Source organism: Rhodanobacter sp. C03 (assembly GCF_002001175.1).
GTDB lineage: Bacteria > Pseudomonadota > Gammaproteobacteria > Xanthomonadales > Rhodanobacteraceae > Rhodanobacter.
The window spans coordinates 1-55,524 of the sequence record NZ_MUNT01000013.1 but is presented as its reverse complement, the minus strand read 5'-3'; the positions used below and the strand labels follow the sequence as shown (position 1 = coordinate 55,524).

Sequence of the window (55,524 nt, the reverse complement as noted above, 5' to 3'; positions counted from 1 at the left end):
GATGCGCGTGTGGCTGGATCCGCAGAAGCTGGCTTCGCGCGGACTCACCACCGGCGACGTGATCAACGCGATCCAAGAGCAGAACGTGCAGGTCGCGGCCGGTGCCTTGAACGCACCGCCGGGACCGAGCAACTCGGCGTTCCAGCTCAACATCAACACGCGTGGCCGACTGGTCAGCGAAGAGGATTTCCGCAACATCATCGTGCGCACCAATGCCGATGGCGGTGTCACCCATCTGAGTGACGTCGCCCGCGTCGACCTGGGTTCGAACAACTACGCGCTGCGCAGCCTGCTCGACAACAAGCCGGCGGTGGCGCTGCCGATCTTCGCGCGGCCCGGTTCCAATGCGATCCAGATCTCCAACGAAGTGCGCGCCACCATGGCGCAGTTGAAGAAGGATTTCCCGCAGGGCGTCGACTACAGCATCGTGTACGACCCCACGGTCTTCGTCCGTGGCTCGATCGAAGCGGTGGCGCATACGCTGATCGAAGCGATCCTGCTGGTGGTGCTGGTGGTGATCCTGTTCCTGCAGACCTGGCGCGCCTCGATCATTCCGCTGGTGGCGGTGCCGGTGTCGCTGATCGGCACATTCGCGGTGATGTACCTGGCCGGCTTCTCGCTCAACGCGCTGTCGCTGTTCGGACTAGTGCTGGCGATCGGCATCGTGGTCGATGACGCGATCGTGGTGGTGGAAAACGTCGAGCGGCATATCGAACTCGGGCAGTCACCGAAGGAGGCCACGCGCAAGGCAATGCACGAGGTCACCGGCCCGATCGTGGCCACCGCGCTGGTGTTGTGCGCGGTGTTTATCCCGACCGCCTTCGTCAGCGGCCTGACCGGTCAGTTCTATCGCCAGTTCGCGTTGACCATCGCGATCTCCACGGTGATCTCGGCGTTCAACTCGCTGACCCTGAGTCCGGCGCTGGCTGCCGTGCTGCTGAAGAGCCACGACGCGCCGAAGGATCGTCTGACGCGCTGGATCGATCGCGCGTTCGGCTGGCTGTTCCGCCCGTTCAACCGCATGTTCCATCGTGGCTCCGACCGTTATGTCGGCGGCGTGAAGCGCATCCTCGGCAAGGGCTCGATCGCGCTGGTGCTATATGCCGGCCTGATCGGCCTGACCTGGCTCGGCTTCTCGCATGTGCCGACCGGCTTCGTGCCGGCGCAGGACAAGCAGTACCTGGTGGCGTTCGCGCAACTGCCCGACGCGGCTTCGCTTGACCGCTCCGAGGATGTGATCCGGCGCATGGACGAGATCGCACTGAAGCAGCCGGGCGTGGAGCACGCCGTGTCCTTCCCCGGCCTGTCGATCAATGGCTTCACCAACAGCACCAACTCGGGCATCGTGTTCGTCACGCTGAAACCGTTCGAGGAACGCCGCAGCGCGGAGCTGTCGGCCGGTGCGATTGCCGGTGCACTGAACCAGAAATTCGCGGCGATCCAGGACGCCTATATCGCGGTGTTCCCGCCACCGCCGGTGATGGGGCTGGGCACGATCGGCGGTTTCCGCCTGCAGATCGAGGATCGCAGCGACCGTGGTTTCGACGAGCTGTACAAGCAGACCCAGGGCCTGATCGCGGCCAGCCAGAAAGTGCCGGCACTGGCCGGGCTGTTCTCCAGCTTCCAGGTCAGCGTGCCGCAGGTGGACGCCGACGTGGATCGCGAGAAGGCCAAGGCCGAAGGCGTGAACCTGGCCGACGTGTACCAAACCATGCAGGCCTATATGGGCTCGCTCTACGTCAATGACTTCAACCGTTTCGGCCGCACTTATCAGGTCAATGTATCGGCAGACCCCGCGTTCCGCCATTCGGCGCAGGACATCCTGCAACTGAAGACGCGCAACGCACAGGGCCAGATGGTGCCGCTGGGTTCGTTCGTCACCGTGCAGCAGGGTGCCGGTCCAGATCGCGTGCAGCATTACAACGGTTATCCCACCGCCGAGATCAATGGCGGCCCCGCGCCCGGTTTCAGTTCCGGCCAGGCACAGGCGGCGATGGAAAAACTGGCGAAGGAGAACCTGCCGGACGGCATCAGCTTCGAATGGACCGAACTGACCTACCAGCAGATCCTCGCCGGCAACACCGCGATCTTGGTGTTCCCGCTGTGCGTGCTGCTGGTGTTCCTGGTGCTGTCGTCGCTGTACGAAAGCTGGTCGCTGCCGTTGGCGGTGATCCTGATCGTGCCGATGGTGCTGCTGTCCGCGATTGCCGGCGTGTGGCTCTCCGGTGGCGACAACAACATCTTCACCCAGATCGGCTTGATCGTGCTGGTCGGACTGGCGTGCAAGAACGCGATCCTGATTGTCGAGTTTGCCCGCGAACGTCAGCACGAAGGCATGAGCCGTCATGAAGCGGTGCTGGAAGCGGCAAAGCTGCGCCTGCGCCCGATCCTGATGACCTCGTTCGCCTTCATCATGGGTGTAGTGCCACTGGTCACCTCGCACGGTGCCGGCGCCGAGATGCGGCATGCGATGGGCGTGGCGGTGTTCTCCGGCATGCTCGGCGTAACCATCTTCGGGCTGATCTACACGCCGCTGTTCTATGTGCTCATTCGTGCCCTGGTCGAGCGTCGCGAGGCATGGGCGCGCGAGCGCGCCGCCGCACACGCCCAGCCGGCGCTGGAGAACCATTGAGATGAAACCGTTGCTCAGGATCGCTGCCGTCGGTATCGCCGTGGCCTCGAACATGCTCGGCGTGACCCTGTCCGGACTGATCTACACGCCGTTGGTCTACGTCGTCATTCACGCCCTGGCGGAGCGCCGCGAGTCACGCGCACACGCTATCGGGTCGGAGAACCATTGATGAAATTTTTCATGCACAACACCGTGCGGGCATCCTCCGCTCGTCATTCCGGCGAAGGCCGGACAAAAGCGAGCCATGCGAGCGTTGAACAGCCGAAGGCTGGCCCCGGAGGGGCGAGCGTAGCGAGTCATCGCTTCTCCGCGCACCCCGATGAGCGAGCAAGTGCGATCCCGGCCTTCGCCGGGATGACGGCAGTTTTTCGCGCGTCGCTACTCGCCGCGGCCCTGGCTCTCGCCGGCTGTGCCAGCGTGGGCCCGAACTATCACGAAGTGAAACCCGCTGCGCCGCAGCTGCAGGGCCTCGATGCCACGCAGGAAAGCAATGCACAGTTCCAGGCCGCGTGGTGGAAGCAGTTCAACGACCCCACGCTGGATGCATTGATCCAGCGTGCCGCCGCGAACAACCTGGACCTGCGCATGGCGGTGGCGCGACTGCATGAATCGCGTGCGCTGCTGAGCAGTGCCAAGTCCGATCAGTTGCCCACCGTGGACACCGATCTGAACTACACACGCAGTCGCGGCCAGCAGCCTGGGTTCACCAGTCAACGCACCACCGTCACCACCTATCAGGCCGGTTTCGATGCGTCGTGGGAACTGGATCTGTTCGGCGGTGTGCGTCGGTCGGTCGAAGCCTCGCATGCCGATCTCGGCGCCAGCGAGGCGGCCCTGCACGATGCCCAGGTCAGCCTGCTGGCTGAAGTCGCGCGCAACTATTTCGAGTTGCGCGGCAGCCAATTGCGGCTGGACATCGCCCAGCGCGACATCGACAACCAGCAGCAGACCGTGCACCTCACCGAAGTGCGCAATCAACTCGGCTCCGGTTCCGAGCAGGACGTGGCCAGCGCCAAGGCGCGGCTGAGCGCGGTGCAGGCGCAGCTACCTGTGCTGCAAACGCAGGTCAGCGCCAACGAATTTCGGCTTGCCGTGTTGCTGGGCGAGCGACCGGGTGAACTCGACATCGACGTCTCCACGAAGAGCTTCACGCCGATCGCGATCAACCTGCCGATCGGCGACGCCGGCGACGTGCTGGCGCGCCGACCTGATGTACACATCGCCGAACGCGAATACGCCGCCGCCACCGCGCGCATCGGCGTGGCCAAAGCGGATTTCTTTCCGCACATCACGCTGGGTGGCTTCCTCGGTTTCCTGGCCGGACGCAGCAACGATTTCGGTAGTCCGTCGACACGCGCATGGTCGCTGGCGCCGAGCATCAGCTGGCCGGGTCTGAACGTGCAGCGCGTGCGTGCCAACCTGCATGCCAGCGAAGCACGCGCCGATGCGGCACAGGCGAACTACCAGCAGACCGTGTTGCTGGCGATCGAGGATATCGACAACGCAGTCACCGGCTTCAACCAGCAGCGCGTGCGCGTCGATCGCCTGATCGAACAGAGCACGCAGAGCAGGCGTGCCGCGGAGCTGGCGCAGGTGCGTTACCAGGAAGGCGCCACCAGCTTCCTCGAACTGCTCGACGCCGAACGTACCCAGCTGTCCGCCGAGGACGATCTGGCCCAGGCCGAAGCATCGATCAACACCCGCGCCGTGGCGTTGTACAAGGCACTCGGTGGCGGCTGGCAGGCTTGCGGTGACGAACATTGCAGCGCTGTCGCCAAGGCTGACCCCAGCGTCGCGCCATGAACAGTCGGATGGCCAAACGCACGCCGGTGGCGACACCGGTCTATCGCGTGGCGCTGGTCAGCGGCGCCAATCGCGGCATCGGTTTCGAGGTGGCACGCCAGCTCAGCGAGCGCGGCATGACCGTGTTGCTGGGCGCACGCGACCTCGACAAGGGGCTGCACGCGGCGCGCAAACTGGCCGGTGCAGCGGGTGAGGTGATCGCCGTGCAGCTCGACGTCACCCATCAGGACGAAGTCGATGCCCTCGCGCGCTGGATCGAGGTCACCTACGGCCGGCTCGACGTGCTGGTCAACAATGCCGGCGGTCACTACGACCACGATGCCGAAGCAAGCACGCCCGACCTCGCCTCGGCACGCGATGCGCTGGACACGAACCTGTTCGGCGCCTGGCGCCTGTCCAGCGCGACGCTGCCGCTGATGCGCAAGCACGGCTACGGCCGCATCGTGAATATCTCCAGCGGCTGCGCCACCGCATCCGATGGCAGCAATTGCGTGGCCTACCGCACCTCCAAAGCCGCACTCAATGCGTATACGCGCACGCTGGCGTCAGAACTTGAAGGGAGCGGCATCGCAGTCAACGCGGTGTGTCCGGGCTGGGTTGCCACCGAACTCGGCGGCCCCGGTGGACGGCCGGTGGAGCGCGGCGCCGCCGGCATCGTATGGGCGGCCAGCCTGCCCGTGCCGGCGCCGACCGGACGCTTCTTCCGCGACGGCGAAATCATTCCCTGGTGAACGGTTTGAAATGAATCGGCCGCAATGAATCAGCGCTGCACGATCACCGCGAACCAGTGCCAGCTGCGCACACGTTCGGCAATGAGCTTGGTGCAGGTCAGCATCGGCACCGCCAGCAGCGCACCAGGAATGCCCCATAGCCAACCCCATACCAGCAGCCATAGCAGGATCGCGATCGGACTGAGGCGCATGCTGTGGCCCTGGATCATCGGCGTGATCAGGTTGCCTTCCAGCGCGGTGATGCCGGCGAAGGTCAGCACCGGCAGGAATACATGCAGGCTCATCTCGTTCGCGTAGAGCATGCACACCACCGCCAGCACCGAGGTGGTGACGATCGCACCGACGTAGGGAATGAAGTTGGCGAACATCGCCACCGCGCCCCACAGCAATGGATCCGGCACCTTGTACAGCCACAGCATGCCCGCGGTAACTGCACCGAGCCCCGCATTGATCAGCAGCGCGGTCAGCAGGTAGCGCGAGACCTCGGTCTGGATGCCGCGCACGATCACCACCGCATGCCGCTTGTAGCCAAAGCTCGGGGTGATCTCCACCAGCCGGCGCAGCATGGTGTCGCCATAGACCAGGAAGAAGAACACCAGCAGCACCACGCTGAGTACCGCGGCCAGCACCTTGGGCGTGGTGGAGACCACGTCCCAGGCACTGATCGTCATCGGTGGGGATGGCGTGGCCGCGGTGTGGATGGTGCTGGTGTTGCCGCTGACCAGGGTCTGGGTGGCGCGGTTTGCCGCCTCCAGCGGCTGGGTGAGGTGCTTCAGTTTCGGTACGAAACTCTTGAGCGCCTGCGGTGCACCATGGAACCAGCCGATGGCCGGTTGCGCCAGCATGCTCACGCCGCTGCCGATGCCGACGATCAGGCCGATCATCAGCACGCTCGCGGTCAGCCAGCGCGGCAGATGGATGCGTGTCCCGGCAGCGACCAGCGGATTCAGCGCCAGCCCGAGGAAGGCGGCCAGCACCAGCGGAATCAGCAGCGCCTTGGTCAGCGTGATGGTGTACATCAACGCGAAGAACAGCAGCATGTTCAACAACCCACGGATCGCGCGCAGATGGCGACGCATGCCGCGCGCCGTCTGCAACCCGCGCATCATCTTTAACGGTGGAGAGCCCGGCGTCAGCTGTTTCGGCAACACCGCATCTTCGTTGGCAGGCTCATCCAGCGGAGACGGCAGTTGTTCGGGCTCGCTCATGACGGTTCGCCGCCATCCACATTCGCTTCATTGTTATCGTTATCCGCGCGGCGCTCGGACGCAGCGAATCCCGCCATGCCCAGTTCGGCCAGCAGGCGCGTGCCATGCGTAACCATCTCGGCCAGCCCGCCGCCGAGCAGCGAGCCCAGCCCCGGCACGCGCAACGGATGCACGTTGAGACTGCCCAGCGCGAAGCCGGCACCGGCCGCCACACCCACCGTGGTCAACGGATATTGATGGCCACGGGTCAGCAACGCCGCAGCCGGCGTGCTCAAGTCCTCTCGCGCCGCACTCATGCGCAGCTGCGCCACGCGCACCTTGGCCAGTTGATCGAAGACGTTCATGGCCGATCCTCCTTCCCGTCATCCTGCGCGGCCGCGCTCTTGATCCCGCTCTCGGCCTTCTGCAGGGTGTCACGCATCATCGCACTCCATTCGTTGCGCGTGGCGGGCAGGCTCATCCAGTGCATGCAGCGACGGAACAGCATGATCGAACCCAGCAGGAACAGCACCTGCAACACCGCCAGCACCAGTAACGCCCAGATCCATGAGCCGAACCACGCTGCCAGCACGACGCCGAGCAGGCCCAGCACGGTCAGCCCGAAACCGACACCGGCCACCGTGGCGGCCAGACCGGCCAGCAGCATCCACGACACCGCGCTGCGCGCCAGCCCCAGTTCCGCCGCCAGCAGATGCAGCTGCGCACCGAACAGGCGCTTGACCGCGCGACCGAGCTGGCCGATCTCGGTCAACAACCCAGACGACGACGGCGCCGGATCCGGCGCCGCCGCTTCGCGGGGTGATTCACCCTCGTTATGCATTCCCTGCCCCCGCGTCGTATGGATCAACGCCGCAGGATACGGCCAAGCAGCCAGCCCGCGCCAAGTGCGATGGCGACCGACTGCACCGGCTTCTCGCGCACGTATTCGCGTGCCTGCTCCAGCCATGCATCGGCGCGATCCATCGTCTCGTCATAGACCTCGCGGCCACGCTCGCTGATTTCGGCCGCCTTGTCGGTGGCGCGGTTGGCGGCATTCGCGGCCTTGTCGGTGGCGTGATGCAGGCCTTCCTCGACATGATCGGCAGCGCGATCCACCGCGTCCTTGGTACTGGTCACGACATTTGAAGTGGCCTGCTTGACGCGCTCGGCACTCTCGTCAATGCGATTGCCGGTGAGCGACTCGGGGGTTTGTACCTGCTTGTTCATTGCATGCTCCGGAAAGACTTCAGTGTGGCGCAAACGTGTTGCAACGGACGGCCATTCAACTGGCGCGACGGAAGAACGCGATGACCGCCAGAATCAGAAAAATGATGAACAGGATCTTCGCAATGCCGGCCGCGGCACCCGCGATACCGCCAAAACCCAATACCGCGGCGATGATAGCTATGACCAGAAAAACCAGGGCGTAATGAAGCATGGTGGTGTCCTCTTGAATGAAAGCCAGCGGCGGCCAGCGAGGCCACGTGCTGCCATTCACCCATAGCCCGTGCCATGCGGGTGTGAAGGGAAACGGCGCCGCCGTGCACGCGGCGCCGACGTTTGGCTCAGCCCGCTACCGCCGGATTGAGGCTGTAGGTGCCGATCAGTTCGGCCTCGGCCAGCACATGGCCAGCCATCGCCGCTCGCAGTTGCGCCGCCGTGAAACCTTCCGCCAGCGGCAACGTGGCTACGTCGAGTGCACTGATCTTGAAGTGATAGTGATGCAGCAAGGCATCGTTCCACGGCGGGCACGGACCGTCGTAACCGAGATATTCGCCGCCCATGTCCGCGTCGCCGGAGAACCAGCCGGTGTAGTCATTCACGCCCTGCACACTGCCCGGCGGCCCGATCGGATCGCGCTTGCCGCCCAGGGTGATCCCGTCACTGCATGAACCCGCACCCAGCTCGGCGTACTCGGCCGGGATATTCGCCATCAGCCAGTGCACGAACTCCACCCGCGGCAAGTCCGCCGGCACTGTGCGACCTTCTTTGTTCACGTCATCCCCACGGCTAGGCACGTCGGTATCGATGCAGGTGAGTACGAATGAGCGAGTGACCGATGGCGCATTCTTCCAAGCCAAGTGCGGGCTCAGGTTGTCCGACAGCGCGAACGGATTCGCGCGCTTGCCGAACGCGTACTCGGCGGGGATCGGCTGGTTATTCTCAAAATTGTCGCTGCGTAGTTGCATGAATATCTCCGTCTAACTTCAAATCTCGTCATTCCTGCGAAGGCAGGAATCGCACTTCAACAGCGTCACAGACCACTCAGCTACAGAATAGTTGGATACAGATCACACCACTCAGGATTCTCACTCTCAATCAACCGCATCTTCCAAGCCCGCTTCCAACCCTTGAGCGTCTTCTCGCACAGGATCGCGGACTCCATCGTCGGGTGAAGCTCGTACCAGACCAGCGTATGCACGCCGTATCGGTTGGTATAGCCCTCCACTACATCGTTCTTGTGCTGCCAGATGCGTTTGACGAGATCGCTGGTGACGCCAATATAGAGGACGCCATTCTTCCTGCTCGCCAACATGTAGACACAGGGTTGTCGCCGATCCATGGCGTTTTCTCCAATGTTGAAGTGCGATTCCGGCCTTCGCCGAAATGACGAATATGTGAGAGATTGGTAACCAGGATATTGCGGACTTTCGCCTTTTAGCTCGTCATTCCGGCGAAGGCCGGAATCGCACTTCACGGCAATGCAGGAATGACATGGTCGGACTCAAGGCTTGTACGTCACCCGATACACCGCTCCCGCCAGATCATCACTCACCAGCACACTGCCATCCGGCAGCGGCTGCACGTCGGCCGGGCGGCCCCACGCGCTTTCGTTCTGCTCGAAGCCGGTGATCAGCGGCTCGTACGACAGCACCTTGCTGCCGTTCAACCGCACCGTCATCACCCGGTAACCGGATTTCTTGCTGCGGTTCCACGAGCCGTGTTCGGCCACGATGATCGCGCCCTTGTAGCTGGCCGGGAACTGTTTGCCCTCGTAGAAGCGCATGCCGAGCGAGGCCACGTGTGCGCCGAGTTTCAGCACCGGCGGCACGTAATCCTTGCAGCTCTTGCCCTTGCCGAATTCGGGATCGAGCGTGTCGCCCTGATGGCAATACGGATAACCGAAGTGTTCGCCGCTGCGGGTGATCTCGTTCAACTCGTCGCTGGGCATGTCGTCGCCCATTTCGTCGCGGCCGTTGTCGGTGAACCACAAATGCTTCGTCCCTGGCTGCCAGTCGAAACCGACCGTGTTGCGAATGCCGCGGGCCACGTCCTCGATACCGGAGCCGTCCGCGTTCATGCGGGTCAGCTTGCCGTGATCCGGACCCGGATCGCAGATGTTGCATGGCGCGCCGATCGGCACGTAGAGCTTACCGTCCGGACCAAATGCGATGAACTTCCAGCCGTGGTGCGTCTCGGTGGGAAACTTGTCGGTGACCACCATGGGCTTGGGCGGATCGTCCAGATGGTTCTCGATATCGCGCAACACATAAATCCGGCTGACCGCGGACACATACAAGTCACCGTTCTTGAATGCCACACCGACCGGCAGCTGCAAGCCACTGGCGATCACGCGCACCTTGTCGGCCACACCGTCGCCTTTCGTGTCGGTCAGCGCGTACACCTTGCCGGCGCTGTTGGAACCCACGAACACGGTGCCTTTCGCGCCCAGCGTGATCTCGCGCGCATTCGGCACCTGGTCCGAATACACCGCGATATGGAAACCCTGCGGCAGGGTCAGCTTGTCCAGTTGCGGCACGGCAAGCACCGGTAGCGACAACAGGGTCAGCAACAACGACAGCAGCAGACGCATGACGGCACTCCTCGAAGTGGAACGCCCAGCGTATACCCGGGCGCGTGAAGCCAGAAGCAATACCGCTCTGCTAACGTGGTGTCCTTCACAAGGGGACGATATGAGCGAGTTGGACGACCTCACCACGCTGGTGCGCGCCGCCACGCCACTGCTGGTGATCGAGACGGTGGACGAGCAACGCGTGATCGAATGCTTCCGCCATGTGATCGCGCAGGCGCTGCATCCGCTGTGGCGCTGGACGCTGACCGACGGCTTGAGCCGGCTCGACTTCGCCCAGCTCGAGGGCGAGATCGCGCCGGATGCTACCGCCACGCTGGACGCGATCCGCATGCAGGGCGAGCGCGGCATCTACCTGATGTTCGATTTCCATGGCTTGCTGCGCTACGCGATGAGCCTGCGCCAGATGCGCGAGATCGTGCAGCGGCAGCGTTCCGCCGCGCACACCATCGTGCTGGTCGGCGCCAAGGTCGAGCTGCCGGAAGAGCTCGAAGCGCTGGCCCTGCGCGTACCGCTGTCGCTGCCCGACATCAAGGAGCTGGCCGGCATCATGCGCGGCGAAGCGGTGGCCTGGCAGCGCGAGCAGGGTCGCAAGATCGAAGTGGACAACGACGCGGCGCGCACCATCGTGCGCAACCTGCTCGGCCTGTCCGCACCGGATGCGCGACGCATCGTGCGCAAGCTGATCTACAACGATGGCGCGCTCGGCCCGCAGGACCTGCCCGAACTGATGCAGTCGAAGTTCGACCTGCTCAACCGCTCCGGCCTGCTGCACTACGAATACGCCACCGCCAGCTTCGCCGATATCGCCGGGGTCAGCCGCGTGCGCGAATGGGTGCAGCGCCGGCGCGCCGTATTCCTCGATCCATCCGCCGCGCCGACGCTCGATCCGCCCAAGGGTGTGTTGTTGCTCGGCGTGCAGGGTTGCGGCAAGAGCCTCGCCGCGAAGGCGATCGCCGGCGGCTTCGGCGTGCCGCTGGTGCGGCTGGACTTCGGCATGCTGTACAACAAGTACCAGGGCGAGACCGAGAAGAACCTGCGCGACGCGCTGAGCAGCACCGAGCTGCTGGCGCCGTGCGTGCTGTGGATCGACGAGATCGAGAAGGGCCTCGCCGGCGGCGGCGATGACGGTGGCGTGTCGCGCCGCGTACTCGGCTACCTGCTGACCTGGATGGCCGAACGCAAGGCCAAGGTATTCGTGGTCGCCACCGCGAACGCGGTCAACGAGCTGCCCGCTGAGCTGCTGCGCAAGGGCCGCTTCGACGAGATCTTCTTCGTCGACCTGCCGCAGGCATCCGTGCGCAGCGAGATCTTCGCAATGCACCTCACCCGCCGCAAACTCGACCCCGCCAGCTTCGACCTGTCTGCGCTCGCCGGCGCCAGCGACGGTTTCTCCGGCGCCGAAATCGAACAGACCATCGTAAGTTCACTCTACGACGCCGCTGGCAACGGCACGCCACCGGATCAGGCGACCCTGCTCAATGCGTTGAAGCAGACGCGGCCTTTGTCGGTGCTGATGCGTGAGCAGGTCGAGACGTTGCGGACGTGGGCAGAAGGACGGTGCGTGGCAGCGGATTGAGTGACCTCAAGCCGTGCTGCACAACATCGACGCGGCTCTGACCGGGCGCCCTGTTTCGGCGTAGTCTTGAACGCCCATCGTCAGGAGGGTCGAACCATGTTTCGTCGTACCTGCAAGCTGCTCATCCCGCTGATCGTGACGTTGCTGCTCCCCGCCGTCGGCAGCGCCGCTACTGCCGCCACACCCGACAGCACCACCGCGGCACTGCAGCAGGCGATGAACGGCCACTGGCGATCGGCCGCCAACCAGGCGCGCGATCAATATCGCCACCCGGTCGAGACCCTGCAATTCTTCGGTATCAAACCGAACATGACGGTGATCGAACTGTCGCCCGGCGGCGGCTGGTACACCGAAATCCTCGCGCCGTTCCTCTACGCGCATGGTCACCTGATCGAAGCAGCACCGGCGACGGCCGCGAAATTCACCGCCAAGCTCAAGGCCGATCCGGCGGTGTACGGACATATCGCGAAAGTCATCCCGTTCGCACCACCGGATCAGGTGAATCTAGGCGCCAACAACTCGGCCGACATGGTGCTCAGCTTTCGCAACACACATGACTGGCTGAACCATAGCCCGGCCACCCTCGACGCCGTCTTCAAAGCCGCGTTCAACGTGCTCAAGCCCGGTGGCGTGTTCGGCGTCACCGAACACCGCGCCAAACCGTTTGCCGATGGCGTGGAAAGCGCCGGCGCCTTGCACCGCTTGCCCGAGGATTACCTGATCACACTCACGCTCAAGACCGGCTTCCGCGTGGCTGGCGTGTCGGAGATCAATGCCAACTCGAACGATCCGGAAGACATCAACGTGCACCGCCTGCCGCCGGATCTGGCCGGGCCCGACAGCGAGCACGCGAAGATGAAGACGATCGGCGAGTCGGACCGGATGACGTTGCGGTTTGTGAAACCGTGAGGGCGTGGCCCTGATAACGGCTTCAATCAGTGCGTATCGAGGCAGGACAAGGATGTCACCCGCCATGTTGATTCTTGCTCCATTCGTGGCACAGTCATCGGCCGAATAACTCCACCTGATTCAATTATTCATGGAAGCGGAAGACCTGCCGAAGCTGGTGAGCGTGCGCATGCCGTATGGCAAGTATCAGGGCCGGCTGATTGCCGACCTGCCCGGTGCGTATCTCGCGTGGTTCGCGCGCAAGGGCTTTCCGAACGGCGAGCTGGGCCGGTTGCTGGGATTGATGCTGGAGCTGGATCACAACGGGCTGTCGTCGCTGCTCGATCCGCTGCGCAAACGTTAGCAGCGCTGTGCGTGGTTACACTGGCGCCCGATGAATACCTACTTACATGAATTCAGCAGCGTCACCAGCGCGCTAGCCGCCGATGGCTGGTGCGTGGTGCCGGATCTGCTGTCGGCCGCGCAGACGCAGGCGTTGGCAGCCGAATGCCGCGCCATGCACGAGGCGCAACGGCTGATACCGGCGCGGGTTGGCGCCGCACGAACGGCAACGCCGTTGCGCGGCGACAGCACGCACTGGTTCCAGGCCGGGGCGATGAGCGTGCCGCAGCAGGTATTCACCGATCGCCTCGACGCGCTGCGCCTCGCACTCAATCGCGAGCTGATGCTTGGTCTGGTCGAATGCGAATCGCACTATGCGGTCTATCCGCCGGGCGCCGGTTATACAAGGCATATCGACCGCCTGCGCGACAGCGATGCGCGGGTGGTGTCGGCGGTGTTCTACCTCAACGAAGACTGGCAGGACACCGATGGCGGTGCGCTGCGACTGTATCTGGACGGCGGCTCGCACCGCGACATCTATCCGCACGCCGGCAGCCTGCTGCTGTTTCTATCGGCGCAGTTCGAGCACGAGGTGCTGCCGGCCACGCGCGACCGCATGAGCATCGCCTGCTGGATGCGGCAGCGGACGTTCGGTGTGATTGGTTGAGCCGCGCGTAGGAGCGCACCCCCGGATCGGGTCCGGGGCAGGCTCTGCGCGCTATGCTTTTTTGTAGGAGCGACTTCAGTCGCGATGCTTTTGCTGGTCTTGCAAAAAGCTATCGCGACTGAAGTCGCTCCTACATGGCGTTCGCGCACGACCCTTGTGGACTGGATGCGCTCCTACAGCGCCGCTCCGAGCAGCTCGATTTCAGCGAGAGCCTGCTTCGTGCCATTCGGCTCAAGACGCAGCCGGTAATACGTGTACTTGCCCGGTGCACGCACCGCAAAGGCACGCGTCTGCTGCCGCCATGCAAAGCGCTCGTGCTGACGAGTATCCAGCGTGTGCCAGTGCTGACCATCGCTGGATGCCTGCAGCAGCCAGTCCGAGGGTGCGGCGGCGCTGGCGCCGGAGGTGAGCGTAAGCAGCGCAACCTCGCGTGGCCGCGCGAAGTGCCAGCTGATCGTGACCGGCACCGCGGGCAGCGCGGCCTCGGTGTTGCTGTCGTTGTCGGACAGCGCCGCCAACTGCGGGATGGCTGGCGTGCTGCTGACTTCGCCCTGCCCGCCATCGGTCAGATCACGCAGCAGCTGCGGCTTGCCGTGGGCAGTGAGTGATGGCGGCATGGCAGCCTCGTCGCTACCCCACGCCGAGGGCTGCGGCCCCATCGTGAAATCCAGCGTGGCGCCCTGCGCCAGCAGTGCGTGCGGCAGGGTCAGCTGGTTCCACGGCTGGCCATTGACACGCAGGCTCTGGATATAACGATTGCTGTCGCTGACCGCAGGCGCATCGATCACGATGTGCTTGCCGTTCTCCAAGCGGATGTCCATGTGCGGGAAATACGGCGCGCCGATCACGTAGTCGGGCGTGCCCATGCGCAGCGGATAGAAGCCGGCGGCGCTGAACACGTACCAGCCCGACATCTCGCCATTGTCCTCGTCGCCGGGATAGCCCTGGCCGATCTCGCTGCCGACGTAGAGGCGCGACAGTACGTCGCGCACCTTGTCCTGCGCCTTCCACGGCTGCCCGGCGAGGTCGTACATGTAGATGATGTGGTGCGCGGGCTGGTTGCTGTGGCCGTACTGGCCCATGCGCACGTCGTGTGCCTCCAGCATCTCGTGGATCGGCTCGCCATAACTGCCGACGTGGAAGTCGCCAGGCGTGGCGAAGAACGCATCGAGCTTGGCGGCCAGTCCCGCGCGCCCGCCGTACAACGCGGCGAGACCGGCACCGTCCTGCGGCGCGTGGAAGGCCATGTTCCACGCGTCGGTCTCGGTGTAGTCGTCGCCCCAGCGGATCGGATCGAAATCTTTGGCGTCGTAGCGCCAGTGGCCGGCGGCATCGCGGCCGACGAAGAAGCCGACCGCGGGATCGAACAGGTTGACGTAGTCGAGCGCGCGGTTGTGGAAGTACGCCACATCATCGGCGTAATGCTTGGCATACGGATCGTCTGCCGCGGGTTGCTGCGCCAGCACGGTGGCCAGGTTGCCGATCGCGAAGTCGTTGATATAGCCATCCATCGACCACGACAGCCCTTCGTCCACGCCAGTGTCGGTGTAGCCGTTGAAGACCGAACGCTGCAGGCCCTTGCGACCGGTGCCGGCAAGCGGGCTGACCACCGTGGCGTCCTTCAGCGCGGACTGATAGAACGAACGCACGTCGAAGTTGTGCACACCCTTCAGCCACGCATCGCTGAACGCCACGTCGGCGCTGGTGCCGACCATCAGGTCAGCGTAGCCGGGCGAGGACCAACGCGCGATCCAGCCACCGTCGCGGTACTGCTGCACGAAGCCGTCGATCATCTCGCCAGCCTGCGTGGGCGTGAGCAAGACATAGGCCGGCCACGCGGTGCGGTAGGTGTCCCAGAAACCGTTGTTGACGAATACCTTGCCGTCGACGATGCGCGCACCAGACTGCGTGGGTGTGTCGGCACCGGTTGGTGCAGAGAACGGGCTTGCATAGCGATAGTGCGGTTGCGCCGCCGTGCCGGTGTTCTCGTAGGCCTCGTTCGGATACAGGAACAGGCGATACAGATTGGAATACAGTGTGGTCAGCTCGTCGCGGCTGGCACCCCGCACGCTGACGATGCCGAGTAGCGCATCCCATTGCTGCTGCGCGCGCTCGCGCACACTGTCCAGCGTATCGGTGGGTGCGATCTCCAGTACCAGATTGTGTTGCGCCTGTTGCACGCTGATGAGCGACGTCGCGATGCGCAGGTTCACCGTCTTCGTCCGTACGGTGTCGAAACCGAACCACGCCGCGACGTGGTCACGCCCCGCACCAGTCAGTCGCCCGCTGCATTGCACCGGCTGGTCGACGTTGCCGTAGAAGAACAGGCGTGTGGCACCAGCGGAGAGCCGGCTCTTCACATCGGACCAGCCGCTGAAACTGCGGCCGTCGGCATCCAGCGTGATGCCGCCGTGGTCGTTGATGTTGTCGAACAGCAGCTGCGAGCGGTTACCGGTGAAGGTGAAGCGGAACATCGCGGCATGGTCGGTCGGCGCAATCTCGGTGACGATGCCGTTGTCGAATGTCACGCGGTAGCTGTGCGCCTGCGCGCTTTCATTCGCGTGACTGAAGCTGAGCGAGCGTGCCACGCGGCCGAGCAGCGGCGTGCCATCGGGCTGCGCCTCGGGCATCAGTTGCAGGGTCTGCCGGTCGCCCATCCACGGACTCGGCTCGTGTGACAACGCGAACGCCTGCAGCCGCGGACGATTGTCCGCGCCGTTGTGATCCTGGTACTGGTACAGCCAGTTGCCGCTGGCGTCGGTCACCGGCGTCCAGAAGTTGAAGCCATGCGGCACGGCCAGCGCCGGGTAGGTGTTGCCGCGCGAGAAGTTGGCGTTGGCATTGCTGCCGCGGCGCGTGTCGACGAAGTCGCTGGGCCGACGGCGCGTATCCGGCGGTTCTGCCCCGATGCGCAGGTCATCGAGGTAACCCTCGAACGTGGCGACCGGACCGTCATGATCGAGCACGATCTGGCGGATGCGCCGTCCCGCGGCGACATGACCGAGATCGCTCGCTACAAGATTCCACTGATCCGGATACAGAACGCGGCCATCGCCCTGCGCCCGCGCAGAGGCGCCGATGCGATGCTGGTCAAGCGCACCGGTGGTGCTGAGCCGGCTGCCGTCGTCGAACAGCAGATCCACCGCGACGTAATTGGCGGGGTTGCGCAGATTACCCTCGATACGCTGGGGGAAGATCACATAGGAAAGCTGGGTGTCGGCCTGCACCAGCAGGTCGACATCGAACAGGCGCTGCTGCTGGGAACCTGCCGCGCTGCCACGGTAATGCAGCGAATGCAGTCCACTGAAGCCCACATCCGGTTTGGCTGTGAGCGCGACGGACCGAGGCGGCCCGCCCGCGACCTGCGCCATGAATGCGGCGTGTGCCGGCGGTGCCATCGGCAGCGGCTCGCCCGCCTCGAACGAGGTCTGGAAGCTGCTGTCGTGCGCCTGCGCCGCCATCGCAACCGGGCCGAGGCACACCGCCGCGATCATCCCGACGGAACAACCCGCGCGCTGCCATGCCGAAACCTTCATGTCGTCTCCTCACCGATACGTTGATGCCCGCGCGATCCTTGCGCCAACGACCGAGGAGACCGTTGCCGACCCGTCGGCATGACACGGAAGGCTCGTGATTTGAAGCAATCCCCATTGCCCCTGTCAAACCGTGTTGCGGTATCGAGGCGATGCGGTCGCCGCCGATCAGGCGACGACCGCCACTGAGGTTACCAGCCCAGCACGGTGCTGCCGTTGTCGGGCGAGCCATCCGGATGGGTGAACCAGTACACGCGGTTGCGCTGATCGGGGCAGCCCTGGCCGCTGGTGTAGCTGGAAACCACGCCGCTGAGCGTGCCCACGCTACTGCGGTAGCAGCCGCCGAGCGAATCGTTGAACGCAAACGACTGCGCGCTTTGCTGTCCATTGTGGGCGGTGAGATTGCCGCTGGCGTCGAAATCGAGCGTGTCGGCACTGTCCACCGTGTTGGCTACGTTCGCCGAGTACAGCTGGATGCCGAACAGCTTGTGCGACTCGTTTTTCGCATAGCCCTGATGCACGCTGGTGGCCGCAGTGAAGCTGCCATCCGCAGCCGCCTGCTGGTTGTAGTCCAGATGCAGCGGATAACTCACCTGTTCATCGTATTCGCCGGTGATGTATCGGCCGATGCTGCTGCGGCTCGCACCGGTGACGGAGGTGAGCTGGTCGCTGACCTGGCGGTAGGTGGTGTCGTTGATGGTGAAGCCCTGGGTATCGGCAAAGCTCACCGTCTGGTCCACCGTGGTCTGCACGCGCCCGTGCGAGGTGTCCGCGTAGCCCGCGATCATGAAGTGCCGGCTCAGGTTGGTGTTGATGTTGCCGCTGACATTGCCCGAGGCGTCCTGCTGCAGCGTGTCGCTGATGGTCGGCGTGGGCGGCTGGCTGGCCAGGGTGTTGCTCACGACCTGGCCGCTGACCTGCTTCGCATGCGCATCGAGATACACCAGCAGGCTGGCAGTTGCCGAGAAATAGTTGTTGGCACCTGCCACGCTCAGCGCGACCTGATGCGGCGCACCGTTGCTGAGCACGCCGGCGAACGGTGTGAGATCGACCCGGTACGGCATGAAGTTCAAGGTCTGCACGCCGGGAGTGGGCCGCCACAGATAGGGATCGATGCCGCCGGTGTAGATCCACGGATAGACCGGCGCCACACCGGCCGGCTGTCCGTCGATGCTGACCTCGGCCTCGCGGAAGTTGCCGCCGCCACATTCATCCACTTCAGCCGCGTACTGATCCGGCACGCAGGTGTACCAGAACTCGTCGGCGTTCTGGCTTTGCACGAACACGTCCAGATAGGCGCGCTCGACATTGCCTGGCAGGCTCAGTGTTTTCACCAGCTGGCTGGTGGAGTTGCCCAGCACGGCGGTATTTCCTACCGCATCGCTGCCCAGCGGATACACCGCATCCGGCACCTTGGCCGGCGGCGCCAGGATCGAGGCCGGATAGAACAGCAGGCGTGCGCTGCCGTGGATCACGCCGGTATAGGTGCTGTCGACGACGTTGCCGATGATCGCCTGACCGTTGCCGGCCGCGGACAACAGCGTGCTGTAGTCGGTGAGATCGCGCTCCACGTGCCAGCTCGGCGACACCGTCGACGAGGGTTCCTCGGTGGTACCGAAATACAGATTCACGCCACCCAGCCATAACGTGGCGGTGCGGTCGAACTGGCGCCCGGCGGTTACCGAGAAATCCGCCTCCAGCACCACCTTGGCCCAATGCTGGCCGCAACCGGTCGGCGGCGTGTAGGTGTAGGGGCGCGTGTTGAAATCGGTGAACGTGTCGTCCTGGAACAACTGCACCACGCAGGGCGTACCCGGCGGTCGCGGCACGAGCGGATCGGCCACGGTGACGTTGTTTGAACCGACCGGACTGCTGGTGGGCGGCGCAGCGGATGCGCTGCAGGCAAACGTGAGAGACAACCCGGCCAGTGCCAGGCAACGACTGACGAATCGCTTCGGCAACATGCGCAAATCCCCGCGTGATGGTGCCCCCTGTCCGCCTACGCTAGCACGCGGAACGCATGCGGGAATGCCAACGCCGTGGAAATGTCGGATATCGGCGGCAGCCGACCGGGCCGACGGCTCAGCCGGCTGCGCTGTCGGCCAGTGCGTTGAAGCGCGCAGCGATGTAATCGTCGGTGAAACTGGTCATGCCGTAGCCGCGGATGAAGCCGCAGTGGCCGCCGAAATCGGCGATGTCCAGCTCGACGGTCGGCGGCAAATGGAGTTTCTCGAAGGCATCGACCGGGATTACCGGATCATCGCGCGCGGTGAGGATGGTGGCCGGGATCTGCATCGCCAGCAGCGCATCCCCGGCCACCGAATAGCCGTCCAGATACTGCTGCAACGACGGGAAGTCGGTATGGCGCAGCACCATCGCCTCGGTCAGGCCGCGCAGGTTCTGCTTCAGTTCGGCCATCTCGAAATATTCGTGCTGCGGAAACGCCTTCTGCTTGGCCTGCAGCGAGTGGCGCCACTTGCGCATGAAGTAGGCCTGGTAGAACCACGGCGCGGTTTCTTCCAGCGAGAACAGACCCTCGCCCGGATCGATGATCGGGCACACCGCCAGCACATAGCTCAACGGGATACCGACGCGCGAGGTCTGCAACGCGGCACGCAAGGCGAAGTTGCCGCCCAGTGAGAAGCCGGTCAACGCCATCGGGCGTGCCGGCCAACGCTGTGCGATATCGCCCAGCGCATGCACTACCTCGTCGATGCGGCAGGAATGGAACAGCGCCTCGTTGAGTCCGTAGCTGTCGCCGTGATCGCGGAAGTTCAGCCGGAAGATGTCCCAACCGTCGGCGAGCAGGCGGCTGCCGGTCTGCAGCACATAGGTGGAATCGACGCTGCCTTCCCAGCCATGGAACAGCACGGCAAGCCCGCGCGACTGCGGCCGGATCTTCTGCGCGGTATAGGCCCCGGTAAGGCGCACGCCACCGCCGCCGTCGACCACCACCGGCTCGGCATCCTGCAGCACCATCTGCGCGGCACGTGGCAGCAGCATGCGGCGCACGCCGCTGGAGGACAGCATGGTCTGGATGTGACCGCTGCGCAGCGGCCAGGGCGGACAGAAATCCTTTCCGCGCGGCAGGCTCATGCGCGGCGGCCATCCGGCATCGTGGTGTCTTCCAGCGCCGCGGCGATGAGTTCGCGCGACTGTTCGGCCATGCGCCGCCGCGCGTCCGGGCTAGCCGGCACCGGCGTGAGGAAATGCACTTCGGCATCCATCGGCGCCTCGCCAAGCAGGCGCACGATGTTGTGCACGAAACTCTCGTTCTCGCGGAAGCCGGCATCGATGATGCGCCGCCCACCACGGGCAAAGCGCAGTGCCACCGGCTGTACCGGTACTTCGGCATCCAGCGCGGCCTGGAAGATGCGCGCATGGAACACCTTCAGCACGCCGTTGTAGCCGGTGCCGCCTTCCGGGAACACCGCCACCGAACGGCCATCGCGCAGCCGCTCGACCATCACCTGCATCACAGTGGACAGCGAGTGGTTGCTGCCGCGGCGGTGGAAGATGGTGCCACCGTTCGCCGCCAGCCAGCCGACCAGCCACCAGCCGGCGATCTCGGCCTTGGCCACGAAGCAGGCGGCGCGCTGGCTGTGCAGCATTTCGATGTCGATCCACGAGGTGTGGTTGGCGACGAACAGCACCGGATCGGCCAGCGGCTGGCCAATCCGCACCGAGCGCAGACCGAAGATGCGCAACAGCTTGACCGACCACCAGCGGATCATCCGGTGCGCAAACGGCTCCTTGCCGTCCTGCATCACCACATGCTGGTTCCAGCTGAGGATCAGCGAACACAGCAGGATGCCCAGCACGATATGCAACAGCAGTACCGGCACGCGCCACAGATAACGCAGCGGGCGCAGCAGATCGCGTTCGGGGACGGTGGTGGTGTCGATGCTCATCAGTCGATTAGTTTAGCGGGCGCAAGCGCTCAACGCTCCAGTTGGCTCAGTGGCAGTGACGGCGAACGTTTCACCGTGCGCAGCACGAAGCTGGAGTTGACATCGGCAACACCGGCGGCGTTCAACAGATGGTCGAGCAGGAAGCGCGAGAAATCCTTGAGGTCGGCCACATAGATGTGCAACAGGTAATCCATGTCGCCGGTCAGCGCGTGGCAGGCGATCACTTCGTCCCAGCCGTTGACGTGCTCGACGAAGCGCTCGATCGCTTCCGCTTCGTGCTTGGCCAGCTGCACGCGCACGAACGCCTGCAGGCCCAGGCCGACCGCTTGCGGATCGATCTGCGCGGCATAACCGGTGATGATGCCGTCGGCTTCCAGCCGCTGCAGGCGACGCAGGCAAGCCGACGCCGACAGACTGACCCGCTCGGCCAGCTCGGCATTGGTGATACGGCCCTCGCCTTGCAGTACGGCGAGCAGACGCAGATCGGTACGATCAAGGCTTGCCATGTGCAATAAAACTCCCATCCAATCGCAATCTACGCAAGCATAGTGCATTAAGACTGGCATAGACGGCAACAAAACAAGCTTCGTGTGCAAGATCCACCGTATGCTGTTGCTTCAATCGTCCCTGTCACGCCGGAACCCGCCATGGAAAACACCACGCCCCGCAAGATCGAACACCAGCAAACCGATCGCGGCTATGTACCGGTGTATGCCACCGGCGTGGTCGAGCAACCGTGGGACAGCTACAGCCAGACCGATCATGAGGTCTGGGATACCTTGTTCAAGCGCCAGCGCGAAATGCTGCCCGGCCGCGCATGCAAGGAGTTCATGGCCGGCGTCGAGCGCTTCGGCCTCGGCGACGGCGGCATCCCGAAATTCGCCGAGCTCAACAAGGTGCTCGGCGCCACCACCGGCTGGGAAGTGGTCGCGGTGGAAGGCCTGCTCCCCGACGAGGTGTTCTTCGATCATCTGGCCAACCGCCGCTTCCCGGTCAGCTGGTGGATCCGCAAGCCGGATCAACTGGATTACCTCAGCGAACCGGACCTGTTCCACGACCTGTTCGGCCACGTGCCGCTGCTGCTCAACCCGGTGTTCGCCGACTACATGCAGGCGTATGGCCGCGGCGGCATGAAGGCGTTCGCGATCGGCCCCGAAGCGCTGATGAATCTCACCCGCCTGTACTGGTACACGGTGGAGTTCGGCCTGATCAACACCGACGAGGGCATGCGCATCTACGGCGCCGGCATCGTCAGCTCCAAGGGCGAGTCGATCTACTCGCTGGATTCGCCGTCACCGAACCGCATCGGTTTCGGCCTGGAGCGCGTGATGAGCACGCGCTACCGCATCGACACCTACCAGCAGACCTACTTCGTGATCGACGGCTTCGAGCAGTTGTTCGAGGCGACGCATCCGGACTTCACGCCGATCTACGCCAAGTTGCACGAGTTGCCTGCGCATGCGGCCGGCGATGTGCTGGATGACGACCGCGTGTTTACCCGTGGGGATCGCGAAGGCTGGGCAACCAATGCAGATAACTGAGGCTTGACTTCAGCTTGAAGCATGAGGGCCGGCCAGCATGCCGGCCCTTTTCATTTTCACTGGCTCGTCGTGAAGAAATCCGCTGGATGATCTTCACTACACTCGCTATCTAGTAATCGTAGATGTGCTCTATGGATAGTGGCTGCCCATCAATGCTGCGCAGCAGTGCGCTCAGTGAATCCACCTGCACGGCAAGAACCACGCGCTTTTTGCCTGGTACTGTACGAATGGACTGTGTGAACAGGATGTCCTGCGCAGGCACAGGCGGATCCCAGGCGGTGGGGGCAATCAGGCTCAGCAGTATCGGACCACGATTTCCCGCGATCTCCTGGAACCGTGCACCGAGTTTCGCAAGCACGGCGGCTTCATTGGTGAACTCCTGATAGCGCGGAAGCGTTACCAGCGCCGTGCCGCCGGCATCCTGCCTGAGCACCTTCATCTGCGGAAGTTCGGTGCTGGCGCCATCGGGCACGCGATCAAGGATAACGGCCGTGACGGGAACCGGCTCGTCGTAGCTCGCCTTGGTGGCCACGCCAATCAACCAGCCGTACGCGGCCTTGACTCCGTATTCCGTCGTCAGCGCGTACTTGCGTTCCCATTTTCTTATCGCATCGGGTCCCCAAAGGCTGGTGTCCTTCCACAGGCCGATCAGCTTGCTGCGAAAATCGAATTTGTACCAAGGCTCGACGCGAATGAAATCGACGTAATCCTGCGCCACACGCGCGGCATAACGATCCTCCTCGGTCTGGCCGTGGGTGCGCGTGAGTTCGGCCACCCGGCCGATCAGCGTTTCATAACCCGCGCGCAGGCCGTATTCGACGGTCGTACTCACGCCAATGACCATGATCATGACGTGGTATCCCCAGTTCATGGGGTATCGATTCCGGGTGGCCTCGTAGACAGCCCCATAGCCTTGCCAGAACTGGCCGATGTGGCCAAGGAAGGGGAAGTCGCTCGGATTGTGCTCGCGAACGAACACCGCATATTCGGCCGGGCTGAAGACAAGAAACCATTCCGGATAGGTGAGAAAGGTTTGCTCCGGTCCGCGGCGATGCTCCTGCGGCGTCACGATGGCTTCGTCGGCAGCGAATGAGTTCCCCGCGAATGTCGCGACGAGCATCGATGCAAGGATCACAAACCAGCCGCAGCGCACCCAGGCGCGTTTGCGCATCATGCGGCACGCTCGCGCGAGGCTTTGACAAAGGACATCAATACGTTGTCGGAAGGGTCATTCGCCTGCAGCAGACGATTGCCGGAATCGATGAGCCCAGCCGCCTGCAGACGTTCGCTCCAGCTAGCTACCGGGGCGAAGAACCTCAATTCATTGCGATTGGTTTCCCACGGCAGACCAAGGCCGGCGTTGAACACGGTATGCGCAAGCGACACGAAATCGTGCATCAGGGGCGTCGTGACATCGTGGTCGCGGAGAATAAGCACACCGCCAGGACGCAGGATGCGCTCGATCGAAAGGATGAAATCATGCAGGCGTTCGGGCTGTGCATGGTGCAGACCGATATAGCACGTGACCACATCCACGCTGGCACTCGCCACATCGGTCTCGGCGATCGGCGCGTAGTCGTTCATCGGCACGAATCGACCAAGTTTGCCGATCTGGCCGCGCTCGACGACATCCACCGGAGACCCGCCTGGCGCGACATCATTCACCAGCACGATGTCGCCTTCCACGCGCACGTGTTTTCGCAGTTCACTGATGTAGCGACCCGTGGTGCCTATCTCGACGTAACCATGAACCGACCGACGATCACCCAGCAATTGCAGGGTCTGGCGCGCCATCTCGCGCTTCTGCTTGAGCAAGGCGGGGACGGCATAAGTCAGCTCGGAGAGCATCGGCTTGATGCCGGGGAGGTCGCGCTGGAGTTGGCGGTAGATGGCTTCGTCGTCTTTGTGTTCGGCGCAGGCAGCCTTGATCAGGGCATGGAATCGGTCTTCCGGATATAGGCGATAGATGTTCTGCAGGAAACGGTAGAAGCCATCATGCATGCGCCTGTCGTCGAACACACGATGGAATTCACAGCCAGCCGCGTGGCCAACAGGCTGGTTCCCGACGGCCAGCGTAGGTGCGTAATAGGTATCCCAGATCACATTGCGCCAGCGAAAATCCGGATCCAGCCGACGCTTGAGCGCGAACAGCTCTTGCGCGCGCGGGTATGCCTTGTGGAATTGCTCCGGAGTGGCATGTACCTGATAAGGCAGATAGTAGGCACCGCTGCATTCGATGGCCGCATCGATCAACTCGCGGGTCCACACCGCCACGCGATTCCTGGCGTTCACGCGCGTTCGCTGCTTGTAATAGAGAACAAAGGCAAACGTCTCGCCGCGCGCCCAGGCCAGTAGTGAGCCCGGGTCGGCCGCGGCGTGACGCACCGAAATATTGAGCACGTTGACGCGATGCCGTTGCAGGATTTCGGCCATCCTGGTCACGAAATCCTGATAGCGCTCTACCGGTACGAAATACTCCTGGAGCACGAAGGTACGGAAGACGCGCGAACGCGGTTCCAGTTCGGCGACATCGGCACCGGCTTCATAGTTGCGCCAATGCACGCGCTTGCTCGAATACAGCAGCGGATCGATCAGGTATTCCTTGCGCCACTTGCCCAGCGGCGTCTCGGAAATCGCCCAGATGAAGTATTTCTGCAGGGGATACGTACGCCGCGTCGGAACGAGACGGTACGGCACCGTGACCGGATCATCCGTTTCCTCCCAGGTGATCGAGCGTGCCCGCGTGAACTGCGGTGGATAAAGATCGGCGTTGTGAAAGATCGCCCGGGGGGCATTGCGCACCTTCTCGGTGAAGTGGGCCAGATACGTATTGGCTGGCAACTTTGCAGTCACGCGTTTGACGCGCGTATTCCTGGCCAGGTCGAGTTCCGCCTCGACAATGACGCCAAGGCCACCATAGCCACCGATGGCGCCGTAGAAGAGCTCGCTGTTGACGCTTGGCGAAGCTTCCACGCTTTCGCCTGAGGCCAGCACGATCAGAATCGAGCGGACCGCCAGGATCAGCGGGCCCTGGCCCATGTACCGACCGTGCACGTTGACGCTCAGCGAACCGCCAACGGTGAAGTTGGCGTAGCTCTGCATGATCTTGATCGACAGATCATGCGGATCGAGAAATCGTTGCAGGTCGCACCAGCGGATGCCGGCCTGCACACGAATCGTGCGGTGCAGTGGCGAGAAGCTCACCACGCCATTCATCCGGCGCATGTCGATATGCAAGGCGCCGGGGCTGGCGGTCTGGCCACCCATGCTGAAACGTCCACCGCCAATACAAATGGCGCCGCTTGTTCGCTTGATGGCGACGCGTATGTCTTCCGTGCTCGTGGGAGTTACCACCGCCCACACAGGGACCGGATTGAGGCCGGTAACGTCATTGACGATCTGCTGGGCGTCACCCGTAGTCAGCGGAGTGGCGCTCATTTGACGACCTGATAGTCAGGATAGAACTCCGACGGATCGCGGCCGTAGCGATTGGGCCCCGCACTTCCGCGCAGGAATCCAAGCTCGGTCACCAGCAGAATCGGGCCGGCGATGGGAATGAGAATCACGAGAATCCACGCGCCACGCTTGTTGCGATCATGCAGACGTTTGGTGATGAGGGCGACGAGTACTACAAAGAATGGTGGGTACAGCAACAGTGTGCTGGCGTGCCCGAACGCGCGTTCAAAGCCCATAAACAGCAAGATGAAAACTATCCATGCTGCTATGGCGTATGCCCAGAAGGTCGAACGCAACAGACGTCCCCGGAAAGACAGAAACACATCTTTCATCCGCATGCACACATTCCTTATGGAAGCTTTTGGCTGATTGAGACAAGTTAACCATCAAGCGCGCGACACCTAGCCGCCTGCAGTGTTTCGGCACGCCTTGAAGCACATTCATACCGGGAAACGGTTCGGTGGTCCAGATGCCCCCAAGGCAGATTTTGGCGCCCTAGCGCGGCACGGCACCCACCCACGGCTTGATGATGCTGATCCACAGCAGGTAGCCCTTGCGGTTCATGTGCAAACCGTCCACGCCGAACAGCTCGGGCTGTGGCCGACCGTCCTTGCCGAGAAGAAGGGTGAAGGCATCGAGGTAGGTCACACCCTTCTGTGTGGCGGCATACGCGCGAACCAGTGCATTCGCCTGGCGAATCTTGGGCAGCAATACCGCACGCGCCACGCTGGGCTTGATCGCGATGAAGGCGATCGGCACGCCAGGATCGACGGCGCGCGCCTTGCGCACGAAGGCGGCGAAATCGTCACGTACCTGTTCCGGACTGCTGCCTTCCTGCAGGTCGTTGTCGCCAGCGTACATGACGATGGCGCGTGCGTGGTATGGCGCCACGATGCGATCGGCGAAGAAGGTGGAGTCGCTGATCACGGAGCCGCCGAAGCCGCGATTGATCACGTTCACTTCCGGAAAATCCGCTGCCAGCGATTTCCAGTGCTCGATCGACGAGCTGCCGATGAACAGGATCGAACCCGCTGCCGGTGCATGTGCCCGATCGGCCGCCTCGAACGCGGCGATCGCCGGATTCCACTGCGCATGACCGTTCTCGCGCGCCTGTGCCAGCAGCGGCAGCAATGCAAACAGCAGGATGATCAGTCGTTTCATCATTCCACCCTGGTCTATGGAGCAGGCCCCGAGATTAGCGTGGACGCGAGAGTTCGGACACCTTGAGCACCATCGCGATGTGCTGTCCGTTCCAGCGATAGATCATGTGCTCGGACTGCACGCATGGTGCCACCACGTCCGGATGAAACGCGGCGAGGCATTCACCGCCAGGATGCCGAACACTGTCGTAGACGAGGCCGTTGGAACCGGCGCCGCGCAGTTCGCGGGCCAGTACGACGCTGGCAGCGTAACTGTCCGGATCGTGCGCTGCCGGCCAGCCGCCGCGGATATCGTGCAGCTTGCTGTCGACGCTGGTGCGATAACAGCGCATCTGGATATCGCAGGCCGGCTCGGCGGTAGCGGCAAGGAACTTCTCACGGTGGTACACGGTTTCCTCCACCGCGGTGGCGACGCTGTGCGCGGCGTAGAACACGCCCCATGTGCCGTCGGAGAAACGGCTGCCTTCGGGATTGAGATGGGTGAACGCGGCCATCACCGGAGTCGAGCCCGGTCCGCTGATGCGATGCTCCTTCGGCACCAGCTTCAATGCACCTGCTTCTTCGCGCAGGCGTGGATTGGTCAGCGCCTCGATCGCGAATACCGCATCGAGATCGGCCGGCTCGGCGATGCGGTCGTACACGCCCACCGGCGGAAACCGGCTCGGCACGATGCGATACGCCTGGTTCCAGCGGATGCGTTTGATCGGTGGCGGGTTGGTCGGCATGTGACGTCCAGGAAACTCGGCTCTGGTGGGAGCGACTTCAGTCGCGATGCTGTTGACTCTCGGGCTTCGCTGGACTGGAAAGCATCGCGGCTGAAGCCGCTCCTACAACAGCATCGCAAGCACGCGTCTCGTCAACCGCGACGTGCGCAGGCACGACTCGGTTCAACCGCGCTGTGCATCCAGATACTGGCGCACCACGAACAAGTCGGCGACATTACCGGACAGCATGCGCTCCAGCGCGGAATGACCCCCGAACAGCGACGCCTGGTTCGGTTTGTGCAGCCACGCGTCGGCCTGCGTCGGATCGGGGAACAGGATCTGCAGCGATTTCCAGATGCCGAGCAGATAACTGATCCGTTCGATCGTGTCGCGAGCGAGCATGGCATCGCGCTGGCGCTTCCATTTGTAGAACGTGGATTCGGGCGGATCGCCGAGCAGCTTGCGCTGGTCGGCTATGCGCAGCTTCCAGTGTTCGGCCAGCTGGAAGAACGCACGCAGCGCGGGACCGCCCAGCGCATCGGCAGGTGTGGTTTCAGGCAGTGGACGGGCCAGCATACTCAACTCTCCTTGGAAAGTTAAATGTAAAAATACTCCATTTATGCAGTAGTGCGCAACCTTGGCCAGGATCGTGCCAGCGTGCTAAAACAGGCCACCTGCCTACAGGCCACCTGCCTGATGGAGAGACTGTCATGCTCCTGCCGATCGTCTTCACGCTCGCCCTGCTGTCGGTACTGCCCACGCCAAGTCATGCGGCGGTAAAGCAGGCCACGCCCGACAGCCTGGTGATCCAGGACAGCCGCGTGCTGCATGTCACGCCCGCACAGGCCTATGCAGCACTCGTCGACGTGGCGCGTTGGTGGAACAGCGAACACACCTGGTCGGGCAGCGCCACCAACCTCAGCCTCAAGCCTGAGGCTGGTGGCTGTTTCTGTGAACGCTGGAAGGACAACAGCGTGCAGCACATGCAGGTGCTGTGGGCGAGCAAGGATCACCTGTTGCGCCTGCAGGGCGGCCTGGGACCGCTGCAGAACATGGCCGTGCAGGGCGTGATGACATTCACCCTCAAGCCGGGTGATGCTGGCAGCACGCTGCAGTTCGAGTATCGCGTGAACGGCACCAGCGGGAGCGGCCTGGACAAGCTTGCCGCTGGCGTGGACGGGGTCCTGATGCAGCAACTCGATCGACTGCAGCGTTATGCGGAAACCGGCAACGCGAACTCAGCCAGACCCTGATCGCTACGGAGCCTTCTCCCCCTTCGCACAGTCGCAACCGTAGTCCGGCTCCGGACCACCCTCGGCGATGAAGCGGTCGATGCGTTGCTCCAGCACCGGCAGCGGCACCGAACCGGTGGACAGCACGGTGTCGTGGAAGTGGCGCAGGTCGAACTTCGCGCCCAGCGCCTTTTCCGCCTTCGCGCGCAGGTCGAGGATTTTCAGGTAACCGAGTTCGTACGACAGCGCCTGGCCCGGCCAGCTGATGTAGCGGTCCACCTCGTTGGCGATCTCGCGTGAGGACAGTGCGGTGTTGACGGTCAGGTAGTCGATCGACTGCTGGCGCGTCCAGCCTAGATGGTGGATGCCGGTATCGACCACCAGCCGGCAGGCACGCCACATCTGGTAGGTGAGGAAGCCGAAGTGCTGGTACGGCGTCTGGTAGATGCCCATCTCGTTGCCGAGGTATTCCGAGTACAGACCCCAACCCTCGCCGTAGGCCGAGATGTAGCCGTTGCGGCGGAACGCGGGCTGGTCGTGGCTCTCATCCGCCAGCTCCAGTTGCAGCGAGTGCCCGGGATAGGACTCGTGCAAGGTCAGCGCGGGCATGTTGTACAGGGCGCGCGATGGCAAGTCGTAGGTGTTGACCAGATAGACGTCCGGACCGCCGCGGCCGGAGGTGTAGTACGGCGCGATGCCAGCCGGCACCGGTTCGATGGTGAAGCGCTCGCGCGGCAAGTGCCCGAAGAACCTGGACATCTTGCCATCCACTTCCTTGGCCACCCATGCGCTCTTGTCGAGCAGCTCCTGCGGCGTCTTCGCGTAGAACTGCGGGTCGCTGCGCAGGAACTGCAGGAACTCGGCGAAGCTGCCCTTGAAGCCAGAGTCCTGCATCACTTGCAGCATCTGCGCGTGGATCTTCGCCACCTGATCCAGGCCGATCTGGTGGATCGCATCGGGGCTGAGGTCGAGCGTGGTGTATTCGTGGATCTGCTGGCGATAGAACGCCTTGCCGTCCGGTAATGCCTCAGCCGCCAGCGTGGTGCGCGCATGCGGTACGTAGTCGTTGCGGAAGAAGCTCAGCAGCTTCTCGTAAGCGGGGATCACGTTGTCACGGATGCGTTGCAGCGCCTGGCCCTGCAGCGCCTGCGCCTGATCGGCCGGGATCGACGCCGGAAGCTGCTTGAACGGCGCGTAGAAACTGCTCTGGGTGGGATCCTGCAGATCGGCGACGGCGGCGATCGACACATCGCGGCCCTTCAGCACTTCGCGTGGCACACTGAAACCACGCTGCAGCCCGGAGCGCATGTTGGCGATCTGCTGGTCGAAATAAGCGGGGATCTGATTGAGCCGATCCAGATACTTGCGATAGTCGTCGGCCGTGCGCAGCTTGTCGCTGCCAAGGTCGTAGTCGATGTCGGACCAGAATGCCGAGTCGCTGTTGAATGGCATCTGCCAGTTCATGAACTTCTGGTCGGCGACGAAGTTGCCGATCTGCTCGCGATAGACCGCGTAGTTGACCTGGTTGGCCGGCGACAGCTGCGCCACGTCGATGCCGTCGAGCTGCTTGAGCACGTGCTGCCAGTAATCCAGCCGCTGCTGCTGGCTTGCCGCGTCGACGTCGTCGAGGCGGCCATTGTTCGGTTGCGATTCGCCCGACGCGCTGACCCCGGCGTGGCCGGTGCGCCAAGCCCACTCGCTGCTGTAGATCTGCTTGAAACGCGCATTGTTGTCCTGCGCGGCCCATGCCGGTGAGGTCAGAAGCGCGGCGCCCAACAGCAGCCATGGCATGCCCGGGATGATCTTCACTGCAGGGGTTTCCTTGTTGGTTGCGGCGCAGGTGCGGCCGCCAAGGCTGCATCTTCCACGCTCCAGAAGTCGAGCGCCTGTGGCAAAAGCTGGGGTAGCGTCGCCCGCAGCAGGAGGTCACGCACCGCGTCCTTCAGGCGCGCCACGCGCAGCATGATGTCACGCGCGCTGAGCCATGTCGCGAAATCCGCCAGCGCCTCCAGCGCGGTACTGTCCAGGTCGGAAGACTCCTCCAGGCTCAGCACCACCACGCGGGTCCCGGCATGCTCGTCGACCCGCTGGCGTGCCAGTGCCAGGATCGATTCCGCGTTGGCGAAGAACAGCGGCTCCTCCGGACGCAGAATCAACATGCCGGCCTGCTCATGCGCACTCGGATGTTCCGCGATGTCGACGAAATCGTGACTGCCGGGAAGCTGGCCGAGTACGCTGAGGCGTGGCGTGGCGAGCTGGCGCAGCAGCATCACCAGGCTGAAGGCGATCGCCACCAGCAGACCGTTGAGGATGCCGAGCGCAAGCACCGCGAGCACCGCGGCAAGTGCCACCAGCCGGTCGCGCTTCCACTGCAGGTAGGGCCGAAACACGGCCAACCGCCATGACTTGCTCACCGCATGGATCACGATCGCCGCCAGCACCGGCTCGGGAATGCGTTCGATCCAGCGCAGCAACAGCAACACCATCAGCAACACGCTGCCGGCGGCGACCAGCCCAGCCAGCCGCGAGCGCGCGCCAGCCGCCTCGTTCGCCGAGGTGCCGGAATAGCCCGCGCCAAGCGGCATGCCGTGCAGCAGGCCCGACAGCGCATTGGCCACGCCGAGCACCAGCAGATCGCGATTCGCGTCGACCGGATCGCCATGCTTCAGGGCGAACGCACGGATCGCCCCGTACGACTCCGCGTACAGCACCAGCAACAAGGCCGCGGCCAGTTCGATGCTGGGCAGCCACTCCCCGCTCGATGGCCATGCCGGCATCGACCAGTCCGGGGTGAGATTTATCACCCCGGTCAGGGTCACACCGTACTGCGCCAGCCAGCCGGAAGCCGCCACGCCGAGCACGATCACCAACAGGCTGCCAGGCAAACGGCGCACCCGTTCGCACAGAAACAGCAGCAGCAGGGCGACCACACCGGCGCCCATCGTGGCTGGCTGGATCTGGCCGATCGATTTGAACAACGTCATAAGCAACAGCGGTACGAAATCGCCGTGCAGGCCCGGCAGGCCGAACAGGTTCGGCAGCTGCTTCAGCGCGATCACGCAGGCCAGGCCGAATGTGAAACCGCGCAGCACCGGCCGTGCGATCAGATGCGACAGCCCGCCGAGACGTGCGAACCCTGCGACCAGGAAACACCCGCCGGTAAGCAGCACCAAAGTGGCCGCCACTGCAGCGCGCGACGCGCCTGCGGGACCTGCCAGCGCGAGTGTTCCGGCCGCCAGTACCGCCGCCGAGGACGAAGTGGCCGAGACGATCGCGTAGCGGCTGCGCCCGAGCAGGCCATAGCAGACCAGACCGACCAGCAGCGCGATTACACCGGCTTGCGGCGGCAGCCCGGCGATGCCCGAGTACGCCACCGCTTCGGGCAGCAGCAGGCCGGCGATCGACAACCCGGCCAGTACGTCGACGCCAAGCGTGGAACCCGGCGAGACAGCAGCGGCCGGGCGTGCGCTCATTCGATCGTCCCGCTCCAGCCCGGCAGGTACGCCGTCTCCTGGCTATGCGCCAGCAACACGGCCTCCTGCAGCAGCTTCGCGCTGATCTTGCCACCCGGCAGCTTCAGTCGACGTCGGTAGAAATCCGCCCACAGGAACTCAGAATACGGCAGCGCATCCTTGGCGCAGCCACCGGCCACACGCACCCGCGCGGCAAGCGTGCGATAGGGATCATCCGCCATGTCACCGAGACTGGTCGGGATCGCGGCGTAGTCGGTGCGGGTCCCGTGCTGGTCATACGGATGCGCCCAGCGACTGAATTCCATGGTGCGCCAGAACACGTCCGGCTGCAGCCACGAGAAGTCACGCTGGATCATCACCGGCACGCTCTTCACGCCCTCTTCCATCAGTGCCAGGCCGAGGTGGTGGTGGTCGACGATATAGACGCGCTGCTTCGGCCCCAGCACGCCGGGAAACCAGTGCGACTCGAGGAGTTCCTTGCGCTTCTTGCGACCGAGTATTTCCCACTCTGCGCGTTTGGCCGCAACCTCGGCCTTGCCGACGGTCAACTGGGTCGGCCGCAGCTTGGCAGGAGCGATCGACAACAACGGGTGATGCAGGCCTGACGACATCGCACGACTCCTTCGGACCGACGCAGTGCTGCCGAGCGTACCCGAGCCGGCACCGTGTTGGGCTCATGTGTCAGACGTAATTTTCTGCGGCGTCCAGCTATTCCATGCCGGCGTAGTAGCCGCGCATCGCCAGCAGATAGGCGTCCAGATTGCGGCCGTCCCCTTCGTCGAACAGCTCGCCGGTCTCGGCGAGTTCATCGATGCGATCGGGCCGGAAGTTGCGGAAATCCAGACGCAGCCGGCACCACGTGCCGAGCGTCCACTTGCCACCCCAGAACGCCAGGCACAACGGCTCGACCTCGCGCGTGCTGACGCTGCCCGCCTCGTCGCGATAGGCCAGTTGCAATACCTGGCGCGCCTCGATCGCCGCATGCAGACGATCGATCCGCGCAGCGAACGCCAGCTTGTGTTCATCACGCCAGATCGGCGCGTAGATGCGCGTGCGTGCCGAACGCTCGCGCAGTTCAGGCGGCAGTACCGCCTCGATCTTCATCAAGGCAGTCTGTGCGCCTTCGGCCAGTTTGGCGCCGGCAAATGCACGGACGAAACGCGTGCCAACCACCAGCGATTCGAGCTCGTCGGCGGTGAACATCAGCGGCGGGATGTCCGAACCCTTGCGCAATACATAGCCGACGCCGGCCTCGCCCTCGATCGGCACACCGGAGAGCTGCAGGTCGGCGACGTCGCGATAGACCGTGCGCAGGGAGACACCCAGCGTTTCCGCGAGCTGGCGCGCGCGCAAGGCCGTGCGGCGCCCGCGCAGGGCGTTGATGATGAGGAACAGGCGATCGGCACGACGCATCCGCACATCATCGCCGAGCCGGGTGACGACGAACAGCGCCGAACGTCACGCCATGTGCTGTTCATGGCATCAGACCCATCGAGATCAGGCCGCCTGCGCAGCCGCCAGTTCGGCATCCGCCGCGGCCGCGCGCTGCATCGCAGGCCGCGCGAGTACGCGATCGATATAGGTGCGGATCACCGGCAGCTCCGGCACCAGCTTGAACATCGTGGTCCAGTTCAGCGCGGTGCCCCACAGCACATCGGCCGCACTGAAGGTATCGCCCAGCAGGTATGGCCCCTGTTCCAGTTGATCCGTGAGCGTCTTCAGCATGGTGTCGAAGTCGCCATATGGACAGGTCGATGGTGCCGCCGGCTCACGCTGCATCGACTTGTCGACCAAGGCCGGCTCGAAGCACGATCCGTAGAACACCAGCCAGCGCAGGTAGGGCCCGCGCAACGGATCGCCGATCGGCGGCGCCAGCTTCGCTTCGGGATAGAGGTCGGCCAGATACAGGAACACCGCCGGCTGCTCGGTGATCAAGGCCTCGCCATGGCGGATCGCCGGTACCTTGCCCATCGGATTGATCGCGAGGTAATCCGGCTTGCGCTGCTCGCCCTGCTTGAAGTTCAGCACGTGCAGATCGAACTGCACGCCGAGTTCCTCAAGCAGTGCACGGGTACCACCGGAACGGCTGTTCGGGGCATGGAAGAACGTGACTTTCGGGTTCATGGCGATTCCTCGCGATGGTTGTCAGTGATGTAACGATCAAAGATGCCGCGTTTCCGCCGGCGGCGACTGCCAGTTGTTGGCGCGACCGTCAGCGTAGTGCAGTGGCGCATCGATCAGTTCCTGCGGCTCGACACCGTCGAGGCAGGCCAGGCTGACGCTGTAGAAGTTGCCGCCGAGCACATCCAGATGGCCACGGCCGAACGGACGGACGCCGCAATGCCGACAGAACAAGTGGTGCATGCTGTTCGAGCCGAACTGATAGTCGGACAGCGCACCCTCTCCCGACAGCAGGCGGAACGCGTCCGGTTTCACGATCACGCCCCACGACCGTGTCTTGGTGCAGATCGAGCAATTGCAACGACTGGTGCCCGCGGCGAGGTCGATCGTCGCTTCGAGGCGCACCGCACCGCAATGGCAACTGCCGTGATAGGTCTTGTTCATGACTTGCTCCGCTTGAAGAAGTTGCCGTGATACAGGGCCGCCAACGCGACCAGCAGCATGCGTCGGCGGGGTTGGCCGGCAGGCGCCGATTCGGGCCGCTCGTTCGAAGCATCTGCGGCCGGCCAGCGGTACTGTCCATCCATCAGCAAGCCGCGCAGATGAAGCGGTCGGTAGGCCATCAGGGCGCGTTGCAAAATCGGATTCATGCAGGTGTCCTCATGCCGCAGCCAGGGTTTCGCCGACGCACCACGGCGGCAGCTGGGCATGCTTGAAAAGCCGGTACCAGTGTTCGCGGTCGCTGGGGCTGTACAGATCCAGCGTGTGGATCACCTCGCGGGCGAACTCCACGCTGCCGAGATGACTGGCGGTGATCGTGCCGCCATCGCTGACTGCCAGCACCTCGCTGTCGTACTGCCCGGCGCCGGCATAACCGGGCACCTGGCTGGCGATCTGGCCGGGCCAGTTACCGGTGTGGCGGCAATCATCGAGCAGGCCCGCGCGGGCCAGCGCCAGCACGCCACTGTCGATGGCGGCTACCGGTGCACCAGCTGCGTGCAGCTCGCGAATGGCGGCCGCGGCCGCCGCGCCTTCGCCGCGCTGCCACAGATGACCGCCAGGCACGATCAGCAATGCTGCGCACTGAAGGTCGAGCTGCGCCAGCGCCAGCTCGGGCTGAACGGTGAGGCCACCCATCGATGTCACCGGTGTCCGCGAAAAACCCACCGTCTGCACCCGCCAATCGCCGGGGCGCCGGATCTCGCACAACGCCAGCGCGGCCTGCCAGTCGGCAAAGCCGTCAAACACCAGGAAATAAACCGTATCGCGCATGTTGTATCCCTCCGCTGTGGAGGGACAGCATGCCCAGCCACTACTGCCAACGTAGTGTCAGTAACCGGTCGGCTCGATGACTATTCGGGCCACCGGTCGGCACCGTGCTGGCGCTGTTCAGCCGGAGCCGGGACAATGCGCCATTCTTCTGCACGGACCCGACATGAAGCCCATCTCGCTGATCCAGTTCCTGATCGAGGAACGCCGCGCCGGCCATATCAATGCCGAACTTTCGCTGCTGATCGAAGTGGTCGCGCGCGCATGCAAGCGCATCGCGGTGGCCACCAACAAGGGCGCGCTCGGCGGCGTGCTGGGCATGGCCGGCAGCGATGATGCGCTCAGCATGAACATCCAGGGCGAGGCGCAGAAGAAGCTGGACGTGATCTCCAACGAGATCCTGCTGGAAGCGAACGCCTGGGGCGGCCACCTCGCCGCCTGCGCGTCAGAGGAGATGGAAGACCCGCAGCAGATTCCGGACGGCTATCCGAAGGGCAACCACCTGCTGTTGTTCGATCCGCTGGACGGCAGTTCGAACATCGACGTGAACATCTCGGTCGGCACGATCTTCTCGGTGCTGCGCTGCCCGGACGACGTCACTGAGCCGAAAGCCGAACACTTCCTGCAGCCGGGCACCACCCAGCTCGCCGCCGGTTACGTGGTGTACGGCCCGGCCACCGTGCTGGTACTCACCTTCGGCCACGGCACGCATGAATTCACGCTGGAGCGCGAGGTCGGCAGTTTCATGCTGAGCCGGCGCGGCATCCACATCCCGGAAGAAGCCACCGAGTTCGCCATCAACATGTCGAACCAGCGTCACTGGCAGGCGCCGATGCAGCGTTACATCGGCGAGCTGCTGGCCGGCAAGGAAGGTCCACGCGGCAAGGACTTCAACATGCGCTGGGTCGCCTCGATGGTGGCCGACGTGCACCGCATCGTGACCCGCGGCGGCGTGTTCTATTACCCACTGGACGCGAAGATCCTCAAGCAGGGCGGCAAGCTGCGCCTGATGTACGAGGCCAACCCGATGGCCTTCATCATCGAGCAGGCCGGCGGTGCGGCGACCACCGGACGCGAACGCATCATGGAACTGCAACCGACCGGACTGCACCAGCGCGTGCCGGTCTTCCTCGGCTCGAAGAAGGAAGTCGAGGTGGCCACGCATTACCACCTGGAAGCCGACGGCGCGCATAGCTGACACAGTGGCTCCCTTCACCTGAAACAGGTGGAGGGAGCCGTGCAAGAGCAACCCCGCGGCCTGTCTTGCGCCCCGGTCGCGCCATGATCTGGTCATAGACTCGTACCTCTCATCCTCTCCCGCGCGATCCGACCGATGTCCTTCCGCCGCCACCTGCTGCTATTGCTCGCCACGCTCGCGCTGAGCGCCTGCTTCGGTGGCAGCAAGCCCGCGCCAGCGCCGCCGGTCATCGTGCCGCCGCTGGCACCGCTGAAGCTGAAAATCGGACTGGCGCTCGGCGGCGGTGCCGCGAAAGGCTTCGCGCATATCGGCGTGATCAAGATGCTGGAGGCCAGCGGCATCCATCCCGACGTGGTCGCCGGCACGAGTGCGGGCAGTGTGGTCGGCGCGCTCTACGCCAGCGGCATGGACGCGTTCCAGTTGCAGCAGACCGCGTTCGGTCTGGATGAAACGAAGATCCGCGATGTGCGGCTGTTCTCCGGCGGCCTGGTACAGGGTCAGGCGCTGCAGGATTACGTCAACCAGCTGGTGCACAAGCAGCCGATCGAGCAGTTGAAGATTCCGTTCGCCGCGGTTGCCACGCAACTGGAAACCGGCCAGCGCACGGTGTTCGTGCGCGGCAACACCGGCCAGGCGGTGCGCGCGTCCTCCAGCATTCCCGGCGTATTCGAGCCGGTTGAAATCCGCGGCAAGCATTACGTCGACGGCGGCGTGGTCAGCCCGGTGCCGGTGGACGCGGCGCGCCAGCTCGGCGCCGATTTCGTGATCGCGGTGGACATCTCGACGAAGCCAAACGGCAACAACCCGCAGGGCATGGTGAACATCGTAGGTCAGACCATCGCGATCATGGGCCAGCAACTGGGTGCACAGGAAATGGCGCGCGCCGACGTGGTGATACAGCCGAACATCAGTGGTATCGGTTCGACCGATTTCGAGCTGAAGAATCAGGCGATCCTCGAAGGCGAACGGGCCGCGCTGGCGGCGATCCCGGGCATCCGCGCCAAACTCGCGGCGATGGCCGCCGCACGTCAGGCCGCTGCCGAGGTGCCGCCAGCACACTGATCGCAGGGCAGGCGGCTGGGTCATGCCCTTCTGCACTTGGCGTGCGGAAGGACCGGCTGTAGCGTGATGGTTTCGCCACACCGGAGCCCACCATGCTGAAACGTCCGCACCTGCCCGTCCCGATGCTGTTGCTGGCCATGGCGCTCGCGCCCGCGGTGTGCGCCGAACCGGCCAGCGTCGATCCGCGCATCGAGCAGTTGCTGACCCAGCTGACCAGGACGCAGCCGATCGAGGCCGTGGCGATCTCGCCCGACGGCAAACAGCTGGCCTGGGTGATCGAGCAGCAAGGCAAGTCGACGATCACCGTGGCGGCGGCCGACGGCAGCCATGCGCATCCGGTGAGCGCGGCGGCGAAGCGCGGCAGCTGCGCTGAGTCCGGCATCGCGTGGGCGCCGGATTCACGTCATCTCGCGTTCGTGTCCAACTGCAGCATCGACATGACCAGCACCAAGGCGATGCAGAACGACATCTATCTGGCCGACACCGCCGGCAACGGCGCACCCGCGCGACTGGCCCAATTGAAAGGCTACGCGCGTGCGCTGCAATGGACCGCCGACGGCAATTCGCTCGGCTTTCTGTATGTGCCCGGCGCCACCCGCCACGCCAGCGCGCTGGCGGCGGCGAAGCCGGCGGCCGGTGAGGTGGGTGTGACCGGCGTGGAAGTGCAACACGTGGCCAGCCTCGATGTCGCTAGCGGCAGGCTGCGCGAACTCACTCCGGCCGGCATGTATGCGTACGAATTCCACTGGTCGCCGGACGGTTCGCGTATCGCCTATACCGCCGCGTTGCCGCCGGGCGACAACAACTGGTGGATCGCCAAGCTCTACGTGCAGTCGGCGCAACCTGATGCTGCCGCCACCGTGCTGGTCGACCCCGCGAATGCCGACAGCGGTTCACTGCACGGCCTGCAGATCGCACTGCCGCGCTGGTCGCCGGATGGCTCGCGAATCGCCTTCATCGGCGGGCTGATGAGCGACCAGGGCGCCACTGGCGGCGACATCTATGCTGTGCCGAGTGCAGGCGGCGCGCTCAGCAATCTCACACCCGGCATCCATGTCACGCCATCGTGGTTCAGCTGGAGCGGGCTGCAATCGCTGCTGGTGAACCAGATCAGCAACGGCCAGGTGCAGCTCGCCGACTATGCCGTGCACGACGACCGCGCGACCCAGCAGAAAGTGTGGTTCACCCTGCCGGCCAACGTTGGCGATGGCACTGCCGCCCTGGCGGTATCACTCTCGCACGACCAGCAAAAGATCGCCTTTATCCAGAGTTCCTATGCCGCCGCGCCCGAAGTGCATGCCGGCGCACTCGGCAGCACGCCACCACCCGCGGTCACCGCCATCAATGCCGCGCTGAAACCGAGTTGGGGCAACGCCGAATCGGTCGAATGGAACAACGAGGGCCTCCATGTGCAGGGCTGGCTGCTGTATCCGGCCGACTACGACCCGAAGAAAACCTATCCGATGATCGTGGTGGTGCACGGTGGGCCGTCCAGCGCGGTGATTCCGAGTTGGCCCAGCGTGGGCTACGGCGGCGCACCGCTATCGGCACTGGGCTATTTCGTGCTGATGACGAACCCGCGTGGCAGCTACGGCCAGGGCGAGAAGTTCGTGCAGGCGAACCGCAAGGACTTTGGCTACGGCGACCTGCGCGACACCCTCGCCGGCATCGACGCGGTGGAAAAGAAGCTGCCGATCGACGACAAGCGCCTCGGCCTTACCGGCTGGAGCTACGGCGGCTTCATGAGCATGTTCGCACCGACCCAGACCCAGCGCTTCCGCGCCGTGGTGGCCGGTGCCGGCATCTCCAACTGGCAGAGCTATTACGGACAAAACCTGATCGACCAGTGGATGCCACCGTTCTTCGGTGCCAGCGTGTACGACGATCCGGCGGTGTACGCGAAGAGCTCGGCGATCAACTTCATCAAACAGGCGAAGACACCCACGTTGATCGTGGTCGGTGACCGCGACGCCGAATGCCCGGCACCGCAATCGTTCGAGATGTGGCATGCGCTGCGCGCGCAGGGTGTGCCGACCTCGCTGGTGGTGTATCCGAACGAGGGACACCACTTCGTCGACCCGGTACATCAGCGCGACGTGTTGCAGCGGGCGCTGGGCTGGTTCGAGAAATACCTGCCCGCGACGAACTAGTTCGCGCCGCAAAGGCTTTGATGATGACCTGACCTATGGCCGCCGGCATCCAACGCCCGACGGCCTTTTCATGTTCGCGGCAGCAATAGCCACGATGATTCACGCCGCTGCCACAAGTCATGCTTGACACGTACCAAGTGTATTGCTGTACTGATACACATGGATGCCTCACTGCTCACCGTTCAACCCACCGCGCCGGAACCGATCTACCGGCAGATCGTCGGACAGTTGCGCCGACTGATTGCCGGCGGCCAACTCGCTGCCGGTGACTCGCTGCCTTCCGTGCGTGACGTCGCCGGTTTCCACGCGATCAATCCGATGACCGTGTCGCGCGCCTACGGCATCGCCGAAAGCGAGGGCCTGCTCGAGCGCCAGCGCGGCAAGGGCATGGTGGTGGCCGCCACGCGCAAGGCCATCCAGACCGAAAGTCATCGGCTCGCCCTGCTGGAACCGCAACTGCAGGCGCTGGTGCGCCACACCCGTGAACTCGAACTGCCCGCCGAACCGGTACTGCGGCGGCTGACCAAACTGCTGGGGGAATGAGATGAACGCGATGCTTCGTGAAACGGAATCCACTGCCGCGCCGCTGAGCGTGAGCGGACTCGTCCACTGTTACGAGGGCAGCAACGTGCTCACCGGTGTCGACCTGACGCTGGAACCGGGCAGCGTGCTCGGGCTGATCGGCCGCAACGGCGCCGGCAAGTCTACCCTGATCCGCACCATGCTCGGCCTGTTGAAGCCGCTCCGCGGTGAAGCACGCGTGTTCGGCGAGCCGGCGCTGAAGCTCGATGACAACACCAAGGCACGCATCGCCTATGTGCCGCAGCAGCCCGAAGCGCTGGCGTGGCTTACCGCGCAGCAGATGCTCGATTATGTCGGGCGCTTCTATCCGCGCTGGGACCAAGACTTCGTCAGGAACACGCTGGAGCGCTGGCAGATCCAGCCGAACAAGCTGCTCGCCAAGCTGTCGCCGGGCGAACGCCAACGCGTCGATCTGGTTCGCGCATTGGCCTCGCAGCCGGAGCTGCTGGTGCTGGACGAGCCGGCCGCCGCGCTTGATCCGGTGGCACGTCGCGAGCTGTTGCGCGAAGTGGCGCTACGCGCTGGCGAGTCCGGCACCACCGTGCTGTTCTCCACCCATATCGTGTCGGATCTTGAGCGGGTCGCCTCGGACGTTGCCTTCCTGCATCAGGGCAAATTGCTGATGCGTTGCAGCGTCGACGAAACCAAGGAGCGCTACGCGCGCCTGTGGTTGCCGGGAAAGATGAGCGCAGCCGCACCGGTGGCGTCGCTGAGTCGGCGCCGCTACGACGACGGCAGCCTCAGCCTGGTCATCGAACGGGATACCCGCGGCCAGTGGCCCGAGGCTGCACATCTGCCCGGCGCCCGCGTCGATACGCTGGGACTGGAAGATCTTTTCGTGGAGATCGCCGAATGAATCCGCTGGCATTGCTGCAGGTGCCATGGCGCTCGGCGCATCGCTCGCTGCGCTGGTTGTCGGTGGTGGTCTTCGTGCTGTGCCTCAGCGGCGCCATCGCCATCGGCACGCTCGTCGCGAAGCCTGAACGCTGGGTCGGTGCGATTACCCTCTACGGCTTCGGTCTGCTCTATCTCTGGGCGTTCTTTTTCTCGACGTGCCTGTTGTTGGCCATCGACATGCGTCAGTTACGCGTGCCGGCTGTGCAGAGCCACATCGTGCTCAGCCTGTTGCTGTATGGCGCACTGACGATCGGACTCCCCGCTGGCGTCATGGCGATGTTCGACCTGCCCGTCTGGAATGCGGTAGTCGTGCTGGCGCTGTTCGGCGCCTGCGGGCTGGTGTTCGCGCTGTTGCCGCGCTTCGTGGCCGTCTTCATCGGCCTGATGCCTTCATTGCTTACCGCGTTATGGCGCCGGTTCGACCTGCCCGGCATGGCCGATCCGCGCTTCGCCCACTGGGGCTTCTTCGTGGTGCTGATTATGCTGGCCACGGTGATCCTGCGCTGGCGCCAGTTGCTGCTTGCCGGACCAAATGTCTCGATGGGATGGTCGTCGCCGATGGTGATCCAGTTCCGCAGCGGTAGCTGGGGCCAGTGGAACAACATCGGCGACAACCGGATGCTGCGCCAGCGACCGGACTGGCTGCGGCCAGTGATCGATTTCGATCACGTCGGGCCGGCAAATCCACGCAAGGCGCTGCGGATCGCACTGGGCGGTTGGTACCTGCCGCAGACCATGCGCAGCTACCTCAAGCAACTCGCACTGCTGATCTGCATCGTTCTGCTGCCGATGATCGGATCGCTTCTCCTCACCCGCTCGGGCCATCTCGATGCGCATGTCGGCGAAATAGCGAAAGGCGCCCTCCTCGGTGCATTCGGTTCGCTATCCGTCATCGCCGGCCCGATGATCTGTCTGCTCACCATGGTGTGGATCAGCAAACGTTGGCAACGCGCCAGCGCCGAACTTTCCCTGCTCGCGCTGTTACCGGGTCTCGGCAGTCCCATTCATGCGAAGCAGTCGTTGCTGCGGGTTGGCCTGGGTTTGCCCTTGTTGATGCATGCCCTGCTCGCCTTGCCGGCCGTCGTGGCGATGCTGTGGTGGCAGAGCCACGCGGTGCTGTTGTCGTTCATGCTGCTGGCGCAACTGGGCGCGGCGACGATCACCGTGGCCATCGTTCTCAACCTGTTCGGAGGACGCGCGCTCACGACCCCGGCGATCAGCCTGATGCTGACCGCTGTGTTTGTACTGACCGTGCTGAGCCTGTTCCTGCCTACCACGGCACTGGGAAACCATCCGATGTCGTGGGCCGCCTCGCTGCTGCCGCCACTGGCGATCGCATGGCTGCTGCTGGTTGCAACGATGTCTTGGTTAGGGCGTCGCGGCTGGCGCGACCTGATGCAACAACCTCATCCGTTCCTGGTGCATTGAGGCCACGCGACACGATTGCTTCAGAACAACTCACCCTGCGGCGACGGCTTGCGCGGCGGCACGAAAGGCGATGTATCGAGTTGGAGTTCGCGCGCACGGCCGAAGCCGTGCTTGCGGCAGGCCACCTCGAAGCGTCGGCGCAGCAAGTCGGCGAACACGCCTTGGCCGCGCATGCGGGTGGCGAAGTTGCTGTCGTAGTCGCGACCACCGTTCATCTGCTGTACCAGGCTCATCACGTGCTCGGCGCGCTGCGGTGCGTGCAGAGCGAGCCATTCGCGGAACAACTGCTTCAACTCGTACGGCAGGCGCAGCGTGGTGTAGCCGGCGCAGCGCGCGCCGGCCTCGGCGGCCTGCGCCATGACGGCTTCCATATCCTTGTCGTTGAGTGCTGGAATGATCGGTGCCACCAGCACGCCGACCGGTACGCCGGCGTCGGCCAGGGTGCGGATCGCCTTGATCCGCCGATGTGGCGCGCTGGCGCGTGGTTCGAGTTTCGCGGCCAGATGGTTGTCCAGCGAGTTGACCGAGACGAATACCTGCACCAGCCGCTCGCGTGCCATCGGCACCAGGATGTCGAGGTCGCGTTCGACCAGTGCATTCTTGGTGACGATGGTGCACGGATGATGGCATTCGGCGAGCAGTTCCAGCGCGGCGCGGGTCAGCCGCCACCGCTTCTCGATCGGCTGGTACGGATCAGTATTGCTGCCGATGTTGATCGGGCTGATCACGTAACCGGGTTTGGCCAGCTCGGCGCGCAGCACCTCGGCGAAGTTACCCTTCGCGCGCAGCTTGGTCTCGAAGTCGAGACCGGGCGACAGATTGAGATAGCTGTGCGACGGCCGTGCAAAGCAATATATGCAGCCATGTTCGCAACCGCGGTACGGATTAATCGCCTGGCTGAAAGCGATATCCGGCGAGTCATTGCGGCTGATCACGCTGCGGGCGCGCTCCTCGGTGACCTCGGTGCGCGGGCGCGGCGCCTGCTCGTCCAGCAACGCGCTCTGCCAGCCGTCGTCCTCGGTCTGGTGGCGGATGTTCTCGAAGCGGCCTTCGGGATTGGAAGCGGCACCACGGCCCTTGATCATCCGGCTCGTTTGAGCTTGATCGTGCGGGGTTGGCGGCGGCAGCGAATCATCCATCGGCACAGTGTGCCGCGGCGATGTCTCAGCCGCCGCGACATCTTTCAGACGCGTGACCCAGCGCCTGCCAGGCGCACTTCGACGGCGCTATGATGCGCGCGTCCGGCCGCGGCAGGCGGCGTGTTTCACGTGTCAGGGGCCCATCATGCGCTGGCTGTTACTCGTCCTCACCTTGTTCGCCTTCCTGCTGTGCTTCACCCGTCACAGCGCAGGTGCTTGGGGCTTCTGGCTGCTGATCGGCTTGGTTGGAATCGCCACCACCACGCTGGCGTTCGCGCAGGCGCGCATCGCCGACCATTCGCGCAGCGACAGTCTGTCCGAGTACGACCTGATGCGGTTGCGCGAGGGCAAGGATCCGCTCAATCACGATCGCCTCGGGCGGTAGAACGGGTCGAATCCACTGTAGGAGCGCTCCTACGACGAGGTTCGCTGAAGCCCAAGCTCGGCCGTCATCGCCTCGCGCATCAGGAATTTCTGCACCTTGCCGGTCACCGTCATCGGGAACTCGTCGACGAAGCGCACGTAGTGCGGCACCTTGTAGTACGCCAGGTGATGACGACAGTAATCCTGGATCTCGGCTTCGCTGGCCGCGCAGCCTTCGCGCAGGCGGATCCACGCGCAGGCCTGCTCGCCGAACTTCGCATCGGGCACGCCGAACACCTGCACGTCCTGCACCTTCGGATGGGTGTAGAGGAATTCCTCGATCTCGCGCGGATACACGTTCTCGCCGCCGCGGATGATCATGTCCTTAAGCCGCCCGACGATGCTGCAGTAGTCGTCCGCGTCGATCACCGCCAGATCGCCGGTGTGCATCCAGCCGGCCTGGTCGATCACCTCGCCGGTGCGCGCTGCGTCGTCCCAGTAGCCGAGCATCACCGAATAGCCGCGTGTACACAGCTCGCCCGTCTCGCCGCGCGACACCACCCTGCCGTGTTCGTCGACCAGCTTCACCTCGAGATACGGGTGGATCCGCCCGACGCTGCCGACACGGCGTTCGAGCGGATCCTCGGGCACGGTCTGGAAGCTGACCGGACTGGTCTCGGTCATGCCGTAGGCGATGGTGACCTCGGCCATGTGCATCTCGCTGGCCACGCGGCGCATCACTTCGATCGGGCACGGCGAGCCGGCCATGATGCCGGTGCGCAGGCTACTCAGGTCGAACTCGGCGAAGCGCGGATGTTCGAGTTCGGCGATGAACATCGTCGGCACACCATGCAGCCCGGTGCAGCGTTCCGCCGCCACTGTTTCCAGCGTGGCCAGTGCGTCGAAACCCTCGCCCGGGACCACCATGCAGGCGCCGTGGGTGACGCAGGCAAGATTGCCCAGCACCATGCCGAAGCAGTGGTAGAACGGGACTGGGATGCAAAGCCGGTCCTGTTCGGTGAGATGCATCGCCTCGCCGATGAAGTAGCCGTTGTTGATGATGTTGTGGTGGGTCAGCGTGGCGCCCTTCGGCGCACCGGTGGTGCCGGAGGTGAACTGGATATTCACCGGATCGTCGAAGCCGAGTTCCGGCTCCAGCGCATGCAGCTTGGCCAGCGCCGCGGCATCGCCGAGCGCCGCCAGCTGCCGCCAGCTGCGCGTGCCCGCCGCCGCTTCATCGAGCAGGATCACCTCGCGCAGTGCCGGCAGTCGTGCCGCGTTCAACCGACCAGGCGTACTGGCGGCCAGTTCCGGCACCAACTCGCCCAGCATGTCCAGGTAGCGCGAGGTCTTGAAGCGGCGCGGCAACACCAGCGCACAGCACGCCACCTTGTTGAGCGCGTATTCCAGCTCATGCGCACGGTAGGCCGGGTTGATGTTGACCAGGATCAACCCGGCTTTCGGCGCAGCGAACTGCAGCACAACCCACTCGGCCCGGTTCGGCGACCAGATGCCGACACGGTCGCCACGCTGCAGTCCCAGCGCCAGCAAGCCGGCGGCGATGCGCTCCACTTCGGCATGGAATTGCCGATAGCTCATCCGCACGTTTTGCGCGCGCACCACCAGCGCCGGGCGCTCGGAATGGGCGGCAGCGATGCGGTCGATCAGCGAGCCCAGCGTGTCGCCCAGCAGCGGTTTGGAGCTTCCGCCGTGGACATAGCTTGGTGCGGCACTCATCGGTGCTCTCCCGAGGTCGGCGTGCGAATCCGGTCGCCAGCATAACGCTTGCGTTGGCGTGCGGATCGCGGCAGCTCGTGCACGGCGATGAGTGGGCAAATCACCATTCAATCACGGCCACTGCACAGCGGAACACGGACGCTTGTCCCGACGCGGTGCCGTCCGGCATCGCCTGCTCAAACCTGGGAGTTCATGATGACTGCATCCGGCCTGATCGTCTTTCTGCTTATCGGCGCGATTGCCGGCTGGCTCGCCGGTCTGATCGTGCGCGGCTTCGGCTTTGGCCTGCTCGGCAATATCGTGGTCGGCATCGTCGGCGCCCTCCTCGCTGGCTGGCTGCTGCCGATGCTCGGCGTCGGCTTCAGTCTTGGCAGCCCGATTGTCACCAGCATCGTCTACGCGATGATCGGTGCCATCGTGCTGCTGGTGCTGATCGGCCTGATCCGCCGCGCCTGAGCGCTTCTGTCCGAACCGGGTCATCGCCGGCCATGCCGCGGTGGCCCTCGCCCAGGCGGCGCGCTACTCTCGCACGCCTATGAGCGAACTCAACCAGCGCGATTTCACCCTCGAACCCGATGACAACGGCCGCCTGGCCAACATGTGCGGCCCGTTCGACGAGCATCTGCGCCAGATCGAGCTGCGCCTTGGCGTGGAGATCAACCACCGCGGCAGCATCTTTCAGGTGATCGGCGAGGAGGTTTCCGCCAGGGCCGCGCAGAAAGTACTGCAGGCGCTGTATGCCGTGACCGAGGACGAGGCACTGACTGGCGCCAGGATCAACCTGCATCTGGCCGAATCCGGTATCGACGCGATTACCGCCGATGCGGCCGAAGGCGCGCAGGAAGTGGCGATCAAGGTCAAGCGCGGCGTGATCAAGGGTCGCGGCGCTAACCAGGCGCGCTATCTGCACGCGATTGCCAGCCACGACATCAATTTCGGCGTGGGCCCGGCCGGCACCGGCAAGACCTATCTGGCCGTGGCCAGTGCTGTCGAGGCGCTGGAGGCAAACCGCGTGCAGCGCCTGCTGCTGGTGCGCCCGGCGGTAGAGGCGGGCGAGAAGCTCGGTTTCCTGCCTGGTGACCTGTCGCAGAAGGTCGATCCGTACCTGCGCCCGCTGTATGACGCGCTGTACGAGATGCTCGGCTTCGAAAAGGTGGCCAAGCTGATCGAACGCAACGTGATCGAGATCGCCCCGCTCGCCTATATGCGCGGCCGCACACTGAACGATTCCTACGTGATCCTCGACGAGGCGCAGAACACCACCGTCGAGCAGATGAAGATGTTCCTGACCCGGATTGGTTTTGGCACGGTGGCGGTGATCACTGGCGACGTCACCCAGGTCGACCTGCCACGCAGCACCCGCTCGGGCCTGCGCCAGGCGGTGGAAGTGCTGCGTGGCGTCGGCGGCATCAGCTTCACCTTCTTCACTTCGCGCGACGTGGTGCGCCATCCGCTGGTGGCGAAGATCGTGCGCGCCTACGAGACGTTCGAGCAAAAGGAAGAGGACGGCAAATGAGCCGGCAGTCGCGCGCCTCAGTCCACCAGGAACTCCCTGCGGTCGTGGGAGCGAGTTCGGCCGCGAAAGCCGCTTCCCGGGTCCGGCCAAAGGCATCGCGGCTGAAGCCTCTCCCACAGGGAAATGCCACGGTGCACCTCGGCTACGCGGTGCCGCGCAATGGCCTGCCCGCTCCGACCAGCTTTCGTTGCTGGGTCGAGGCAGCGTTGCGCGGCGCGAAGCGGCGCAAGCCGGCCGAGCTGGCGATCCGCATCGTCGATGCCGACGAAGGCCGCGCGCTCAACCATGACTATCGCGGCAAGGACTACGCCACCAATGTGCTGTCGTTTCCCGCCGAATTGCCGCCCGGGGTGGCGCTGCCATTGATTGGCGATCTGGCGATCTGCGCCTCTGTGGTGCTACGCGAGGCGGCCGAGCAGGGCAAGCTGGCGCGAGATCACTGGGCCCATCTGACCATTCACGGCGTGCTGCACCTGCTTGGCTACGACCATATCGAGGACGGCGAAGCCGAAGCGATGGAAGCGCTGGAAACCCGCATCCTGGCCGGTCTCGGCATCGCCGACCCATACGCCTGAATCTGCGCAGCCGCATTCCGGCGCCCGATACAGCCGTCCAAAGCAGGGCTTGTGCTCTGAATTGTCACGGATTTTCCGCTAGACTCGTGGATACCGCCCGCTTGCGGGCAGCACTCCAACCGTGAATGAACGACGACCCTGGCAGTACCAGCGGCCCGGCACACCGTACCTGGTGGGACCGGCTGGGCCACATGTTTTCCGGCGAGCCACGCAACCGCAGCGAACTGCTTGAGGAGTTGCGCGCCGCCCAGACCAACGGACTGCTGTCCGTCGACACCCTCACCATGGTCGAGGGTGCGCTCAAGGTCAACGAACTGAGCGTGGACGACGTGATGGTGCCGCGCGCGCAGATCGTGATGCTCGCGGCCGAATCGTCGCTGACCGAGATCCTCGCCACCATGGTCGAGTCCGGCCACTCGCGCTTTCCGGTGCACGGCGAGGACAAGGACGAAATCCTCGGCATCCTGCTGGCCAAGGATCTGCTGAAGTTCTTCGGCGCCGCCGAGCATTTCGACATCCACGCGATCCTGCGCCCGGCCGTGCTGATTCCCGAATCGATGCGTCTGAACGTGCTGCTCGACGAGTTCCGCCGCTCACGCAACCACATGGCGCTGGTGGTGAATGAATACGGCGGCGTCGCCGGCCTGATCACCATCGAGGACGTGCTCGAGCAGATCGTTGGCGAGATCGACGACGAGCACGACGACGACGAACCCGAACTGATGCACGAGCAGCCCGGCGGCGACTGGCTGGTCAGTGCGCTGACCCCGATCGAGGATTTCAACGAGCAGGCCGGCACCGCGTTCTCCGACGAGGAGTACGACACCGTCGGCGGCATGGTCACCTCCGAGTTCGGCCACCTGCCCGAGGTCGGCGAGGAGGTGGCGATCGGCGGCTTCCTGTTCCACGTCACCGAAGCCGACGACCGTCGCGTGCAGCAGTTCCGCGTGGCCCGGCACGAGGAGCGCTAGGGCCTCGATACCCTCCAGAGAAGGTCCAGGTATTCTGTTACGGACGTCCAAACCCCAGGATCTTCTGGTGCGTGGCTGTGCAGCAGCACGAACGCCATCCATGCAGTTGCATCACGGCACTCCTTGCTACACTCGAAGTTCTAGCGCCGCCGGGCACTACGGCCTGCCGCGGTTCTGCATCCTTCACGTCGATGCCAGCAGGAGCCCAGCCATGTCCAAGCTTTATCCGGTCAACCCCGCGTTTGCCGCAGCAGCGCGTATTCGCCACGACGATTACACGCGCCTGTATGCCGAATCGGTCAGCGACCCGGAAGGCTTCTGGGGTCGCATCGCGCAGCGGCTGGACTGGATCAAGCCACCGACGAAGATCAAGGACGTCTCGTTCGACCCGAAGGATCTGCATATCCGCTGGTACGAGGACGGCGAACTCAACGTGTCGGCGAACTGCCTCGACCGCCACCTCGCCGAACGTGGCGACAAGACGGCGATCATCTTCGAGGGCGACGACCCGAACGACTCGCGCCGGATCAGCTATCGCGAGCTACATGCCGAAGTGTGCAAGTTCGCCAACACGCTGAAGAACCTCGGCATGAGCAAGGGCGATCGCGTGGCGATCTACTTGCCGATGATTCCCGAGGCCGCGGTGGCGATGCTGGCCTGCGCGCGTATCGGCGCGGTGCATTCGGTGGTGTTCGGCGGTTTCTCACCCGATTCGCTGGCCGGGCGCATCGCCGATTCCGCCGCGAAGCTGGTGATCACTGCGGACGAAGGCGTGCGCGGCGGCAAGAAGATCGCGCTGAAGGCGAACGTGGATGCCGCCTTGGAACGCCCCGGCACCAACAGCGTGGAAACCGTGGTGGTGGTGCGCCGCACCGGCGCCGCGGTGGCGATGCAGTCGCCACGTGACCGCTATTGGCACAACCTGATGGACGGCCAGTCGGCCGATTGCCCGGCCGAGCCGATGGAAGCGGAACACCCGCTGTTCATCCTGTACACCTCCGGCTCCACCGGCAAGCCGAAGGGCGTGCTGCACACGTCCGCCGGTTATCTGGTCTACACCAGCTATACGCATGAGCTGGTGTTCGACCTGCGCGAGGACGATGTCTACTGGTGCACCGCCGATGTGGGCTGGGTCACCGGCCACAGCTACGTGGTGTACGGCCCGCTGGCGAATGGCGCCACCACCGTGATGTTTGACGGCGTGCCGAACTATCCGGATTTCAGCCGCTTCTGGCAGGTGATCGACAAGCACCAGGTGAGCCTGTTCTACACCGCGCCAACCGCGATCCGCGCATTGATGCGCGAGGGCGAGGCACCGGTAAAGAAGGCGTCACGAAAATCACTACGCCTGCTCGGCTCGGTCGGCGAGCCGATCAATCCGGAAGCGTGGGAGTGGTATTACCGCGTGGTTGGCGACGAGCGCTGCCCGATCGTCGATACGTGGTGGCAGACCGAAACCGGCGGCATCCTGATCACCCCGCTGGCCGGCGCGATCGATGCCAAACCCGGCTCCGCTACGCTGCCGTTCTTCGGCGTGAAGCCGGCGATCGTCGATGCCAATGGTGAGCTGCAGGAAGGTGCCAGCGAGGGCAACCTGATCATCACCGACTCCTGGCCGGGCCAGATGCGCACGGTCTACGGTGATCACCAGCGCTTCATCGAGACCTACTTCAGCGCCTATCCGGGCAATTACTTCACCGGCGATGGCGTGCGCCGCGACGAAGACGGCTACTACTGGATCACCGGCCGCGTCGACGACGTGATCAACGTCAGCGGTCACCGCATCGGCACCGCCGAGGTAGAGAGCGCGCTGGTCTCGCATCCCAAGGTGGCCGAGGCTGCGGTGGTCGGTGCCCCGCATGACATCAAGGGCCAGGGCATCTACGCCTTCGTCACCCTGATCGCCGGGGAACAGGGCAGCGACGAACTGCGCAAGGAACTGGTCGCCTGGGTGCGCAAGGAAATCGGCCCGATCGCCACACCGGATTATCTGCAGTGGGCACCCGGCCTGCCGAAGACCCGCTCGGGCAAGATCATGCGGCGCATCCTGCGCAAGATCGGTGAGAACCTGCCCGACCAGCTCGGCGACATCAGCACGCTCGCCGACCCCGGCGTGGTGAAGAACCTGGTCGACGAGCGCTTGATCAAATAGCGGTGCTGATCGTGCCGCGTCATCTGCGTATGCGCTTGTACATGGACCATGGCGACGGCACCATGCATCGATGACCACAGCCCATGCACCGACGTTGGCGAGCCTGGCAGGACGCCTGCACGATGACGAGATTCATGTCTGGCATCTGGCCTATCGGGCTACGCAAGGCCGAGCGCCATTGCGCCGCGTGCTGGCGGCCTATCTCGGCATCGACAGCGACGCTGTCACGCTGGTCACCGGGGAACATGGTCGGCCGGCGCTCGCCGCCGACCTCGACCCGTCGCTCGGTTTCAACTGGTCGCATAGCGGTGACCACGCGTTGATCGCGATCGGTCGACAGGTCCAGCCCGGCATCGATCTGGAACGTCGGCGCGAACGGCCGCGCGCGCTGGAGATCGCCCGGCGTTATTTCAACGCAGACGAATCAGCCGCCCTAGCGGCACTGCCGGCTGCGGATCGCAGTGTTGCCTTCCTCGAACTGTGGACGACCAAGGAGGCGGTACTCAAGGCACTCGGTCGCGGAATTGCCTTCGGACTGCATCGGCTCAGCATCGCCAGCGACGGCGATCGGCCGATACTGCGCCAACTCGACGGCGACGACGTCCACGCCTGGCAATTGCAGCGGCTCACGCTGGATCCTACGCTGCTGGCCGCACTGGCCTGGCGCGGCGGCCCGCGACAGATCCGACTGCACACGCTTGCCAGTGACGGGTGATCGGTGCACTGTCGTCGTTCGCGCGCGACCGTCGTGCGATGAACACTGCCACGTCTTCCCGTCAGAGATCGTAACTCCGCGATGACCCTGCTCAGCATCAACCTCAACAAGATCGCCGTGCTGCGCAATTCGCGCGGTGGCCACGAACCGGATATCTGCCACGCCGCGCAGACCTGCATAGATACCGGTTGCGGCGGCATCACCGTGCATCCGCGACCGGATCAACGCCATGTACGACCCGATGACGTACGCGCACTGGCCGCCATGCTGGCTGGCCGGGTGGAGTACAACATCGAGGGCAATCCGTTTGCGCCGGCACGCGGGGACTATCCCGGCTTGATCGCGCTGGCGCGTGAGGTACGTCCCACCCAGGTGACCCTGGTGCCCGATGGCGATGGCCAGATCACATCCGATCATGGCTTCGATCTGGCACGCGACATCGAGCGGCTGCGCCCGCTGGTCGCCGAATTGAGCGAGCTCGGTTGCCGGGTCAGCCTGTTCGTCGATGCCGTGGTTCAGGATTTCGCTGCGGCGACAGCGATCGGTGTGCAGCGCATCGAGATCTACACCGGGCCGTATGCCCAGGCGTTTGCCGATGGGCAAGCTGCCGCCACGCTGGCCGCATGCGCCGAGACTGCGCGCCGTGCACAACAGGCCGGGCTCGCGGTGAATGCCGGGCACGATCTCAGTCAGGCGAATCTGGGGACGTTCAAGGCAGCGATTCCCGGTCTGGCGGAAGTCTCGATCGGCCATGCGCTGATTGGCGAGGCGCTGTACCAGGGACTGGCCAGCACGGTGCGCAACTATCTGCAGATCCTGCGCTGAGCCGCGCCAGCACGGCTGGCGTCGAAATCAGCAGCGCATGACGCAAAAACCCCCGCACGAGGCGGGGGTTTTTGTTTGTTCTGCGTGTTTGTTACCGCGAGTCGGCAGCCAGCTGTCCGATCAATTGGCTTCGGTGAAGCCAATCTTGGTCAAGTTGTAGCTCTTCGCATCAGCCAGCACCTGCGCCACGTACTGGTAGGCGACAGCGTCATCCGCAGCAATCTGGATTTCCGGCTGATTGCTCTGCTGGGCGATCACTGCGAGCTGGGCTTTCAAGCCCAGTTCGTCGACCGGCGTGTCGTTCCAGTAGAACGCACCGGCCTGATCGATCTTCAGATGAATCGGATCCAGCGGATTGGGCGGATTGATGACATTCGGGTTCGGCTGCGGCAGATCGACCTTGATCTTAAGCGCCGGGATCGGCGCCGTGATCATGAAGATGATCAGCAGCACCAGCATCACGTCGACCAGCGGCGTGACGTTGATGTCCGACATCGGTCCACTGGTTTTGGTAGTGAAGGCCATTTCTCGTCACCCCTTCGGCGCGTCATGGGTCATGAAGCCGACGTGCACCATGCCCGAATCCTTGGCATCGCCGATCACCTTCTTCACAATTTTGAACTCGGTCGACTTGTCCGCGCGTATCTGCAATTCCGGCTGCGGCGACTTCTGTGCTTCCACCGCAAACTGTGCCTTCAGCTCGGACTCCGTGACCGGGTGGTCATTGAAGAACAGGCTGCCGTCCGACTTGACTGCGAGATCAAGCGGCGGAGTCGGCAGATCCTCATCCTTGGTCTTCGGATTCGCGGTGGGCAAATCAATCGTGATGGAGTGCGACATCAGCGGCGCGGTGATCATGAAGATGATCAGCAGTACCAACATCACGTCGACCAGCGGCGTGACATTGATTTCCGACATCGGACCACCGGAATTGCCACCAGTGCTCATCGCCATGGGTCAATCCCTCACTTCTGGCTTTCGACGCGCGAGCCGGTAGCGAAGAAGTCGTGCAGGTCATGCGCGAATTCGTCGAACCGGGCGTAGGTCAGACGGTTCGAACGGCTGAAGAAGTTGTACGCGAACAGGGCCGGGATCGCGGCGAACAGACCGAACGCGGTCATGATCAGCGCCTCGCCCACCGGGCCAGCAACGGCGTTCATCGACGCGTTGCCGGTAGCGGCAATGCCGATCAGCGCGTGATAGATGCCCCACACGGTACCGAGCAGACCGACGAACGGTGCGGCCGAGCCGACCGTGGCGAGCAGGGTCATGCCGCCTTCCAGACGCAGGCTCTCGCGAGCGACAGCCTGACGCAGGGCGCGGTCGATGAATTCCGAGCGGCTCAGCGATTCGGCCAGACGACCGGTCGTGCCCGCCGTGCTCTGCTGGTGATGGGCTACCGCCGAAGCAGCGTCCAGCGCGATCTTGGAGAATGGTTCACTCTTGGGCTGCGATTCCAGTTCGCGGATTGCGTCCTGGGTGGAGCTATTGCCCCAGAAGCCGTCGATCACCTTGTCGGCACGAGCCTTCACCGTGGCATTGCGAATGCCGTTGGCGATGATGAAGTACCACGACAGGAACGACATCACGACCAGCGTGACGAAGACGACCCAGCCGAGCCAGTCGAAGTTCTGCATCAGGTTGCCAAAACCCATCTGTTTCATGGCTTCAGCGTTGGTATTGCCACCCATGGCCTGTGCGGCATCGGTTGTTGCAGGAGTCTGTAGGAACATAACGCTACCCTAGGGAAGTCAAGCGTGAACTGTAACTGTAATCCATTGGAGCTGGATTACAGCTGATTGATAGGTGAATTACATCTGACCGCCGAGATTGAAGGTGATTGGAATGCGGGCGTAACCCTCAACCTTCTTTCCGTTTTTAACCTCTGGATTGAAACGCCAGTTTCTCGCCGCATCCATGGCCGCACGATCGAGCTCGCGGAAACCACTCGATTTCTCCACCTTGATGTCCTTCGGCGATCCATCGACGCCGACAAGGATCAGCAGAGTCACCGTACCTTCATGGTGTTGCCGTACGGCTTGTGGCGGGTAATGCGGATCCGGTCGGCTGCCATAGCTGAGATCCGAACCCGCCGCGATATCCGACGGAGCCGCAGGTGGTGCCGGCGGTGCCGGTGGCGCTGCCGGGGTCGCATTGGCCGAAACCTCTTCCAC

At 64.0% G+C, this 55,524-nt stretch carries 57 protein-coding genes (1 of these 57 only partly in view); 24 read left to right on the top strand and 33 right to left on the bottom strand.

What is annotated here, in order from left to right:
• The 4 genes from B0E48_RS16630 to B0E48_RS16620 all read left to right on the top strand — a co-directional run.
• Nucleotides 1–2,632, top strand: the 3' portion of a protein-coding gene (locus tag B0E48_RS16630) for an efflux RND transporter permease subunit (RefSeq protein ID WP_077519280.1). The gene continues 560 nt to the left of window position 1, outside the view; the window shows 2,632 of its 3,192 coding nt (coding positions 561–3,192); its start codon lies off the left edge, out of view; the stop codon is at nt 2,630–2,632.
• 1 nt (nt 2,633) lies between these two features.
• Nucleotides 2,634–2,801: a hypothetical protein gene (locus B0E48_RS17840; protein ID WP_168170398.1), complete on the top strand. Its 168-nt coding sequence runs from the start codon at nt 2,634–2,636 to the stop codon at nt 2,799–2,801.
• Nucleotides 2,802–2,986: 185 nt separating this feature from the next.
• Nucleotides 2,987–4,435 carry an efflux transporter outer membrane subunit gene (locus B0E48_RS16625; RefSeq protein ID WP_077519279.1) on the top strand — a complete coding sequence of 483 codons (1,449 nt, stop codon included), beginning with the start codon at nt 2,987–2,989 and terminating at the stop codon, nt 4,433–4,435.
• Between the two features lie 8 nt (nt 4,436–4,443).
• Nucleotides 4,444–5,166: an SDR family oxidoreductase gene (locus B0E48_RS16620; protein WP_254424004.1), complete on the top strand. Its 723-nt coding sequence runs from the start codon at nt 4,444–4,446 to the stop codon at nt 5,164–5,166.
• Between the two features lie 29 nt (nt 5,167–5,195).
• Here the strand turns inward: B0E48_RS16620 and B0E48_RS16615 are convergent, their stop codons facing one another.
• The 8 genes from B0E48_RS16615 to B0E48_RS16580 form a co-directional block, all read right to left on the bottom strand.
• Entirely contained in the window at nt 5,196–6,275 is a 1,080-nt protein-coding gene (locus B0E48_RS16615) for an AI-2E family transporter (protein WP_254424006.1), read from the bottom strand.
• Nucleotides 6,276–6,370: 95 nt separating this feature from the next.
• Entirely contained in the window at nt 6,371–6,718 is a 348-nt protein-coding gene (locus B0E48_RS16610) for a hypothetical protein (RefSeq protein ID WP_077519276.1), read from the bottom strand.
• Entirely contained in the window at nt 6,715–7,194 is a 480-nt protein-coding gene (locus B0E48_RS16605) for a hypothetical protein (RefSeq protein ID WP_077519275.1), read from the bottom strand. Before B0E48_RS16605 ends, B0E48_RS16610 begins: the two co-directional genes overlap by 4 nt.
• Nucleotides 7,195–7,217: 23 nt before the next feature.
• Complete coding sequence (locus B0E48_RS16600; RefSeq protein WP_077519274.1) at nt 7,218–7,580, bottom strand: DUF883 family protein; 363 nt, start codon at nt 7,578–7,580, stop codon at nt 7,218–7,220.
• Nucleotides 7,581–7,635: 55 nt separating this feature from the next.
• The gene (locus B0E48_RS16595; protein ID WP_077440832.1) at nt 7,636–7,791 is read right to left on the bottom strand and encodes a DUF1328 domain-containing protein; all 156 of its coding nucleotides are present in this window, start codon (nt 7,789–7,791) and stop codon (nt 7,636–7,638) included.
• Nucleotides 7,792–7,918: 127 nt separating this feature from the next.
• The gene (locus tag B0E48_RS16590) at nt 7,919–8,542 is read right to left on the bottom strand and encodes a YbhB/YbcL family Raf kinase inhibitor-like protein (protein WP_077519273.1); all 624 of its coding nucleotides are present in this window, start codon (nt 8,540–8,542) and stop codon (nt 7,919–7,921) included.
• 80 nt (nt 8,543–8,622) lie between these two features.
• Nucleotides 8,623–8,916 carry a GIY-YIG nuclease family protein gene (locus B0E48_RS16585; RefSeq protein ID WP_077519272.1) on the bottom strand — a complete coding sequence of 98 codons (294 nt, stop codon included), beginning with the start codon at nt 8,914–8,916 and terminating at the stop codon, nt 8,623–8,625.
• A gap of 162 nt (nt 8,917–9,078) precedes the next feature.
• Nucleotides 9,079–10,167 (bottom strand): PQQ-dependent sugar dehydrogenase, encoded by a 1,089-nt coding sequence (locus B0E48_RS16580; RefSeq protein ID WP_077519271.1) that lies wholly within the window; start codon nt 10,165–10,167, stop codon nt 9,079–9,081.
• A 100-nt stretch (nt 10,168–10,267) separates the two neighbouring features.
• On the opposite strand from B0E48_RS16580, the gene B0E48_RS16575 reads away from it, so the two are divergent.
• The 4 genes from B0E48_RS16575 to B0E48_RS16560 all read left to right on the top strand — a co-directional run bounded on the left by B0E48_RS16575 (nt 10,268) and on the right by B0E48_RS16560 (nt 13,640).
• A complete protein-coding gene (locus tag B0E48_RS16575; RefSeq protein ID WP_077519270.1) occupies nt 10,268–11,743 on the top strand; it encodes an AAA family ATPase in 1,476 nt (491 codons plus the stop codon).
• A gap of 96 nt (nt 11,744–11,839) precedes the next feature.
• Nucleotides 11,840–12,652 (top strand): class I SAM-dependent methyltransferase, encoded by an 813-nt coding sequence (locus B0E48_RS16570; protein ID WP_077519269.1) that lies wholly within the window; start codon nt 11,840–11,842, stop codon nt 12,650–12,652.
• Nucleotides 12,653–12,782: 130 nt separating this feature from the next.
• Entirely contained in the window at nt 12,783–12,995 is a 213-nt protein-coding gene (locus B0E48_RS16565; RefSeq protein ID WP_077519268.1) for a DUF3820 family protein, read from the top strand.
• Between the two features lie 30 nt (nt 12,996–13,025).
• Nucleotides 13,026–13,640 (top strand): 2OG-Fe(II) oxygenase, encoded by a 615-nt coding sequence (locus B0E48_RS16560; RefSeq protein WP_077519267.1) that lies wholly within the window; start codon nt 13,026–13,028, stop codon nt 13,638–13,640.
• A gap of 173 nt (nt 13,641–13,813) precedes the next feature.
• On the opposite strand, the gene B0E48_RS16555 is transcribed toward B0E48_RS16560, so the two are convergent.
• From B0E48_RS16555 to B0E48_RS16535, 5 genes are all read right to left on the bottom strand, one after another.
• Nucleotides 13,814–17,176, bottom strand: coding sequence for a GH92 family glycosyl hydrolase (locus tag B0E48_RS16555; RefSeq protein ID WP_254424003.1), 3,363 nt, complete (start codon nt 17,174–17,176; stop codon nt 13,814–13,816).
• 188 nt (nt 17,177–17,364) lie between these two features.
• Nucleotides 17,365–19,137 carry a peptide-N4-asparagine amidase gene (locus B0E48_RS16550; RefSeq protein WP_077519266.1) on the bottom strand — a complete coding sequence of 591 codons (1,773 nt, stop codon included), beginning with the start codon at nt 19,135–19,137 and terminating at the stop codon, nt 17,365–17,367.
• A 118-nt stretch (nt 19,138–19,255) separates the two neighbouring features.
• A complete protein-coding gene (locus B0E48_RS16545; protein ID WP_077519265.1) occupies nt 19,256–20,269 on the bottom strand; it encodes an alpha/beta fold hydrolase in 1,014 nt (337 codons plus the stop codon).
• Nucleotides 20,266–21,084: a lysophospholipid acyltransferase family protein gene (locus B0E48_RS16540; protein ID WP_077519264.1), complete on the bottom strand. Its 819-nt coding sequence runs from the start codon at nt 21,082–21,084 to the stop codon at nt 20,266–20,268. Before B0E48_RS16540 ends, B0E48_RS16545 begins: the two co-directional genes overlap by 4 nt.
• A gap of 29 nt (nt 21,085–21,113) precedes the next feature.
• A complete protein-coding gene (locus B0E48_RS16535; protein WP_077519263.1) occupies nt 21,114–21,590 on the bottom strand; it encodes an Lrp/AsnC family transcriptional regulator in 477 nt (158 codons plus the stop codon).
• A gap of 141 nt (nt 21,591–21,731) precedes the next feature.
• On the opposite strand from B0E48_RS16535, the gene phhA reads away from it, so the two are divergent.
• A complete protein-coding gene (gene phhA / locus B0E48_RS16530; protein WP_077519262.1) occupies nt 21,732–22,625 on the top strand; it encodes a phenylalanine 4-monooxygenase in 894 nt (297 codons plus the stop codon).
• 109 nt (nt 22,626–22,734) lie between these two features.
• Here the strand turns inward: phhA and B0E48_RS16525 are convergent, their stop codons facing one another.
• The 6 genes from B0E48_RS16525 to B0E48_RS16500 all read right to left on the bottom strand — a co-directional run bounded on the left by B0E48_RS16525 (nt 22,735) and on the right by B0E48_RS16500 (nt 28,521).
• Nucleotides 22,735–23,799 carry a hypothetical protein gene (locus tag B0E48_RS16525; RefSeq protein ID WP_077519261.1) on the bottom strand — a complete coding sequence of 355 codons (1,065 nt, stop codon included), beginning with the start codon at nt 23,797–23,799 and terminating at the stop codon, nt 22,735–22,737.
• Nucleotides 23,796–26,063 (bottom strand): FAD-binding protein, encoded by a 2,268-nt coding sequence (locus B0E48_RS16520; RefSeq protein ID WP_077519260.1) that lies wholly within the window; start codon nt 26,061–26,063, stop codon nt 23,796–23,798. Before B0E48_RS16520 ends, B0E48_RS16525 begins: the two co-directional genes overlap by 4 nt.
• Nucleotides 26,060–26,419: a DUF805 domain-containing protein gene (locus B0E48_RS16515; RefSeq protein WP_077519259.1), complete on the bottom strand. Its 360-nt coding sequence runs from the start codon at nt 26,417–26,419 to the stop codon at nt 26,060–26,062. Before B0E48_RS16515 ends, B0E48_RS16520 begins: the two co-directional genes overlap by 4 nt.
• Before the next feature lie 157 nt (nt 26,420–26,576).
• A complete protein-coding gene (locus B0E48_RS16510; RefSeq protein WP_077519295.1) occupies nt 26,577–27,242 on the bottom strand; it encodes an SGNH/GDSL hydrolase family protein in 666 nt (221 codons plus the stop codon).
• A 34-nt stretch (nt 27,243–27,276) separates the two neighbouring features.
• Nucleotides 27,277–27,966, bottom strand: a complete 690-nt coding sequence (locus B0E48_RS16505; protein WP_077519258.1) for an RES family NAD+ phosphorylase — start codon at nt 27,964–27,966, stop codon at nt 27,277–27,279.
• Between the two features lie 162 nt (nt 27,967–28,128).
• Nucleotides 28,129–28,521: an MbcA/ParS/Xre antitoxin family protein gene (locus tag B0E48_RS16500; RefSeq protein WP_077519257.1), complete on the bottom strand. Its 393-nt coding sequence runs from the start codon at nt 28,519–28,521 to the stop codon at nt 28,129–28,131.
• Between the two features lie 134 nt (nt 28,522–28,655).
• Between B0E48_RS16500 and B0E48_RS16495 the strand changes: the two genes are divergently transcribed.
• Entirely contained in the window at nt 28,656–29,198 is a 543-nt protein-coding gene (locus B0E48_RS16495) for an SRPBCC family protein (RefSeq protein WP_077519256.1), read from the top strand.
• Nucleotides 29,199–29,201: 3 nt separating this feature from the next.
• Here the strand turns inward: B0E48_RS16495 and B0E48_RS16490 are convergent, their stop codons facing one another.
• From B0E48_RS16490 to B0E48_RS16455, 8 genes are all read right to left on the bottom strand, one after another.
• Nucleotides 29,202–30,968, bottom strand: coding sequence for a DUF885 family protein (locus B0E48_RS16490; protein ID WP_077519294.1), 1,767 nt, complete (start codon nt 30,966–30,968; stop codon nt 29,202–29,204).
• Nucleotides 30,969–30,982: 14 nt separating this feature from the next.
• Nucleotides 30,983–32,650 carry a SulP family inorganic anion transporter gene (locus tag B0E48_RS16485; RefSeq protein ID WP_077519255.1) on the bottom strand — a complete coding sequence of 556 codons (1,668 nt, stop codon included), beginning with the start codon at nt 32,648–32,650 and terminating at the stop codon, nt 30,983–30,985.
• Nucleotides 32,647–33,261 (bottom strand): ParB-like protein, encoded by a 615-nt coding sequence (locus B0E48_RS16480; protein WP_077519254.1) that lies wholly within the window; start codon nt 33,259–33,261, stop codon nt 32,647–32,649. The genes B0E48_RS16485 and B0E48_RS16480 overlap by 4 nt, the downstream gene beginning before the upstream one ends.
• A gap of 97 nt (nt 33,262–33,358) precedes the next feature.
• Nucleotides 33,359–34,063 (bottom strand): YafY family protein, encoded by a 705-nt coding sequence (locus B0E48_RS16475; RefSeq protein WP_077519253.1) that lies wholly within the window; start codon nt 34,061–34,063, stop codon nt 33,359–33,361.
• A gap of 84 nt (nt 34,064–34,147) precedes the next feature.
• Nucleotides 34,148–34,774 carry a glutathione S-transferase family protein gene (locus tag B0E48_RS16470; RefSeq protein ID WP_077519252.1) on the bottom strand — a complete coding sequence of 209 codons (627 nt, stop codon included), beginning with the start codon at nt 34,772–34,774 and terminating at the stop codon, nt 34,148–34,150.
• Between the two features lie 36 nt (nt 34,775–34,810).
• Complete coding sequence (locus B0E48_RS16465) at nt 34,811–35,215, bottom strand: GFA family protein (RefSeq protein WP_077519251.1); 405 nt, start codon at nt 35,213–35,215, stop codon at nt 34,811–34,813.
• Complete coding sequence (locus B0E48_RS16460) at nt 35,212–35,421, bottom strand: hypothetical protein (RefSeq protein WP_077519250.1); 210 nt, start codon at nt 35,419–35,421, stop codon at nt 35,212–35,214. Before B0E48_RS16460 ends, B0E48_RS16465 begins: the two co-directional genes overlap by 4 nt.
• 10 nt (nt 35,422–35,431) lie before the next feature.
• Complete coding sequence (locus tag B0E48_RS16455; RefSeq protein WP_077519249.1) at nt 35,432–36,043, bottom strand: DJ-1/PfpI family protein; 612 nt, start codon at nt 36,041–36,043, stop codon at nt 35,432–35,434.
• A 163-nt stretch (nt 36,044–36,206) separates the two neighbouring features.
• Here B0E48_RS16455 and B0E48_RS16450 point away from each other — a divergent pair, with 163 nt between their 5' ends.
• The 6 genes from B0E48_RS16450 (at nt 36,207) to B0E48_RS16425 (ending at nt 43,357) form a co-directional block, all read left to right on the top strand.
• Nucleotides 36,207–37,238, top strand: a complete 1,032-nt coding sequence (locus tag B0E48_RS16450; RefSeq protein ID WP_077519248.1) for a class 1 fructose-bisphosphatase — start codon at nt 36,207–36,209, stop codon at nt 37,236–37,238.
• A 135-nt stretch (nt 37,239–37,373) separates the two neighbouring features.
• Nucleotides 37,374–38,300 (top strand): patatin-like phospholipase family protein, encoded by a 927-nt coding sequence (locus B0E48_RS16445; protein ID WP_077519247.1) that lies wholly within the window; start codon nt 37,374–37,376, stop codon nt 38,298–38,300.
• Nucleotides 38,301–38,392: 92 nt separating this feature from the next.
• The gene (locus B0E48_RS16440) at nt 38,393–40,450 is read left to right on the top strand and encodes a S9 family peptidase (protein WP_077519246.1); all 2,058 of its coding nucleotides are present in this window, start codon (nt 38,393–38,395) and stop codon (nt 40,448–40,450) included.
• Nucleotides 40,451–40,609: 159 nt separating this feature from the next.
• Nucleotides 40,610–40,993, top strand: coding sequence for a GntR family transcriptional regulator (locus B0E48_RS16435; RefSeq protein ID WP_077519245.1), 384 nt, complete (start codon nt 40,610–40,612; stop codon nt 40,991–40,993).
• A 1-nt stretch (nt 40,994) separates the two neighbouring features.
• Nucleotides 40,995–41,888, top strand: a complete 894-nt coding sequence (locus tag B0E48_RS16430) for an ABC transporter ATP-binding protein (protein WP_077519244.1) — start codon at nt 40,995–40,997, stop codon at nt 41,886–41,888.
• Nucleotides 41,885–43,357, top strand: a complete 1,473-nt coding sequence (locus B0E48_RS16425; protein WP_077519243.1) for a hypothetical protein — start codon at nt 41,885–41,887, stop codon at nt 43,355–43,357. Before B0E48_RS16430 ends, B0E48_RS16425 begins: the two co-directional genes overlap by 4 nt.
• Nucleotides 43,358–43,377: 20 nt before the next feature.
• Here B0E48_RS16425 and B0E48_RS16420 read toward each other — a convergent pair whose 3' ends face one another.
• A complete protein-coding gene (locus B0E48_RS16420; protein ID WP_168170397.1) occupies nt 43,378–44,442 on the bottom strand; it encodes a PA0069 family radical SAM protein in 1,065 nt (354 codons plus the stop codon).
• 199 nt (nt 44,443–44,641) lie between these two features.
• On the opposite strand from B0E48_RS16420, the gene B0E48_RS16415 reads away from it, so the two are divergent.
• The gene (locus tag B0E48_RS16415) at nt 44,642–44,881 is read left to right on the top strand and encodes a hypothetical protein (protein ID WP_077519241.1); all 240 of its coding nucleotides are present in this window, start codon (nt 44,642–44,644) and stop codon (nt 44,879–44,881) included.
• A gap of 29 nt (nt 44,882–44,910) precedes the next feature.
• On the opposite strand, the gene B0E48_RS16410 is transcribed toward B0E48_RS16415, so the two are convergent.
• On the bottom strand, nt 44,911–46,596 hold the full coding sequence (locus tag B0E48_RS16410; protein ID WP_077519240.1) for an AMP-binding protein: 1,686 nt from the start codon (nt 46,594–46,596) through the stop codon (nt 44,911–44,913).
• A gap of 192 nt (nt 46,597–46,788) precedes the next feature.
• Between B0E48_RS16410 and B0E48_RS16405 the strand changes: the two genes are divergently transcribed.
• From B0E48_RS16405 to B0E48_RS16375, 7 genes are all read left to right on the top strand, one after another.
• Nucleotides 46,789–47,052 carry a GlsB/YeaQ/YmgE family stress response membrane protein gene (locus tag B0E48_RS16405; protein WP_254424002.1) on the top strand — a complete coding sequence of 88 codons (264 nt, stop codon included), beginning with the start codon at nt 46,789–46,791 and terminating at the stop codon, nt 47,050–47,052.
• Between the two features lie 79 nt (nt 47,053–47,131).
• Complete coding sequence (locus B0E48_RS16400; RefSeq protein ID WP_077519239.1) at nt 47,132–48,112, top strand: PhoH family protein; 981 nt, start codon at nt 47,132–47,134, stop codon at nt 48,110–48,112.
• 131 nt (nt 48,113–48,243) lie between these two features.
• Nucleotides 48,244–48,687 (top strand): rRNA maturation RNase YbeY, encoded by a 444-nt coding sequence (ybeY, locus tag B0E48_RS16395; RefSeq protein WP_254424001.1) that lies wholly within the window; start codon nt 48,244–48,246, stop codon nt 48,685–48,687.
• Nucleotides 48,688–48,812: 125 nt separating this feature from the next.
• Nucleotides 48,813–49,658 (top strand): transporter associated domain-containing protein, encoded by an 846-nt coding sequence (locus tag B0E48_RS16390; RefSeq protein ID WP_077519237.1) that lies wholly within the window; start codon nt 48,813–48,815, stop codon nt 49,656–49,658.
• A gap of 211 nt (nt 49,659–49,869) precedes the next feature.
• Nucleotides 49,870–51,810 (top strand): acetate--CoA ligase, encoded by a 1,941-nt coding sequence (gene acs, locus B0E48_RS16385; RefSeq protein ID WP_077519236.1) that lies wholly within the window; start codon nt 49,870–49,872, stop codon nt 51,808–51,810.
• A gap of 70 nt (nt 51,811–51,880) precedes the next feature.
• Nucleotides 51,881–52,525 carry a 4'-phosphopantetheinyl transferase superfamily protein gene (locus B0E48_RS16380; protein ID WP_077519235.1) on the top strand — a complete coding sequence of 215 codons (645 nt, stop codon included), beginning with the start codon at nt 51,881–51,883 and terminating at the stop codon, nt 52,523–52,525.
• 81 nt (nt 52,526–52,606) lie between these two features.
• Entirely contained in the window at nt 52,607–53,350 is a 744-nt protein-coding gene (locus B0E48_RS16375; RefSeq protein WP_077519234.1) for a pyridoxine 5'-phosphate synthase, read from the top strand.
• Nucleotides 53,351–53,470: 120 nt separating this feature from the next.
• Here the strand turns inward: B0E48_RS16375 and B0E48_RS16370 are convergent, their stop codons facing one another.
• The 4 genes from B0E48_RS16370 to B0E48_RS16355 form a co-directional block, all read right to left on the bottom strand.
• A complete protein-coding gene (locus B0E48_RS16370) occupies nt 53,471–53,875 on the bottom strand; it encodes a biopolymer transporter ExbD (RefSeq protein ID WP_077519233.1) in 405 nt (134 codons plus the stop codon).
• A 6-nt stretch (nt 53,876–53,881) separates the two neighbouring features.
• Nucleotides 53,882–54,304, bottom strand: coding sequence for a biopolymer transporter ExbD (locus B0E48_RS16365; protein ID WP_077519232.1), 423 nt, complete (start codon nt 54,302–54,304; stop codon nt 53,882–53,884).
• A gap of 11 nt (nt 54,305–54,315) precedes the next feature.
• Nucleotides 54,316–55,041 carry a MotA/TolQ/ExbB proton channel family protein gene (locus B0E48_RS16360; RefSeq protein WP_077519231.1) on the bottom strand — a complete coding sequence of 242 codons (726 nt, stop codon included), beginning with the start codon at nt 55,039–55,041 and terminating at the stop codon, nt 54,316–54,318.
• A gap of 120 nt (nt 55,042–55,161) precedes the next feature.
• The coding region (locus B0E48_RS16355) for an energy transducer TonB (protein ID WP_139350327.1) at nt 55,162–55,524 on the bottom strand (363 nt) is incomplete at its 5' end.

What these genes read in the sequence shown, in the direction of transcription:
- B0E48_RS17840 (WP_168170398.1), top strand. Translation starts at nt 2,634, where the DNA reads ATGAAACCGTTGCTCAGGATCGCTGCCGTCGGTATCGCCGTGGCCTCG.
- B0E48_RS16520 (WP_077519260.1), bottom strand. Translation starts at nt 26,063, where the DNA reads ATGAGCGCCACTCCGCTGACTACGGGTGACGCCCAGCAGATCGTCAAT.
- B0E48_RS16365 (WP_077519232.1), bottom strand. Translation starts at nt 54,304, where the DNA reads ATGGCGATGAGCACTGGTGGCAATTCCGGTGGTCCGATGTCGGAAATC.
- B0E48_RS16505 (WP_077519258.1), bottom strand. Translation starts at nt 27,966, where the DNA reads ATGCCGACCAACCCGCCACCGATCAAACGCATCCGCTGGAACCAGGCG.
- B0E48_RS16435 (WP_077519245.1), top strand. Translation starts at nt 40,610, where the DNA reads ATGGATGCCTCACTGCTCACCGTTCAACCCACCGCGCCGGAACCGATC.
- B0E48_RS16485 (WP_077519255.1), bottom strand. Translation starts at nt 32,650, where the DNA reads ATGAGCGCACGCCCGGCCGCTGCTGTCTCGCCGGGTTCCACGCTTGGC.
- B0E48_RS16405 (WP_254424002.1), top strand. Translation starts at nt 46,789, where the DNA reads ATGATGACTGCATCCGGCCTGATCGTCTTTCTGCTTATCGGCGCGATT.
- B0E48_RS16550 (WP_077519266.1), bottom strand. Translation starts at nt 19,137, where the DNA reads ATGTTGCCGAAGCGATTCGTCAGTCGTTGCCTGGCACTGGCCGGGTTG.
- B0E48_RS16615 (WP_254424006.1), bottom strand. Translation starts at nt 6,275, where the DNA reads ATGATGCGCGGGTTGCAGACGGCGCGCGGCATGCGTCGCCATCTGCGC.
- B0E48_RS16460 (WP_077519250.1), bottom strand. Translation starts at nt 35,421, where the DNA reads ATGAATCCGATTTTGCAACGCGCCCTGATGGCCTACCGACCGCTTCAT.
- B0E48_RS16555 (WP_254424003.1), bottom strand. Translation starts at nt 17,176, where the DNA reads ATGAAGGTTTCGGCATGGCAGCGCGCGGGTTGTTCCGTCGGGATGATC.
- B0E48_RS16605 (WP_077519275.1), bottom strand. Translation starts at nt 7,194, where the DNA reads ATGCATAACGAGGGTGAATCACCCCGCGAAGCGGCGGCGCCGGATCCG.
- B0E48_RS16590 (WP_077519273.1), bottom strand. Translation starts at nt 8,542, where the DNA reads ATGCAACTACGCAGCGACAATTTTGAGAATAACCAGCCGATCCCCGCC.
- B0E48_RS16545 (WP_077519265.1), bottom strand. Translation starts at nt 20,269, where the DNA reads ATGAGCCTGCCGCGCGGAAAGGATTTCTGTCCGCCCTGGCCGCTGCGC.
- B0E48_RS16620 (WP_254424004.1), top strand. Translation starts at nt 4,444, where the DNA reads ATGGCCAAACGCACGCCGGTGGCGACACCGGTCTATCGCGTGGCGCTG.
- B0E48_RS16490 (WP_077519294.1), bottom strand. Translation starts at nt 30,968, where the DNA reads ATGCCATGGCTGCTGTTGGGCGCCGCGCTTCTGACCTCACCGGCATGG.
- B0E48_RS16595 (WP_077440832.1), bottom strand. Translation starts at nt 7,791, where the DNA reads ATGCTTCATTACGCCCTGGTTTTTCTGGTCATAGCTATCATCGCCGCG.
- B0E48_RS16360 (WP_077519231.1), bottom strand. Translation starts at nt 55,041, where the DNA reads ATGGGTGGCAATACCAACGCTGAAGCCATGAAACAGATGGGTTTTGGC.
- B0E48_RS16570 (WP_077519269.1), top strand. Translation starts at nt 11,840, where the DNA reads ATGTTTCGTCGTACCTGCAAGCTGCTCATCCCGCTGATCGTGACGTTG.
- B0E48_RS16430 (WP_077519244.1), top strand. Translation starts at nt 40,995, where the DNA reads ATGAACGCGATGCTTCGTGAAACGGAATCCACTGCCGCGCCGCTGAGC.
- B0E48_RS16540 (WP_077519264.1), bottom strand. Translation starts at nt 21,084, where the DNA reads ATGAGCATCGACACCACCACCGTCCCCGAACGCGATCTGCTGCGCCCG.
- B0E48_RS16515 (WP_077519259.1), bottom strand. Translation starts at nt 26,419, where the DNA reads ATGCGGATGAAAGATGTGTTTCTGTCTTTCCGGGGACGTCTGTTGCGT.
- B0E48_RS16610 (WP_077519276.1), bottom strand. Translation starts at nt 6,718, where the DNA reads ATGAACGTCTTCGATCAACTGGCCAAGGTGCGCGTGGCGCAGCTGCGC.
- B0E48_RS16400 (WP_077519239.1), top strand. Translation starts at nt 47,132, where the DNA reads ATGAGCGAACTCAACCAGCGCGATTTCACCCTCGAACCCGATGACAAC.
- B0E48_RS16575 (WP_077519270.1), top strand. Translation starts at nt 10,268, where the DNA reads ATGAGCGAGTTGGACGACCTCACCACGCTGGTGCGCGCCGCCACGCCA.
- B0E48_RS16500 (WP_077519257.1), bottom strand. Translation starts at nt 28,521, where the DNA reads ATGCTGGCCCGTCCACTGCCTGAAACCACACCTGCCGATGCGCTGGGC.
- B0E48_RS16560 (WP_077519267.1), top strand. Translation starts at nt 13,026, where the DNA reads ATGAATACCTACTTACATGAATTCAGCAGCGTCACCAGCGCGCTAGCC.
- B0E48_RS16510 (WP_077519295.1), bottom strand. Translation starts at nt 27,242, where the DNA reads ATGAAACGACTGATCATCCTGCTGTTTGCATTGCTGCCGCTGCTGGCA.
- B0E48_RS16410 (WP_077519240.1), bottom strand. Translation starts at nt 46,596, where the DNA reads ATGAGTGCCGCACCAAGCTATGTCCACGGCGGAAGCTCCAAACCGCTG.
- B0E48_RS16600 (WP_077519274.1), bottom strand. Translation starts at nt 7,580, where the DNA reads ATGAACAAGCAGGTACAAACCCCCGAGTCGCTCACCGGCAATCGCATT.
- B0E48_RS16370 (WP_077519233.1), bottom strand. Translation starts at nt 53,875, where the DNA reads ATGGCCTTCACTACCAAAACCAGTGGACCGATGTCGGACATCAACGTC.
- B0E48_RS16440 (WP_077519246.1), top strand. Translation starts at nt 38,393, where the DNA reads ATGCTGAAACGTCCGCACCTGCCCGTCCCGATGCTGTTGCTGGCCATG.
- B0E48_RS16625 (WP_077519279.1), top strand. Translation starts at nt 2,987, where the DNA reads ATGACGGCAGTTTTTCGCGCGTCGCTACTCGCCGCGGCCCTGGCTCTC.
- B0E48_RS16425 (WP_077519243.1), top strand. Translation starts at nt 41,885, where the DNA reads ATGAATCCGCTGGCATTGCTGCAGGTGCCATGGCGCTCGGCGCATCGC.
- B0E48_RS16470 (WP_077519252.1), bottom strand. Translation starts at nt 34,774, where the DNA reads ATGAACCCGAAAGTCACGTTCTTCCATGCCCCGAACAGCCGTTCCGGT.
- acs (WP_077519236.1), top strand. Translation starts at nt 49,870, where the DNA reads ATGTCCAAGCTTTATCCGGTCAACCCCGCGTTTGCCGCAGCAGCGCGT.
- B0E48_RS16420 (WP_168170397.1), bottom strand. Translation starts at nt 44,442, where the DNA reads ATGATCAAGGGCCGTGGTGCCGCTTCCAATCCCGAAGGCCGCTTCGAG.
- B0E48_RS16450 (WP_077519248.1), top strand. Translation starts at nt 36,207, where the DNA reads ATGAAGCCCATCTCGCTGATCCAGTTCCTGATCGAGGAACGCCGCGCC.
- B0E48_RS16475 (WP_077519253.1), bottom strand. Translation starts at nt 34,063, where the DNA reads ATGCGTCGTGCCGATCGCCTGTTCCTCATCATCAACGCCCTGCGCGGG.
- B0E48_RS16445 (WP_077519247.1), top strand. Translation starts at nt 37,374, where the DNA reads ATGTCCTTCCGCCGCCACCTGCTGCTATTGCTCGCCACGCTCGCGCTG.
- B0E48_RS16585 (WP_077519272.1), bottom strand. Translation starts at nt 8,916, where the DNA reads ATGGATCGGCGACAACCCTGTGTCTACATGTTGGCGAGCAGGAAGAAT.
- B0E48_RS16415 (WP_077519241.1), top strand. Translation starts at nt 44,642, where the DNA reads ATGCGCTGGCTGTTACTCGTCCTCACCTTGTTCGCCTTCCTGCTGTGC.
- B0E48_RS16375 (WP_077519234.1), top strand. Translation starts at nt 52,607, where the DNA reads ATGACCCTGCTCAGCATCAACCTCAACAAGATCGCCGTGCTGCGCAAT.
- B0E48_RS16465 (WP_077519251.1), bottom strand. Translation starts at nt 35,215, where the DNA reads ATGAACAAGACCTATCACGGCAGTTGCCATTGCGGTGCGGTGCGCCTC.
- B0E48_RS16455 (WP_077519249.1), bottom strand. Translation starts at nt 36,043, where the DNA reads ATGCGCGATACGGTTTATTTCCTGGTGTTTGACGGCTTTGCCGACTGG.
- B0E48_RS16565 (WP_077519268.1), top strand. Translation starts at nt 12,783, where the DNA reads ATGGAAGCGGAAGACCTGCCGAAGCTGGTGAGCGTGCGCATGCCGTAT.
- phhA (WP_077519262.1), top strand. Translation starts at nt 21,732, where the DNA reads ATGGAAAACACCACGCCCCGCAAGATCGAACACCAGCAAACCGATCGC.
- B0E48_RS16535 (WP_077519263.1), bottom strand. Translation starts at nt 21,590, where the DNA reads ATGGCAAGCCTTGATCGTACCGATCTGCGTCTGCTCGCCGTACTGCAA.
- B0E48_RS16380 (WP_077519235.1), top strand. Translation starts at nt 51,881, where the DNA reads ATGACCACAGCCCATGCACCGACGTTGGCGAGCCTGGCAGGACGCCTG.
- B0E48_RS16525 (WP_077519261.1), bottom strand. Translation starts at nt 23,799, where the DNA reads ATGATGCGCAAACGCGCCTGGGTGCGCTGCGGCTGGTTTGTGATCCTT.
- B0E48_RS16580 (WP_077519271.1), bottom strand. Translation starts at nt 10,167, where the DNA reads ATGCGTCTGCTGCTGTCGTTGTTGCTGACCCTGTTGTCGCTACCGGTG.
- B0E48_RS16390 (WP_077519237.1), top strand. Translation starts at nt 48,813, where the DNA reads ATGAACGACGACCCTGGCAGTACCAGCGGCCCGGCACACCGTACCTGG.
- B0E48_RS16480 (WP_077519254.1), bottom strand. Translation starts at nt 33,261, where the DNA reads ATGTCGTCAGGCCTGCATCACCCGTTGTTGTCGATCGCTCCTGCCAAG.
- B0E48_RS16495 (WP_077519256.1), top strand. Translation starts at nt 28,656, where the DNA reads ATGCTCCTGCCGATCGTCTTCACGCTCGCCCTGCTGTCGGTACTGCCC.